This is a genomic window from Candidatus Brocadia sinica JPN1, assembly GCF_000949635.1.
Taxonomy (GTDB): Bacteria; Planctomycetota; Brocadiia; order Brocadiales; family Brocadiaceae; genus Brocadia; species Brocadia sinica.
In genome coordinates, this window is the sequence record NZ_BAFN01000001.1 from 807,264 (window position 1) to 864,934 (window position 57,671).

54 protein-coding genes, 3 pseudogenes and 1 riboswitch (1 of these 58 only partly in view) are annotated in these 57,671 nt (G+C 42.4%); of the genes and pseudogenes, 31 read left to right on the forward strand and 26 right to left on the reverse strand.

Translation table 11 applies throughout. The features are described from left to right. Positions 1-1,009, forward strand: the 3' portion of a protein-coding gene (locus tag BROSI_RS03610; protein ID WP_052562371.1) for a nucleotidyltransferase family protein. Its footprint begins 38 nt before the window's first position; the window shows 1,009 of its 1,047 coding nt (coding positions 39-1,047); its start codon lies off the left edge, out of view; its stop codon occupies positions 1,007-1,009. A gap of 97 nt (positions 1,010-1,106) precedes the next feature. Here BROSI_RS03610 and BROSI_RS20175 read toward each other — a convergent pair whose 3' ends face one another. The 13 genes from BROSI_RS20175 to BROSI_RS03665 all read right to left on the reverse strand — a co-directional run bounded on the left by BROSI_RS20175 (position 1,107) and on the right by BROSI_RS03665 (position 14,588). After that, positions 1,107-1,328, reverse strand: a complete 222-nt coding sequence (locus BROSI_RS20175) for a hypothetical protein (protein ID WP_162183220.1) — start codon at positions 1,326-1,328, stop codon at positions 1,107-1,109. Between the two features lie 596 nt (positions 1,329-1,924). Next, positions 1,925-2,032: riboswitch (cyclic di-GMP riboswitch) on the reverse strand. 159 nt (positions 2,033-2,191) lie between these two features. Further along, positions 2,192-2,749: a 2-oxoacid:acceptor oxidoreductase family protein gene (locus BROSI_RS03615; RefSeq protein ID WP_052562372.1), complete on the reverse strand. Its 558-nt coding sequence runs from the start codon at positions 2,747-2,749 to the stop codon at positions 2,192-2,194. Between the two features lie 92 nt (positions 2,750-2,841). Beyond that, positions 2,842-3,588: a thiamine pyrophosphate-dependent enzyme gene (locus tag BROSI_RS03620; protein WP_052562373.1), complete on the reverse strand. Its 747-nt coding sequence runs from the start codon at positions 3,586-3,588 to the stop codon at positions 2,842-2,844. A 1-nt stretch (position 3,589) separates the two neighbouring features. Continuing rightward, positions 3,590-4,684, reverse strand: coding sequence for a 3-methyl-2-oxobutanoate dehydrogenase subunit VorB (locus BROSI_RS03625; RefSeq protein WP_052562374.1), 1,095 nt, complete (start codon positions 4,682-4,684; stop codon positions 3,590-3,592). 45 nt (positions 4,685-4,729) lie between these two features. Beyond that, positions 4,730-4,933, reverse strand: coding sequence for a 4Fe-4S dicluster domain-containing protein (locus BROSI_RS18875; protein ID WP_082059007.1), 204 nt, complete (start codon positions 4,931-4,933; stop codon positions 4,730-4,732). Beyond that, positions 4,920-5,762 (reverse strand): NAD(+)/NADH kinase, encoded by an 843-nt coding sequence (locus tag BROSI_RS03630; protein ID WP_052562375.1) that lies wholly within the window; start codon positions 5,760-5,762, stop codon positions 4,920-4,922. Before BROSI_RS03630 ends, BROSI_RS18875 begins: the two co-directional genes overlap by 14 nt. A gap of 2 nt (positions 5,763-5,764) precedes the next feature. Further along, entirely contained in the window at positions 5,765-7,699 is a 1,935-nt protein-coding gene (gene dxs, locus BROSI_RS03635) for a 1-deoxy-D-xylulose-5-phosphate synthase (RefSeq protein WP_052562376.1), read from the reverse strand. A 58-nt stretch (positions 7,700-7,757) separates the two neighbouring features. After that, positions 7,758-8,006 (reverse strand): exodeoxyribonuclease VII small subunit, encoded by a 249-nt coding sequence (gene xseB / locus BROSI_RS03640; RefSeq protein ID WP_052562377.1) that lies wholly within the window; start codon positions 8,004-8,006, stop codon positions 7,758-7,760. Positions 8,007-8,023: 17 nt separating this feature from the next. Continuing rightward, the gene (gene xseA, locus BROSI_RS03645) at positions 8,024-9,268 is read right to left on the reverse strand and encodes an exodeoxyribonuclease VII large subunit (RefSeq protein WP_052562378.1); all 1,245 of its coding nucleotides are present in this window, start codon (positions 9,266-9,268) and stop codon (positions 8,024-8,026) included. 101 nt (positions 9,269-9,369) lie between these two features. Continuing rightward, positions 9,370-10,161: a TIGR00282 family metallophosphoesterase gene (locus BROSI_RS03650; RefSeq protein WP_052562379.1), complete on the reverse strand. Its 792-nt coding sequence runs from the start codon at positions 10,159-10,161 to the stop codon at positions 9,370-9,372. Further along, positions 10,158-10,658 carry a pantetheine-phosphate adenylyltransferase gene (gene coaD, locus BROSI_RS03655; RefSeq protein WP_052562380.1) on the reverse strand — a complete coding sequence of 167 codons (501 nt, stop codon included), beginning with the start codon at positions 10,656-10,658 and terminating at the stop codon, positions 10,158-10,160. Before coaD ends, BROSI_RS03650 begins: the two co-directional genes overlap by 4 nt. Before the next feature lie 12 nt (positions 10,659-10,670). After that, entirely contained in the window at positions 10,671-13,394 is a 2,724-nt protein-coding gene (gene lptD, locus BROSI_RS03660; RefSeq protein WP_157842360.1) for an LPS assembly protein LptD, read from the reverse strand. Positions 13,395-13,481: 87 nt separating this feature from the next. Continuing rightward, on the reverse strand, positions 13,482-14,588 hold the full coding sequence (locus BROSI_RS03665; RefSeq protein WP_052565627.1) for a DegT/DnrJ/EryC1/StrS family aminotransferase: 1,107 nt from the start codon (positions 14,586-14,588) through the stop codon (positions 13,482-13,484). Positions 14,589-14,955: 367 nt separating this feature from the next. Here BROSI_RS03665 and BROSI_RS03670 point away from each other — a divergent pair, with 367 nt between their 5' ends. From BROSI_RS03670 to BROSI_RS03695, 6 genes are all read left to right on the forward strand, one after another. Then, a complete protein-coding gene (locus BROSI_RS03670; protein WP_052562382.1) occupies positions 14,956-15,822 on the forward strand; it encodes a hypothetical protein in 867 nt (288 codons plus the stop codon). Positions 15,823-15,962: 140 nt separating this feature from the next. After that, entirely contained in the window at positions 15,963-16,697 is a 735-nt protein-coding gene (locus BROSI_RS03675; RefSeq protein ID WP_052562383.1) for a tetratricopeptide repeat protein, read from the forward strand. 146 nt (positions 16,698-16,843) lie between these two features. Then, the gene (locus BROSI_RS03680) at positions 16,844-18,052 is read left to right on the forward strand and encodes a metallophosphoesterase family protein (RefSeq protein ID WP_052562384.1); all 1,209 of its coding nucleotides are present in this window, start codon (positions 16,844-16,846) and stop codon (positions 18,050-18,052) included. A gap of 33 nt (positions 18,053-18,085) precedes the next feature. Next, on the forward strand, positions 18,086-18,430 hold the full coding sequence (locus BROSI_RS03685) for a hypothetical protein (RefSeq protein ID WP_052562385.1): 345 nt from the start codon (positions 18,086-18,088) through the stop codon (positions 18,428-18,430). Positions 18,431-18,450: 20 nt separating this feature from the next. Next, a complete protein-coding gene (locus tag BROSI_RS03690; protein WP_052562386.1) occupies positions 18,451-19,308 on the forward strand; it encodes a serine/threonine protein kinase in 858 nt (285 codons plus the stop codon). Between the two features lie 31 nt (positions 19,309-19,339). Next, complete coding sequence (locus tag BROSI_RS03695) at positions 19,340-20,263, forward strand: metallophosphoesterase family protein (RefSeq protein ID WP_082059008.1); 924 nt, start codon at positions 19,340-19,342, stop codon at positions 20,261-20,263. On the opposite strand, the gene moaC is transcribed toward BROSI_RS03695, so the two are convergent. Beyond that, positions 20,249-20,740 (reverse strand): cyclic pyranopterin monophosphate synthase MoaC, encoded by a 492-nt coding sequence (gene moaC / locus BROSI_RS03700; RefSeq protein WP_052562388.1) that lies wholly within the window; start codon positions 20,738-20,740, stop codon positions 20,249-20,251. The two genes, BROSI_RS03695 and moaC, sit on opposite strands and share 15 nt — an antisense overlap. A 245-nt stretch (positions 20,741-20,985) precedes the next feature. On the opposite strand from moaC, the gene BROSI_RS03705 reads away from it, so the two are divergent. The 4 genes from BROSI_RS03705 to BROSI_RS03720 all read left to right on the forward strand — a co-directional run bounded on the left by BROSI_RS03705 (position 20,986) and on the right by BROSI_RS03720 (position 24,890). Beyond that, positions 20,986-22,629 carry an NAD+ synthase gene (locus tag BROSI_RS03705; protein WP_052562389.1) on the forward strand — a complete coding sequence of 548 codons (1,644 nt, stop codon included), beginning with the start codon at positions 20,986-20,988 and terminating at the stop codon, positions 22,627-22,629. Positions 22,630-22,634: 5 nt separating this feature from the next. Continuing rightward, positions 22,635-23,453 (forward strand): glutamate racemase, encoded by an 819-nt coding sequence (gene murI / locus BROSI_RS03710; protein ID WP_052565629.1) that lies wholly within the window; start codon positions 22,635-22,637, stop codon positions 23,451-23,453. Between the two features lie 57 nt (positions 23,454-23,510). Next, positions 23,511-24,002, forward strand: coding sequence for a rubrerythrin family protein (locus tag BROSI_RS03715; protein ID WP_052562390.1), 492 nt, complete (start codon positions 23,511-23,513; stop codon positions 24,000-24,002). Positions 24,003-24,116: 114 nt separating this feature from the next. Further along, complete coding sequence (locus BROSI_RS03720) at positions 24,117-24,890, forward strand: DUF3786 domain-containing protein (RefSeq protein ID WP_082059009.1); 774 nt, start codon at positions 24,117-24,119, stop codon at positions 24,888-24,890. A 278-nt stretch (positions 24,891-25,168) separates the two neighbouring features. Here the strand turns inward: BROSI_RS03720 and BROSI_RS20355 are convergent, their stop codons facing one another. The 7 genes from BROSI_RS20355 to BROSI_RS03755 form a co-directional block, all read right to left on the reverse strand. Next, positions 25,169-25,687, reverse strand: a complete 519-nt coding sequence (locus BROSI_RS20355; protein ID WP_200891678.1) for a PIN domain-containing protein — start codon at positions 25,685-25,687, stop codon at positions 25,169-25,171. After that, positions 25,674-25,868 (reverse strand): hypothetical protein, encoded by a 195-nt coding sequence (locus BROSI_RS03730; RefSeq protein ID WP_052562392.1) that lies wholly within the window; start codon positions 25,866-25,868, stop codon positions 25,674-25,676. Before BROSI_RS03730 ends, BROSI_RS20355 begins: the two co-directional genes overlap by 14 nt. A 206-nt stretch (positions 25,869-26,074) precedes the next feature. Then, positions 26,075-26,302 carry a type II toxin-antitoxin system HicA family toxin gene (locus BROSI_RS03735; protein WP_052562393.1) on the reverse strand — a complete coding sequence of 76 codons (228 nt, stop codon included), beginning with the start codon at positions 26,300-26,302 and terminating at the stop codon, positions 26,075-26,077. Continuing rightward, entirely contained in the window at positions 26,299-26,502 is a 204-nt protein-coding gene (locus BROSI_RS03740; protein ID WP_052562394.1) for a type II toxin-antitoxin system HicB family antitoxin, read from the reverse strand. Before BROSI_RS03740 ends, BROSI_RS03735 begins: the two co-directional genes overlap by 4 nt. A 22-nt stretch (positions 26,503-26,524) precedes the next feature. After that, entirely contained in the window at positions 26,525-26,734 is a 210-nt protein-coding gene (locus BROSI_RS03745) for a hypothetical protein (protein ID WP_052562395.1), read from the reverse strand. A gap of 72 nt (positions 26,735-26,806) precedes the next feature. Beyond that, entirely contained in the window at positions 26,807-27,100 is a 294-nt protein-coding gene (locus BROSI_RS03750; RefSeq protein WP_157842361.1) for a hypothetical protein, read from the reverse strand. 81 nt (positions 27,101-27,181) lie between these two features. Next, positions 27,182-27,589, reverse strand: coding sequence for a hypothetical protein (locus BROSI_RS03755; RefSeq protein WP_052562397.1), 408 nt, complete (start codon positions 27,587-27,589; stop codon positions 27,182-27,184). 341 nt (positions 27,590-27,930) lie between these two features. Between BROSI_RS03755 and BROSI_RS03760 the strand changes: the two genes are divergently transcribed. From BROSI_RS03760 to BROSI_RS03860, 20 genes and pseudogenes are all read left to right on the forward strand, one after another. Further along, complete coding sequence (locus tag BROSI_RS03760) at positions 27,931-28,749, forward strand: hypothetical protein (protein ID WP_052562398.1); 819 nt, start codon at positions 27,931-27,933, stop codon at positions 28,747-28,749. Between the two features lie 215 nt (positions 28,750-28,964). Beyond that, positions 28,965-29,948, forward strand: coding sequence for a chromate resistance protein ChrB domain-containing protein (locus BROSI_RS03765; RefSeq protein ID WP_157842362.1), 984 nt, complete (start codon positions 28,965-28,967; stop codon positions 29,946-29,948). 122 nt (positions 29,949-30,070) lie between these two features. After that, positions 30,071-30,325, forward strand: coding sequence for a hypothetical protein (locus BROSI_RS03770; protein ID WP_052562400.1), 255 nt, complete (start codon positions 30,071-30,073; stop codon positions 30,323-30,325). After that, positions 30,322-31,554, forward strand: a complete 1,233-nt coding sequence (locus BROSI_RS03775; protein WP_052562401.1) for an MFS transporter — start codon at positions 30,322-30,324, stop codon at positions 31,552-31,554. The genes BROSI_RS03770 and BROSI_RS03775 overlap by 4 nt, the downstream gene beginning before the upstream one ends. Then, positions 31,551-32,549 (forward strand): extracellular solute-binding protein, encoded by a 999-nt coding sequence (locus tag BROSI_RS03780; protein ID WP_052562402.1) that lies wholly within the window; start codon positions 31,551-31,553, stop codon positions 32,547-32,549. Before BROSI_RS03775 ends, BROSI_RS03780 begins: the two co-directional genes overlap by 4 nt. A 239-nt stretch (positions 32,550-32,788) precedes the next feature. Next, complete coding sequence (locus tag BROSI_RS03785; protein ID WP_082059010.1) at positions 32,789-34,417, forward strand: ABC transporter permease; 1,629 nt, start codon at positions 32,789-32,791, stop codon at positions 34,415-34,417. 49 nt (positions 34,418-34,466) lie between these two features. Then, complete coding sequence (locus BROSI_RS03790) at positions 34,467-34,994, forward strand: ABC transporter ATP-binding protein (RefSeq protein WP_052562404.1); 528 nt, start codon at positions 34,467-34,469, stop codon at positions 34,992-34,994. Positions 34,995-35,403: 409 nt separating this feature from the next. Continuing rightward, on the forward strand, positions 35,404-36,285 hold the full coding sequence (locus BROSI_RS03800) for a Druantia anti-phage system protein DruA (protein ID WP_052562406.1): 882 nt from the start codon (positions 35,404-35,406) through the stop codon (positions 36,283-36,285). Next, positions 36,272-37,642 (forward strand): IS66 family transposase, encoded by a 1,371-nt coding sequence (tnpC, locus tag BROSI_RS03805; protein WP_052562407.1) that lies wholly within the window; start codon positions 36,272-36,274, stop codon positions 37,640-37,642. Before BROSI_RS03800 ends, tnpC (BROSI_RS03805) begins: the two co-directional genes overlap by 14 nt. A gap of 57 nt (positions 37,643-37,699) precedes the next feature. After that, positions 37,700-37,999: pseudogene (locus tag BROSI_RS03810) on the forward strand (tyrosine-type recombinase/integrase); the annotation flags it as partial. Between the two features lie 272 nt (positions 38,000-38,271). Beyond that, on the forward strand, positions 38,272-38,451 hold the full coding sequence (locus BROSI_RS03815) for a hypothetical protein (RefSeq protein ID WP_052562409.1): 180 nt from the start codon (positions 38,272-38,274) through the stop codon (positions 38,449-38,451). 332 nt (positions 38,452-38,783) lie between these two features. Continuing rightward, positions 38,784-39,743, forward strand: a complete 960-nt coding sequence (locus BROSI_RS03820; protein ID WP_052562410.1) for an ROK family protein — start codon at positions 38,784-38,786, stop codon at positions 39,741-39,743. Then, the gene (gene lepA, locus BROSI_RS03825) at positions 39,710-41,506 is read left to right on the forward strand and encodes a translation elongation factor 4 (RefSeq protein ID WP_052562411.1); all 1,797 of its coding nucleotides are present in this window, start codon (positions 39,710-39,712) and stop codon (positions 41,504-41,506) included. The genes BROSI_RS03820 and lepA overlap by 34 nt, the downstream gene beginning before the upstream one ends. A gap of 8 nt (positions 41,507-41,514) precedes the next feature. Further along, the gene (locus tag BROSI_RS03830) at positions 41,515-43,020 is read left to right on the forward strand and encodes a S26 family signal peptidase (protein ID WP_157842363.1); all 1,506 of its coding nucleotides are present in this window, start codon (positions 41,515-41,517) and stop codon (positions 43,018-43,020) included. Positions 43,021-43,118: 98 nt separating this feature from the next. After that, positions 43,119-43,937, forward strand: a complete 819-nt coding sequence (gene lptB / locus BROSI_RS03835) for an LPS export ABC transporter ATP-binding protein (RefSeq protein ID WP_052562413.1) — start codon at positions 43,119-43,121, stop codon at positions 43,935-43,937. Positions 43,938-44,044: 107 nt separating this feature from the next. Continuing rightward, positions 44,045-45,865 (forward strand): ABC transporter ATP-binding protein, encoded by a 1,821-nt coding sequence (locus tag BROSI_RS03840; protein WP_157842364.1) that lies wholly within the window; start codon positions 44,045-44,047, stop codon positions 45,863-45,865. 506 nt (positions 45,866-46,371) lie between these two features. After that, positions 46,372-47,151 (forward strand): annotated as a pseudogene (tnpC, locus tag BROSI_RS03845) (IS66 family transposase); the annotation flags it as partial. 74 nt (positions 47,152-47,225) lie between these two features. After that, complete coding sequence (locus BROSI_RS03850; RefSeq protein WP_052562416.1) at positions 47,226-48,179, forward strand: thiamine pyrophosphate-dependent enzyme; 954 nt, start codon at positions 47,226-47,228, stop codon at positions 48,177-48,179. Further along, positions 48,176-49,069, forward strand: coding sequence for an HhH-GPD family protein (locus BROSI_RS03855; protein ID WP_052562417.1), 894 nt, complete (start codon positions 48,176-48,178; stop codon positions 49,067-49,069). The genes BROSI_RS03850 and BROSI_RS03855 overlap by 4 nt, the downstream gene beginning before the upstream one ends. A 254-nt stretch (positions 49,070-49,323) precedes the next feature. Beyond that, on the forward strand, positions 49,324-49,947 hold the full coding sequence (locus BROSI_RS03860) for a peptidoglycan recognition protein family protein (protein WP_052562418.1): 624 nt from the start codon (positions 49,324-49,326) through the stop codon (positions 49,945-49,947). Positions 49,948-49,997: 50 nt separating this feature from the next. Here the strand turns inward: BROSI_RS03860 and BROSI_RS03865 are convergent, their stop codons facing one another. The 5 genes and pseudogenes from BROSI_RS03865 to BROSI_RS03880 all read right to left on the reverse strand — a co-directional run bounded on the left by BROSI_RS03865 (position 49,998) and on the right by BROSI_RS03880 (position 57,619). Further along, the gene (locus BROSI_RS03865) at positions 49,998-53,492 is read right to left on the reverse strand and encodes a PD-(D/E)XK nuclease family protein (protein WP_052562419.1); all 3,495 of its coding nucleotides are present in this window, start codon (positions 53,490-53,492) and stop codon (positions 49,998-50,000) included. A 138-nt stretch (positions 53,493-53,630) separates the two neighbouring features. After that, positions 53,631-54,887: a DUF2130 domain-containing protein gene (locus BROSI_RS03870; RefSeq protein ID WP_052562420.1), complete on the reverse strand. Its 1,257-nt coding sequence runs from the start codon at positions 54,885-54,887 to the stop codon at positions 53,631-53,633. 49 nt (positions 54,888-54,936) lie between these two features. Then, positions 54,937-55,074 (reverse strand): annotated as a pseudogene (locus BROSI_RS18880) (type I restriction-modification system subunit M N-terminal domain-containing protein); the annotation flags it as partial. Between the two features lie 306 nt (positions 55,075-55,380). After that, a complete protein-coding gene (tnpC, locus tag BROSI_RS03875) occupies positions 55,381-56,751 on the reverse strand; it encodes an IS66 family transposase (RefSeq protein WP_052562421.1) in 1,371 nt (456 codons plus the stop codon). Beyond that, a complete protein-coding gene (locus tag BROSI_RS03880) occupies positions 56,738-57,619 on the reverse strand; it encodes a Druantia anti-phage system protein DruA (RefSeq protein ID WP_052562406.1) in 882 nt (293 codons plus the stop codon). The genes tnpC (BROSI_RS03875) and BROSI_RS03880 overlap by 14 nt, the downstream gene beginning before the upstream one ends. Between the last annotated feature and the right edge of the window lie 52 nt (positions 57,620-57,671).

Sequence of the window (57,671 nt, forward strand, 5' to 3'; positions counted from 1 at the left end):
GCAAAACTTTCTCTCTACACACCGGGAAACCGTGCTCGATATAGGCAATAAAGAAAAAATTTGCTGGGATGTTGTTTATTCTGCGGCGATGTTGCACGGCGTTGCCTCATTGATTTATGCTAATTTGCTGAAGTGTATTGCGAACGCGAATCTTAGGATGCCTCAAGATATTATCGATAAATTTAAACTCTGTGTTGCAACCAATATTGTGAGGAAGGACCGCCGGGCGGAAAAAATCGTGGAAGTGTTATCCTTCTTTAAAAGGAAGTCCATCGATGTCATGCTGATAAAAGGGGCTGCGCTGGATATTCTCGTGTACGATCAGCCCTGGTATATGATTTCCAGCGATGTTGATTTAATTGTAAGACGTAGAAGAGAAGATATGGCTAAAGAAGATAAAAAAGAAATCGCGTCATTGCTCCATAATCTCAGCATTGAGTGTGAATACTTTCGGCATCATGATGTTGATATGGATAGAGTTTTACCGATAAACTTTCAAAAAATTTGGGACAATGCGACCAGAATTACATGGAGGGGGTGCGATGTATTTGTGATGTCGCCGGAAGATATGCTTCTGTCGGTATGCATCAACAGCTGTAGAAAGAGATTTTTCAGGCTGAAAGCGCTCTGTGATATTGCAGAAATTATTAATAAATATCGTGACTTGAAATGGGAGGAACTTACAAGGAATGCCAGGGAGTATGACTGTAACAATATTATTTACGCTGCAATTCTGATTACAAAAATGACGGTGGGATGCAACCTGCCGGAAGGAGCGCTTGAAAAATTAGCAGACAGCAAAGCAAGGGCGGCAGTAATACGTTATTTAATAAGCCGGGTAAGCCGGGGCATAACCTTGTCTTCCTCATTTCCCTATTTTAAAAAAAACAAGAGAAATAAGTTGATGCGAAAAGCCCATTGGGCGCTGATTCTGCCGTACGCAACCTACCGATGGTATCAGGTGTGGCGAAAGATGAAACATATTTGGAAAACCAAACCGTGGAGTTGACAAGGGCGCCCTATAGCTTTTTTGACAAATTGTTGCCATAGATAACAAAAGACGATATAAAACAGTGTTTGCATTATGCCGCTTCACTTATTAAGGATCAAGAATATATCCCATTTAAAGAGGCAACACAGCATTGAGATTTCTCGCGGATGAGAACATATTTCCCTCTCTTATATCGCATCTTCTCAAATTTAAAAACTACCATGCCGCTACCTTCAAGGGAAGGCTTGTCGTATTGTCTAAACTGGGATATAGAATAAGGTAGTTGTGTACGGTTGGTAGAACGCAAGTGAAACCCACCATCGACCGTTTGTCGCATGAAAAATCTGTTGGGTTTCGCCTTGCTCAACCCAACCTAATCTGGCTTATCCTTCGACATTCATTATTCCTTGTTCAATATTCGACATTGAAATCCCCAGAGTAAAAAAGGAACCAGGAAAAAGAGTTTTCACACCGTCATAATCTTATTTCCACATCCTGTCATAAGTCTTCAGCTACATTAGCCGTCAGCAATCAGCCTTCAGCCCTTTGCCAGACTGCTGAAGGCCGATCGCTGACCGTTAACATCTATTATTCTGACTTCTGTCTCCAGACTTCTGATTTCCATCGTCCATCTTCTAGCTTCCATCTTCTCTCAATCACTCATCTAGAGGGGAATTATATAAGATTGAAATTCCTTAACATTAAATTAGGCCCTTTTTCTATTAGATAGGACGAACCCTCATAAAGCGAGAAACCGGAGTTTCTCAAACAAGGGCGTTCCCAAACTGGAGTTTGGGAACGAGTCCATTATGTTTGTATTTGCGTAAAATGGAAATTACACACCATATTTAACCCATCAAACCTTTTATGCGAGTCTCCCGTTCCTGAGAAATAAAAAAGCCTTACTGCAAGCATGTTCTATTGAAAAACATCTTCGGCAGTAAGGCTGTCTTCCCACAAAGCCGTTTAAACTGTTTAAACGGCTTAACAAGACCCTTTGCTTTGCGTCCTGTGATCGCTCAGGGTTTGCCTTTATCGTGATGTATTTTATTATCGAATTGATCGATATGATTCATTTAGCAATACAAATACCAGAATACCAACAAATAAAAAGCAAATAGTAGTTTTGCCGGATGCGTCTTGCTTCACCCAACCTTAGAAAGCTAATTTCCGCAAAAAAGATATTTTCCATGGGAAGTTTTACGATACTGATTGATGATAAGCAGATTCTATCACTTGCATACCGCTTTCGAGCGCTTGTTTATTAATGGCAAACAAATTTCCCTTTTTTCCCTTCAGCATTGTCTGCAACTGATCTAAAATAAGGCTGGCAGAAAATAGCTTTTTAATAGACAGATAGGCGCCCAGCATCACGATATTTGAGGCCAGTACATTTCCCAGCTTGCTGGCAATCTCTGTCGCCGGTACTTTATAGATTTTTGCGTCAGGGGTGCTGTCTAATGTAATCATGGAGGCATTCAGGACAAGTAATCCGCCGGGCCTTAACATTCCCTTATATTTTTGATAGGAAGGCTGGTTCATAACAATAATGGTGTCAGCTTCTTCAATGAGGGGAGAAAAGATTTCTTCGCTTGAAACAATCAGGTGATAGACGGCAGTTCCGCCTCTCACTTCTGTCCCATAGGAGGGGAAATACGTTACATATTTGCCATTGGTCATGGCGGCTTGCGCAAGTAATTTACCCAGCAGCATCATCCCCTGTCCGCCAAAACCGGCCAGGATTATCTTTTCTATCATAGTGGTAAATGCTCTGCCACGAATGAACACAAATCTACACGAACAACAACGTCATCATACAATATTTTTTTTCGTATCCATGCGTGGATAGCTTAGTTTTTACTCTCCCAATCTTTTACCACGCCGAGCGGGAAGGTACTAGACATTTCTTCATCAATGTATTTCATTGCTTCGTTGGGATCCATTCTCCAGTAGATTGGGCAGGGGGACAGAATTTCTATCAAGGAAAACCCCTTCTTCTCACGCTGTGTTTTAAATCCTTTTTCAATTGCCTTTTTGGTTTTACGAATGTTTTCCGGGGAGGAGAGACAAACCCTTTCCAGGTAACTGGTGCCATCCAGGACGGACAGGAGTTCACACACACGAATGGGGTTTCCGTAGTTTATCGCGTCCCGCCCTGACGGGGTTGTGGCAGTTTTTTGCCCCAATAAGGTTGTTGGCGCCATCTGGCCATTTGTCATGCCATAGATTGCGTTATTGACGAAGATAAACGTGATATTCTCTCCCCTGTTGGCGGCATGAATAATCTCTGCGGTTCCGATTGCCGCAAGATCCCCATCCCCCTGATAAGCAAACACGATATGGTCAGGATGCACCCTCTTAATACCTGTAGCCACAGCTGGGGGGCGGCCATGTGCAGCCTCGCACATGTCAATATCAAGATAATTATACGCAAGGACTGCGCATCCAACCGGAGCAAGCCCGATGGTTTTTCCGCGAATGCCCCACGCATCAATAATCTCGGCGATAAGTCTCAGGACAATTCCATGACCACAACCCGGACAAAAATGCGTTGCTGTATCGTTAAATGTTTTTGGCCTTTCATATATAGGTCGCATATTACTTTACCTCAGCTAATTGTAATAACGTATTGGCGGCGCGGTTACCAGGCACGACTTCTACTATTTTTTTGATTACTTCTGACGATGTTGGCACCCCTCCGCCAGTTCTTCCGTAAAAATGAACCGGACACCTGCCCTCAACCGAGAGCCTTACATCCTCAACCATCTGTCCGGCGCTCATTTCAACCGTCAGGATACACTGCACTTTTTCTGATACCTTTTGAATAATTTCTTTCGGAAATGGCCATAAGGTAATCGGGCGTATCAGACCCACTTTAAATTCAAGCCGTCTGCTCTTCCTGACGACCTCTTTGCATATCCTCGCTGACGTGCCGTAAGCAACCAGGACAATATCGGCCTTATGAGTATTGACTGCCTCATAACGGACTTCATGTTCTTCTATTATTTTATATTTTCTCTGCAAGTGGGCATTGAACTCTTCCAGCTGACCTTTCACAGGGTAAAAAGATTTTACAATATTTCGTTTTCTCCCTTCAGCGCCTGTCAGCGCCCAATTTTTCGGTGAAATATTTTTTTTGGGTTTTTTCTGGAATTCCACAGGTTCCATTAATTGACCGATCTGTGCGTCTCCCAGGATCATCACAGGGTTTCGGTACTTATCGGCAAGGTCAAAGGCATCGTAAACAAGGTCAGCCATTTCCTGGACAGAACTGGGTGCAAGCACGATGGTATGATAATCGCCATGTCCCCCACCTTTTACCGCCTGGAAATAGTCTGCCTGTGATGCCGAGATGTCTCCTAATCCAGGCCCTCCTCGCTGTATATTGACTATTACGCAGGGAAGTTCACTTCCGGCCAGATAGGAAATTCCCTCTTGTTTCAGGCTGATGCCAGGGCTGGACGATGAAGTCATTGCACGACCGCCAGCCGCAGCGCTCCCGTGAACCATACTAATGGCGGCAATCTCACTCTCTGCCTGGATAAAGGCGCCGCCGACCTGAGGCATCCGTATTGACATATAGTTGATAAGTTCATTCTGAGGTGTAATGGGATACCCGTAATAGTATCTGCAACCTGCCACTATTGCCGCTTCCGCCGCTGCCTCATTTCCGGTCAATAACTGTTTCATAATAGATATGCCCCTGGCAAATTGTCTTTATAAATAACGGTTTTTCACTTAATTATAAATCTCTATTGCTACGTCAGGACACATTATTGCACATTTTTTACAACCATCACATTCTGAGTCTTCTCTGAACTTCACAGGATGCAGTCCATGTTCGTTTATGGCATCGGATACCACCAACGATTTGTTATGACATACGGGGATACAAAGAAGGCATCCCTTACAATAATTCTCTTTTATTCTAATTACGGCCATAATTTGGCTGTCCTCCCCAGTTCAACTTCTCGCGCAACACACCATAAAACGTTCGCGTGCCCGTATCAATCATCTGAACCTCAATATCTGACCTTTCGATCTTTATCTTATCACCCATTTCCAGTTCGGTGAAGACCTGGCCATCTACGGTAAAACCGGCGCCACTTAACTGAGACAAGATTTCCATCTCGATCTTTACATCGCCTGAAACGACTAGCGGACGATTTGTAAGGGTGTGGGGGCATATGGGTACAATGATAAACGCATTTAAATCGGGTGTCAATAGTGGACCTCCCGCAGACAATGAATGTGCCGTAGAGCCCAAAGGGGTCGATATAATTAAACCATCCGCCCTGTATGTCGCCACGTCTTCCCCGTTGATATGTAATTTTATAGAAATTAATCTTGACAGAGATGAACGGGAGATTACCCCATCATTAATACCTGTTGATTCGTTCACGATTTTACCGGCACGTTCAAGACGGCACAAAAGGAGCATCCTTTTTCGCACCCGATAATTCCCTGTAAATATTTTTTCCAATGAAGCACATACGTTCCTTTCCATAAGCTCTGCCAGAAAACCAAATCGTCCCATATGCACGCCGATAATCGGTATCTGATTTCTTCCAAGCCCTCTGCAGGTCGAAAGGAGAGCTCCATCCCCCCCAAAAACCACGGCTATTTCGGCCCCCGGTTTTTCAAATTTTCTTTCTTTCGATAAGTCAATAACTTCAGCAATGACATGTTTTTCCAGCCATGGTTTTAATCCGGAAATCGTATCAAATATCTTTTTCTTGCTTAAATCGCCTAAAACCAGAATCTTTTTCATTCTTAAACGGTCAAACGCCGCTTTCCTGTCTTGGTAAATGAGTTATGTATGTCCATGAACCCAAGTGTTGCAATAAATTTATCTGCAATTCCATCCTCATCCAAACCGATATTTTTTAATATCAGATTCCGGGGTCCATGCTCAACAAAACGGTCGGGAATGCCCATTCTCACGATTTTACCTGCGTCTTCCCTTGCATCAGAGACAAGTTCAAGCACAGCAGAGCCAAAACCACCCATCAGGGCATGGTCTTCCACGGTGATTATCAGTTTATGGTTCCTGACTAACTTCAAAATAAGTTCTTTGTCAAGGGGTTTGGCAAACCGGGCATTAACTACCGTCACCTCTATGCCTTTTTCACTCAGCTTTTCAGCAGCCTGCAGACATCGGTATACCATTGCGCCGTAGGCAAGAAGCACACCATCTGTCCCCTCTCTCAACACCTCAGACCTTCCAATCTCAAACGTCTTATAAGGTAAATTAGGTTTTTCGTCAGGAACATCCTCTTTGGGATATCGGATCGCAACAGTTTTATCCGAATCCAAAGCAAGCTTTAGCATAGACCTTAACTCATTTCCATCCTTTGGCGCCATTAAGACAATTTCCGGCAGATTACGCAGATATGCAATATCAAAGACACCGTTATGTGTGGGGCCGTCATTACCCACGATTCCGGCCCTATCCAGCACAAACACAACTTTATTCCTTTGCAGACAAACATCATGAAAGACCTGATCATAAGCCCTCTGCAGGAATGTCGAGTAGATAGCCACGACGGGTTTCAGTCCCCCCGCAGACAATCCGTTAGCCAAACCCACGGCATGCTGTTCACAAATTCCCACATCATAAAACCGGTCTGGGAATTTTTTCCCAAAAGAAACCATGCCGGTTCCGTCAGGCATGGCAGCTGTAATGCCTACTACTTTAAGGTCGGTTTTTGCCAGTTCTACGAGGGTATCTCCGAAAATATTTGTGTAAGAAACTCTTTTGGCATCGTTAGAGGACTGTTTAATTTTTCCGTCGCACATTTCAAACTTGCCGGCGCTATGGTATTGAGTTGGATTCTGACACGCCGGTTCAAATCCACGGCCTTTTTCAGTTGCCACATGGAGAAGCACCGGGCCTTCGAGGTGTTTTATATCATTTAATGTCTCGATCAATATCCGGAAATCGTGCCCGTCAATTGGGCCAAAATAATTAAACCCAAGTTCTACAAATATCTGGCCCGGGGCAGCTCCCTTCCTTATTAATTCAACAATATGTTCCAGGGTCTTTTCAACTGGTTTGCCAAATACCGGCAAGAGGTTCAGTAAATTACGAGCCTCTTTCTTAAGATCGGCAAACAGCGGGGCCGTCCTGATTTTGTTCAGGTATTTTGAAAAAGCGCCCACGGTGTTGGATATCGACATCTCATTATCGTTTAGCACCACCAATACATTTTTCTTCAAGTCACCCGCATGATTTAACGCCTCCAGAGACATTCCAGCTCCTATAGCGCCATCGCCCACGACAGCCACAACCGATCTCTTGTATCCCAGTATCGCATCGGCGCAGGCCATCCCCAGAGCAGCCGATATGGCGTTCCCGCTATGGCCACACGTAAAGGGATCATAAACGCTCTCATTTTTGTCCGGGAAACCGCTGATCCCTTTATATTGTCTTAAGGTTGGAAATTTCGATTTTCGGCCGGTAAGAATCTTGTGGACATATGCCTGATGACCTACATCCCATACAATTTTATCCCTCTTAAAATCGAAACAATAATGGAGAGCAATGGTTAACTCAACCACGCCAAGATTTGAAGAGAGATGACCTGGATTTTTTGAAACAACGTCCACGATTAATTCCCGAATTTCCGTTGCGAGTTTAGGCAAATCCTCCATTTTTAACTTTTTCAAATCTTCCGGGCATTCAATACAATCCAATATTTTGCTCATATTTTATCGTATGGATAAATCTAAAAAGTTTAAAGTTTATCGAATATTCACTCAATGTTCATTTTGCATTGTTATTTTGGGTCGTTTCAGTCCCAAAATCCCTGGTACGAAAGGCGCCGTTTTCATCTTTCACTAAGATTTGAATCTTTTTTTCCGCGCCTTCTAACAGGACGACGCACTGTTTGTACAGTTTAATACCATCTTCGTATCCGGACAAGGTTTCATCAAGCGGCAAATCTCCCTTTTCGAGTCGTTCTACGATATCTTCCAATCCTTTTAGCGCTTCCTCAAATTTTATCTTTGCCATATATTAAAAATTCGACCCTACTTTAGTATCTCAACAACCGAAGATACAATACCACCAGTAAAAAATCGTGTCTTCAGCCTTTGACCGACAGTTAATCCTTCAGTTGACTTAATGGGTTTATCATTTTCTCCGTTTGTAGTAATAGAATAACCCCTGTTCAAGACTTTTAACGGACTCACACTCTCCAATCTGCTTGCCAAAGCAGTCAGTCTCTCACGTTCTAATTCCAGGGTATGTCTGCCTGCCGTAACAAGCCGTTGCGCAAGTTCATCCAATTCCTGCTGTAGTCTGAATATCTTATCGAATGGCCTTTTAAATAAAAAACTGTTTTTAATCCTCAGCAATCTGGTTCTGGTAAGCAATATTTTATTATACAATGCTTGTATAAGTCTAGTCTTAATTTTTTCTAACGAATCTTTTACCTGGTCATACCGGGGAACAACCAATTCACCCGCCTCGGTAGGTGTAAGCGCCCTCTTGTCAGCAACTAAGTCCGAAATAGTCACATCAATTTCATGTCCTACTGCTGAAATAACAGGAATTTTCGAGGCATAAATGCTTCGCGCAACTACTTCTTCATTAAACGCCCACAAATCCTCCAAGCTACCGCCTCCTCTTCCTGCAATTATTACGTCGATATCGGCGATAGCATTCAAATCAGTAATCGCCTGTGCAATTTCCTGCGCCGCGCCATCACCCTGTACCTTTACCGGATAGATGAGAATTTCCACTTTTGCAAATCGTCTATTAATTACATTTAAGATGTCTCTGATTGCAGCGCCCGTTAAAGATGTCACAATGGCAATCTTTTTCGGAAGCAAAGGAAGCGGTTTTTTGTGTGCAGGGTCAAACAGACCTTCCTTTTCAAGACGCTCCTTTAATTGTAAAAATGCCAGTTGCAATGCCCCAATCCCTTTTGGCTCAATACGTTCAATAATCAACTGATACTGACCGCGGGCTTCGTACACAGTGACTGAACCAAAAGCCAAAACCTCCATCCCGTCCCTTACCTCAAATTTTATATTGTTCACAACGGTTTTGAAAATAACGGCCTGAAGTTGTGCATCGGCATCTTTCAGTGTCAGATACACGTGTCCTGATGTAGGCCGCCTTACATTAGATGCCTCTCCTACGACCCACAGGTTAAAAAATTCTTGTTCGAGCGAACCGCGTATCCTTCGGGTGAGTTCAGAAATTGTCAGTATCCTGTTTCGGCTTTTTGTTGTATCCAGTAATAAAGGCAACATCTCATTAAAGTTCATATATGAATTTCACTGTTGAGATTCTTCCGTTATACCTCGACTTTGTTCAGCATGACTACGCCCGGAGTGATGTCATATCGGGTGAAGCCAGGGAATCCAATTTAATCACCCTCTTTAACTTCGATTCTCCGTATGCTTTCTGCATTACCTGTTTGGCTGTCCACAACCACCTTCACACCACTTATCCGGATATCCTTCTCTGCCACATCAAATCGAGTGGGCATCTGGGTCACAATTGCCTTTAATACGCACTCAATCTTTCTTCCCAGGACTGATTCATGCGGACCGGTCATCCCCAAATCGCTGATAAATGCCGTTCCTTTGGGCAAAATTTTTTCATCCGCAGTGGGCACATGGGTATGGGTGCCGACAACGGCGCTCACCTTACCGTCGAGATACCATCCCATGGCAATCTTTTCTGAAGTTGCTTCTGCATGCATGTCCACAAAGATGATTTTTGTCTCTTTTGAAATATTCTTCAAAATCTCATCAGAAGCCCGGAAAGGACAATCTATCGGTTTCATAAACACCCGGCCTAATAAGTTAATCACTCCAATAGGATTGCCCATCCTGGAATTCTTCACAACATAGCCTTTTCCTATTGCCAGAGGCGAATAATTTGCAGGTCTCAGGATGCTTTTATTGGTCTCCAGTGCAGGCAATATTTCCTTTTTATCCCACACATGGTCACCCGTGGTTATAACATCAATGCCATAGGAAAATAATTCCGCTGCTATTTCTCCTGTTATGCCTGCTCCTGCCGCCGCATTTTCTCCATTTGCAATGCAAAAATGTATGTCTTCCCTGTCAATGAATAATTTTAACTTATCTTTCAATATGATACGGCCAGGTTTTCCCACAATATCACCAATAATTAAGACGTTAATTTTCATTCAGTATTCTTTCTGTACATATGCTTAAATTTTTGCGCCAGACGCCTTTCAACGTTGGGTGGAACAAATTGGCTCACACTGCCTCCCAGGCTAACAGCTTCCTTGATAAGTGTAGAATTTAAAAAAGAATATTGTTCACTGGTCATTACAAATACCGTTTCGACTTCTTTATTGAGTACCCGGTTGGTCAGCGCCCTCTGAAATTCATACTCAAAGTCAGATACCGTACGTATGCCACGCAATATAATATTCGTTTTTTGTTTTTTGAGATAATCCACCAACATGCCCTGAAAGCTGTCGACCTCAACATTTTTCAGGTCCTTTACATGCTCCTGAATCATTTCCATACGTTCCGCCACGGAGAACAGAGCATCTTTTAGCGGATTACATCCCACCGAAACGACCAACATGTCGAAAATAAGGCTCCCCCTCTTGATTACATCAAGGTGTCCGTTGGTAACAGGATCAAATGTTCCTGGATAAACTGCCTTTTTCATCGTAACTATATCTCAAAACCAAAAACGTCTTGATCTTTTTTCCAATCCTTTCGGTGTTATATCAAACCTGTAGGAGCTATCATTTCTCACCGGATCCAGCTCGAGCGTAAGACTCCCTACCCAATCATGAAAGTAACGGGATAATACAAAATTTGTTTTCAGATTCTTAGGTTTATTTTCCGTATCTCTGTCCCCGCCATCCTCAATTTCTAGCGACCTGAAGTCGTACTTTTCCCCCGCCATTATCCTCCATTTTTCACTAATCGTGTAATCAGCCCCAAGGATAAGGGTGGAACTGATATCCCTGATAAATCGGTGTCCGATAAAATATTGCCAGTCGGGAGGATTATAAATCTCAAGTCCCGAGGTAAAAACATCAAACTGAAAATCTTCCGTGTTAAACTCGTTCCTTTCAGAAACAAATGCAACGATATCCGTCAGTTGGGAACGAAAGTCTATATTGATAAAGTTATCCCTTCTGATGATAATGCCATTGATGCCATCATTGTAAAGACCGGCGCTCGTAGGAAACATATAATAATCCACGTTAAAATCGACAAAATCTACTGTTTTCTCAAAACCAGGTTCTCCCCGTTTTGTCTGTAATTTGTTTTTTACCCCTATAACGGCAACCTGGGATGAATCCAAAGCATCAATCGCATCATGCTGATGAAATTCGCTGGGGTCTTCTGTAACAACCGGACTGTAAATATAACGCAACTCCGGAACGAAGATGTGCCGCAGGCGATTTATTTTAAAGAAATCGTTGTAAACACTATAACTCCTCCAATGCGTCGAACTCCAATCAAATCCAAAAGAACCGATAAACCGCCCTGTAGCAGGGCCATTTTCCTCATCAACAGAGCCAGACGTGTCAATGCTTTCCGTATAGCCGGTGGCTCTGCCTTCAACAAACGGATTTATGTTAAAAACCCATGGCTTGAATGGCATACTTACCCGGCTCACGCTATCAACCCTTGCAAGAGATTGTGGTTGAATCTCCGGCTCAGTCTGTTCGAAAGATCCGTCAAAATAGGTCGCTGAAGATTCTGAAGTAAATATCAGTATATTATCTCCAATGGGCTCCCCTATGATTCGGTATGATGCCTCTGGCAGACGTTCCGCATATCTCCTCTCCCGTAAGGAATCTACCGTTGTATCAAATCCGTTAAACTGTTCGTTGATCAAAAACGTCCCTGCTGTAGTTTCGTGTATTCTCCGTAAATACAACACCGTCTCACGATCTTTTTCTTGTTTAAATTCATGCTTAAAAAACTCCCTGAGAAACCTTGGATCGCTCAAATAGGAATACTCCATATCCAAACGCCAATCATAAGGTAATTCCTGTCTGTGCCTCCAAAGAATGTCGCCACGGTCTTTATTGTCGATCGGCACATCATTAATATCGAAATCACCCTGATCTTTTATATAGTAGGTATTAACATAACCAAGGAGGTCTTCTCCTTTATACTCAAAATCGAGACCCGTACCCACCCCTCTTTTTTCCAAATAATCAAGATTTAGTGTAAGATCACTCCACTCTTTTTGCTTCCCGCCTGTAACTGCAAATAAATCCCAATCTGTCCTGAGAAATGAACCAAAACGGGATGAGCTCCCGAATTGCCAGTCTTTTAAGATTCGCTCTCGCTTCCTTACATCAAGCGATAAATACGGCAGATACGCTACGGGGTACTTGCCTAAATAAAATGAGTTGTTCGTAGAAGATACGATGTTATGAATATCCCGCTGAACCAATCGGATCCTTTTCCCTTTAAAATGATAGTGAGGATGTCCGTATCCACAAGTACTTATCGTGCCATTTTTTATTTCGTATTGTCCTTTGGCAACGTGTTTTATCTCTTCTCCCCCAACATAAGCCGGCATCCCTTCCAAAAAGGGCGCCTTGCTTTTTTCTGAACGCGGGTTCATTTCAGAGGCATCACTTATTTTCGTTTTTTTCTGCTGCTGAATAATTGTTTTTATCTTGCTGTTAATAAGAATCCCCTTGTCTTCCTTCACGTCCTCAAATATCTTGTCGGCAATCTGTAAATCGTCTTTACGTCGCATCGTCACATTTCCTTCTGCGTAAATTTCACACAAAGGTTGTTCCGAATACCTTGAACCATCCGGTTCTTTCTTTTCAAACCACAAGATTACGCTGTCGGCATCTATCGTCATATCCTCTTTTTTGATTTCTACATTGCCCAGGGCCACAACGATGCGCCTGTCTCCCTCCTCCCACGAATCAATACTGTCGGCAACAATATCAACCATTTCTATTTTTTCGGAAACGCCTGAAGTCGGAGCCTTCGTGGGAATCTCGGTGGATAAATACTCCTCTTTTTTCATGAAACGAATTTCCTCGCCCCGCAGGACAACCTCTGTTTCCTGTGCCTCTTCAAAAGTTTCCATCGGTTGTGCCTCAGAATTGACTACAATACCCGTCATTGTCTCAAATCGTAAGTATACCTGTTCGTACTTTTCATAGTTTTCATTCTGCAGGATAGTAACCTTCCCCTCACAATACACCTCCACTGTTGCTTCTGTGCGTTGCGCAGCCTCTTCCTCAGGAAACCAGCAAACGACCGTATCCGCTGTAATCTGAAATGGTCCTTGCAATATCCTTGCGTCTTTATGAGCAACAAAAATCCTGACTCCGTCTTTTTTCCAGGTACTGATACGATCGGCTGATAAGGAAAAGGGCCGCTGCTCTATATTTTTTACCGTAGAAAGCAAACTTTCTGCGTAATTATACTTATGTATGAAAAATAACGCGGCGAGAATGAAAAAAACTTGTAGAATTCGCATGAGAAAAATTTAAAATTAAAGCTGCGAAATGAATTTTTTTATGTGATAAATCACATGATCCTGTTCTTTCTGAGTAATCTCCGGAAAGATAGGCAGGGCTAATGTCTCGTGAGAAGCTCTTTCGGACTCAGGTAAAGCGCCTGGTTTGTACCCTAGGTACTCAAAACATTTTTGCAAATGAAGGGGAATCGGGTAGTAAATGGCAGTATCTATCCCCTCGCTCTCGAGATATTTCATCAACGCGTCTCTGTTTGGTGTCGCTATGACGTACTGATGAAATATATGGATGTTATGGGGCTCTATTTGGGGTAGCCGGACGGATAATCCCTTTAAATGTTCCTGATAATATGCGGCAATCGTTCTGCGTTTCTCAGACCAGCCGTCCAGGTATTTAAGCTTCACTGACAGGATCGCAGCCTGGATGGCATCCAACCTTCCGTTAATGCCGATGTGCGAATGATAATACCTCGGTTTCGACCCATGCACCCTTAAGATTTTAACAAACTCAGCCAATTCGTCATCGTTGGTTGTTACAAGCCCCCCGTCGCCATAACCGCCAAGGTTTTTTGTGGGATAAAATGAAAAACACCCCAAGTCCCCCATAGAACCTGCATTTTTCCCTTTATAAACTGCCCCTATGGACTGTGCGGCATCTTCAATAACCACTAATCCGTTGGCATGCGCAATCTCAAGGATAGCATCCATATCGGCACATTGTCCATACAGATGGACAGGTAAGATCGCCTTAGTTTTTTTATTTACAGCCTGCGCAATCTTACTTACACTGATGTTGTAAGTAGAGGGATCAATATCCACAAATACAGGAACAGCCCCTAAACGCGCAATTGAACCAGCCGTTGCAAAGAAAGTAAAAGGAGTCGTAATAACCTCATCACCATTTTTAATGCCACATGCCATTAAGGCTAACAATAGTGCATCTGTACCCGAGGACACTCCAATGGCATGTTTAACACAACAAATTTGTGCTATGCTATTTTCAAACGATTCGACGAAAGGGCCGAGGACAAAGGACTGACTAGCTATTACCTCTAAAACGGCTTTATTTATTTCCTCTCGGATACTTTCATACTGCCGCTTTAAATCCAGAGAACTTACTTTCATCAATAGAATAATGGCTATCATGTAGCCATTTAAATTTTAACTCCTAAGTTTGCTAAACTACTATATTTGCATCAACGTAGGTCGACATTATATTTCGCGAGATTGGATTTGTCAATTAAAAAAGGTGGTTTAAAACAACCTACTTTTACAAAGCCTGAGTTGAGATGACAATTTTTAGATGTACGTATAATTAGGCTTGACACCACTATAGATATTTGTACTATATCGTTTAGCATTTATAGTTTTTATTGAATAGACTGTCTGCTATTTTGAGAGATGCGAGGTTGACAGTGTATTAAAATCAGTGCCTTTGACTCAAATAAAATCAGAATAAAGAAAATCACATCTTTATTCCAATTTTTCATTCATGACAAATAAAATTAACCAATCTATAGAACCGGCAAAGATACCACCGCCTCCACCCCACAAACCAATGAACACATGGAAGCACCTGGTTGCGCATGTTTGCATATGGTTTCTGGTTGTAGTCCTTATCATGGTTTATTTTACTTCAACAGGTTCACCGCAAGCCGGCCTTCTGGAGGTCGGAACATCCGCCCTAATCTTCGTTGTTTTATTCCATCTCGTTATGAAATTCTTCCCTCTTGTTACGAAAATCATTACCTCGGTGATTGTAATAGGATTTGGAATAGCATTAATCCTTGTTAATTATCACTATTTAAAAGTCGTTAAAAAAGATGCCTCCCTGAAGCAATTATTAGTGGGAGACCTGCTTGTTCATAAGATTTTAAAAACCGTCAAAAAAGAACCCATTGCTTTCGTAATCAAAGAGGAAATGCCTGAAACGGTCACCGAACCAAAATATGAAACACCGCAACTAGCAATATCGATTGACCAACTCAAAACAACAATTGCAAACCCCATCATAGCTGATCCGGAATTATCACGCATCACAGCGCTTGCGCCTGTAGTTAAAGCTGGAACAGTGTCTATAGCCGGAAAATATGAATCGGGAATATCGGTTAGCAATATGAACGAGGGAATTTTGGATTTGCAATTTACGGCAAAAGCATGCGATCCCATAATCCAGCCAGCTATGGAGAGGCAGTATCTTCCGTTTTTATCACTTCTTCCGTTCATTCAAGAAACGCCAATTGAACAATTACAAAGCCAGAAGATTCAACCCCCTCTATCCGAAATGACCTCAGCGGCCACGATTATTATGACAAAATTGAGCGGACCTTTAAAAGAAAGCCGCATACCGATTGATTAAATTACTACGATAGGGTCGGTAATGGAAAAAGTTACCTGAAAACCGGGAGAAAAGGATGAACCACAGAGACACAGAGAAAGGCTTCATATCCTCTGCGTGGTTATATTTTAACAATACCCAGGATCAATAAGGAGTAGCGTATGAAAATGTACATGGTTATACCACTCATGCTGTTCGTTTTAGGAAACGTGGGTTACGGCCAGGATTATGGCAAAGATGAGTCTTTGGATGCCGCGATCAGGGAATTTCAACAGGCCGTAGAAAAAAAACCTCATTATGCTGAGGCGCATTACAACCTTGGGATTGCGTATAGTGAAAAAGGAATGTCAGAAGACGCCATTCATGAGTACAAAAAAACACTGGAGATTGAATCCAATTTTGTCAGGGCATATAATAACCTTGGAGTACTGTACTATGAAATGGGCCGGCTAGACGAAGCCACCGAAACCCTTAAAAAGGCCATCACCGCATCTCCTCAATATGCGGAGGCACACTATAATCTGGGAATTGTTTATTATGGGAAAAAGCAATACCCTGATGCCGTGTCAGCCTTTAAAAAGGCCGTGGAGCTTAATCCGAAATTTGAAAGAGGCTATTATAATTTAGGTGTCGCATACGCATCTATGGATGCTCTGGATGATTCCCTTATTGCATTTAAAAAGACCGTGGAAATTAACCCAAAATATTCGGACGCCTACTATAATATGGGAGTTGCCTATGCAAAGAAGGGCCTCCTTGACGATGCTATTAAGTCTCTGCAAAAAGCCCTGGAACTCAACCCAAACGACGATAAGTCTCATTTTGCCTTGGGTGTGATCTACCAGGCCAAGCGGAAGATAAAAGTGTCAGAGGGGAAATCAGAAAAACCGCAATAACCTGCCTCAGAAGAACACAAACTATCGCTGAAAAGGACAATGACCGCATGGTATATTCCCCAAAATGCGTTTGATGAGCAGAGTGAAAACCCACAGGAAAATGCCCAAGAATATTATCTTGAGACATAAACTGAAGGATTGAAAACGTGCGTAAACAAATTAAAGCATTTCTGGTTGTCGTTATTACAGTTATTCTTTTTTCACAAAAACTTTACGCCCAACCCTTACATTTCATTGCTTATGGTGATACCCGAAGGGATATGGAAACGATGGAAAAAACTCAGGTAAAGCATAATGCCATAGCCAGGGTAATACGGGATTTGGATCCTGATTTTATCTTATTTTCAGGAGATATGATTTATTACCATGAATTTGAAAATTTTTTAACAGTGATCACCAACAACTATGAAGACAAAATGATCCCTCTCTATCCCGTTATCGGTAATCATGAACTTATGTTTGGTGAAAAAGTAGATACATTCATAAAAGATTTACGGGAAAAAATAGATGCCATAAATAAACCTGGAGAACCGGCGCCTTCTCATACAAAACTTTTGAAGGAAATAGAACTATTGCGAGGTAAATTGTATAAGGAAATTGATTCCATTATGGAAGCAAAATTAAAAAAGAGGAGCCGGCAGGTTTTATGCGAAGAAATTTGTGATACATTGAACCCTGCTTACATATCCTATTTAAAAGAATTGTTATGTGAAACGGCAGACGAGCAGTCCTGGTATTCTTTCGTTAAAGAAGCCGATAGGGTAAAAATAAAATTCATTGCCTTAAACTCATCTTTACCTGACGATGAAGAACAGTTCCAATGGTTCCTGGCTGAATTAAAGCAGTTTCGTGGCCCTAAAATAATTTTTGAACACTATCCGCCTTATTCAATCGGACATCACGGATGCACAGACTTACTCAATAGTAAATCCAAAGCGGCAAGGTTTCGCGATCGCTATACAAAGGTTTTTAACAATGCATCTCATAACATCATATTGGTTATCAGCGGCCACGACCATAACTACCAGCGCATTGTTAAGACCGATAGAACAGGCGTTGTCCAGTTACCCATATATATCGTTTCAGGGGGAGGCGGCGCCGATTTAGCGGGTCAGGGTGAATGCGACATCTCCCAAATTCCTTTGGATGGCTTTCAATGTTTGGGGCTCATAACGGCTTATCAATTTGTCGATATCACAGCACATGCCGATGGTGAAAAAAATTTGATCCTGAAATGTAAAGTGCTTGGACTGAGATGCGACCTAACCAAAGGATTGCCGGATGACGATACCTTTGAAAGGCTCTTTGCACAGGATCGTCTGGAATTAATCGATGACTTCATTTTACGTTGGTAAAATGAACCAGTTCACCACAGAAATACACTGCCAATGCAACTAAAGAGCTTCATACTATACTTTATTCTTGGTGGCGCCATTGTAAGTGTGGTGACATTTATGGGTTCCCAGGGAAAGGGCCTGCTGGCCGCCTTTGTAGCTACCTTTCCCACCATGACCGTACTGACCTTCACCCTGATTTACAGCAAGGCAGGACATGCCGCCACGGTAAATTATGCCAAAGGGCTGCTCCTGATGACTCCTCCGTGGATTCTCTACGTCTTGTGCCTTATCTTCCTGCTACCCCGGTGGGGGTTTATAAAGTCGCTTATAATTGCCGTAATGACCTACATAGTTCTTGCTGGCATTATCGGCATTGTCGTAAAGCATTATAAATAATCGGAAGAAGCACCGAAGAAATGACCACAAGGTATCGAATAACTGATAAAGATAGAAAAATTTATCATGTCATGTACAGAATTAATAAATATCAATTCAACGAATTTAAGTGCCAGGCAAGTTTACACAAGTCCAACTATGCCGTTTTAATTAATGTACCAGACAAGGGGATAAAATACTCTCCTGACTTTGACTTTTCAGAAGAATATTACATCTTGAAGGAACTCAATCACCCGCAAATACCAACAGCCAGCGATTTTGGACAGGGGGAGTTATTCAGAGACGGGAAATTTTTAATCAAGCAAAATTTTATCGTATTACAGCACATCAACGGATACGATCTTGTGGAGTATTACAGCGAAAAGGACGTTGAAAATGCTGTTACTGTTGAAGAAATCATTAAGCTGTTTATAACTGTTTGTGATCCCTTGCAGCATCTCCATAACAAGCACTATGTTCATTGCGATTTAAAACCCGGACATTTGATCCTTAATCAAAGGACAGGATTGATACACCTTATAGACTTTGAATTAGCCATTAAAAGGGGAGGAATTATTAAGGGAATTAGCAGAGAATATGCGTCTCCGGAACAGTTACAGATGCTCAACTATCTCAAGGATCTGCCCCGGAAGGTACATTATGAAGCGCTTTCTTCTTCCATTCGGCTGGATGGTAGGACAGATCTCTACGCCGTTGGCCTTATACTCTATCAGATACTAACAAAAAAATTATGGCAGTCAGAAAAGATTTTACCCCGCAAAATGAACAGCCAGATACCACAGAGACTGGAGGACATCCTGAACGGGCTCTTAGAGGTAAACGTCGCCAATAGAATCCCATCAGCAGAGGAATTAAAAAGTTTATTAAGCAACATTTGAATATAATCATTTTATGCATTTAAAATAACCCGTGAAAAACATCATCTTATCAGATATTCACAGCAACGTAGATGCCTTATTGTCCGTAATGAAAGAAATCACTGAAAAGGAAGGCAAGATTGACAGGCTATTAATCGCTGGCGATATTGTTGGTTACGGCGCGTCGCCAAATGAGTGCTGCGACATTGTCCGTTATCTAATCTATGGCAGAAAGAAGGTTGCTTTAGAAAACATTTATAAAATCGTAGCACAACTATACTTTACCTCCGAACAACAGAAAAACCTGCTGAATGCCGTCATGTCATTAGAGAAAAAAGGCATTACTATCTGTGGGAATCATGACAGGGAGGCAGGAGGTGAGCCGTCCCTTACTACCGAAATGAACCCCATAGCAATGACTGCTGTAGAGTGGACCAAAGGGGTGTTGACAAAGGAGAATATCAAATTTTTGAAGAGCCTTTCTCTGAGGATGAAATTTAGCAAGGAAGAATTTGAGATCGTACACAGTACGCCGTCCTATCCACAAGGTTACGAATATGTCAGAAACGCAAGTGTGTTAAAGTATACATCTCTATGGTCAAAGGTCACCTTTGGAGGTCATACGCATCGCCCCTCAGCATACATTTACACGAAGGAAATAAGAACGGTAAACGCCTCTGTCTTGTTTCCGGCGGATAATTACGATATGAGACTGATGCTTATTGAAAAGCAGTCAACGAATAAAGCAGAATCTTTCGATATCGATTCAAACAGGGATTGGAAATATTACATCAATGTGGGTTCAGTAGGTCAGCCGAGGGATGGAAATCCACAAGCATGTTACGTGGTGTTCGATTCTGCTTCCAAACATCTCGACTTCAGGCGGGTGCCCTATAATGCAGAAGCAGCGTCGAAAAAAATAAGAGACGCAAAACTACCAAATGAACTGGCTGAAAGGGTATTAAAGGGTGTTTAGATCTTTACCAAAAACAAACGTCCCGCTCTTTCCACCCGATTTTTCCACCAGATGAATGTCGCTAACCACCATCCCTTTATCTACGGATTTGCACATATCGTATATGGTAATTGCACAAACGGCAGCCGCGGTAATCGCCTCCATTTCCACCCCGGTTTTTCCGGTAACTCTCACTTCCGAAAACACTTCAATTTCATTCACGGAATTATTCGTGTAATCGATCTTTACGCCCGTTAAGTTGAGTGGATGACACATCGGAATCAGGGTAAAGGTCTGCTTTGCCGCCATAATGCCTGCAACTCTGGCCACCTCCAGCACATCTCCCTTCTGTACCTTCTTATCGATAATGAGCCGGAAAGTTTCTGGTTTCATAATAACCTTTGCATGGGCAATGGCGATTCTGTTTGTAATTTCTTTATTACTGACATCCACCATGCGGGATGCGCCCTGTTCGTCAAAATGGGTTAACTGTGTCATTGCTTAATATCTGCCTTTCTTTCTGTGGCATTTTTAATAAAGATATTTTGTAAAAGTATCAGAAAGAGAAGGCAAAGTCAATGGAATGTCCGCACGTACATGTGCAAATATCGGAACAAGGTTTAATTGGATTTTTGTCTTTTTTCTTATACAATTAAGGCAAAAACAGGAAACCAGTCTAATATCAGGGACTTAAGAATAAAATTTGTTTGCTAAAGACGCACTTACATATTACATTAAAAAGCATGAAAATTGCGCTGGCACAGATTAATCAAACGGTAGGTGACTTTCCAAAGAATGCCGAAAAAATCTGCTCGTACATTGAACGTGCCAGGAGACGAAATGCTGACCTTGTCGTCTTTCCTGAATTGTCTGTTACAGGTTATCCTCCAAAGGATTTTCTTGACGTTCCCGCATTTATCGATGAGAACTTAAGAACTCTTGATACAATAGCCAGCCGCGTGTATGATATTTCTGCAATTGTAGGCTTCGTCGACAGAAACAAACGACGTCATGGTAAGTTTGTCCATAATGCGGCGGCATTTATTCAAGACCACAAAATTGTCTCTGTCCATCACAAGTCACTCCTGCCGACATATGATGTCTTTGATGAATGCCGTTACTTTGAGCCGGCACATACGATTTCTCCGGTAAAATTTATGGACTCCATATTGGGTATATCTATCTGTGAAGATATATGGAATGACGAAGAGTTTTGGCCACGTCCCTTATATGAGATAGACCCCATTGAGAACCTGATCTCTTACGGGGCGAATGTCATGATAAATATCTCTTCATCGCCCTTTACCGTGGAGAAGCATGACAAGATACGATTGCGCATGCTCATACACGATGCCATGAAATATAAAGTTCCTTTTATCTATGTAAATCAGGTGGGGGGTAATGATGACCTCGTCTTCGATGGAAACAGTGTCGTAATAAATGCCCAGGGCAGGCTTATTGCGCAGGCTGCCTCCTTTGAAGAAGATTTGATGGTGGTCGATATAGAAAACCCGGCGGTACAAATACAACCCAGGACCTATTCCCCTATCGAAACCGTCCATATGGCCTTAATTGCCGGACTCCGGGATTATGTCATAAAGTGCGGCTTTAAAAAAGTGGTCATTGGTCTCAGCGGGGGGATTGATTCTGCAGTAACCGCTGCGCTGGCCGTAGAAGCCCTGGACAATGAAAATGTTGTTGGGGTGCTCATGCCATCCCGGTTTTCTTCACAGGGCAGTGTCGATGACGCTGTGAAACTTTCTCAGAATCTGGGTATCGCCTACAAGGTTATACCCATTCAAGACGTATTTGAAACATATCAGAAAACCCTGCAGACAGAATTCAAAGGAATTCCCTTTGATAGTACCGAAGAAAATCTTCAGGCACGCATCCGTGGCAATATCCTGATGGCGCTTTCCAATAAGTATGGATACCTTGTTCTGACAACGGGAAATAAGTCGGAACTGGCCGTAGGCTATTGTACCTTGTATGGAGACATGAGTGGCGGATTTGCCTTGATCTCCGATGTCCCAAAGACGATGGTCTATGAACTGGCGAGGTATATTAATCGGGAAAAAGAGATTATCCCGCTGAATTCTATCGTCAAGCCCCCTTCGGCTGAATTGAAACCGAATCAATTCGATCAGGACAGTTTACCCCCTTATGATGTGCTGGATGGTATCCTGAAGGCATATGTGGAAGATGCCAGAGGAATTGATGAAATTATTCGGATAGGGTTTGATGAAAAGGTTGTGCGTGAGATTATCAGAAAGGTAAACAGGAATGAATACAAGAGACGGCAGGCAGCCCCTGGAATCAAGGTAACTTCCAAGGCATTTGGATTAGGCAGGCGAATGCCCATCGCCCATAATTTTATGTGTCAATAAATCGAATGGAAAACCCAGGAGCTAAATTACCCATAGGGGTCTTCGATTCTGGCATTGGAGGGATCTCTGTCCTTGCCGAGATAATCAAGACACTGCCTTACGAGGAGTTTGTTTATTTTGCTGATATACTTCATTCCCCTTACGGGACCAAGCAAGAAAATGTTGTTCGTTCCTTATCCATCAAGGCAACTGAATTCCTATCTTTGTTGGGCATTAAGTCCCTGGTCGTCGCATGTAATACAGCTACAAGCGTTGCGATTCAGGAGATTCGAAAAATGTATCCCTTCCCCGTGGTTGGTATGGAACCTGCCGTAAAACCAGCCGTGGAACTGGGATCCACGGGGAAAATTCTCGTTATGGCTACCCCTCTTACGTTAAAAAGCAAAAAATTTAACGAGTTGGTGTATCATTACAAACATCTTGCCGAGATCGTTCCGCTCCCATGCGCGGGGCTTGTGGAGATCATTGAACGTGATCATTCCCAGGGTCAAGAAATTACAGAATATCTTTCTCGTTTGTTTTCGTCAGTAAACAAAGAGGGTATTTCATCTGTCGTCCTGGGTTGTACTCATTATGTCTTAATAAAAAAAGAAATTGTAAATATGGTGGGAAGTAAAATTGTTATTATAGATGGGAATTGTGGAACAGCCAGACATTTACGAAAAGCTCTTCAAAACGAATGTCTGCTGAATGATGAGACTGCGAAGGAACCCCATATTCCTTTAAGAGCAAAGGTAAGGTTTTATATCTCCGGAGATGAAAGGGAGGTGATGATAACGAAGTGTAAACAGTTATTACAAAATGAAGGGATTATCTGTGGATAGAGATTCTCTCGTCGTGTTAAATCTGATAAAATTCAATTAAGAAAGAGGAGAAACAATATGTCGACTATGGATAATTTGAAGAATGCCTTTGCGGGTGAATCGCAGGCCAACAGGAAATATCTCGCCTTTGCCAAAAAGGCAGACGAAGAGGGTCTTCAGCAGGTTGCGAAGCTGTTTCGGGCTGCGGCCGAGGCGGAAACGGTACATGCCCATAACCATCTGCGGGTAATGGGGGGTATTAAGAGTACAAAAGAAAATATCCAGGAGGCCATTGGAGGGGAGACGCACGAGTTTACCAAGATGTATCCCCAGATGATCGAAGAGGCAAAGAAAGAGGGAAACAAACAGGCATTGCAGAGCTTTGAAATTGCCAGCAAAGTAGAAAAGATCCATGCCGACCTTTATCAAAAGGCATTGAATAATCTGGGCAAAAACGAGGCCGTGGATTACTATGTTTGCCAGGTCTGTGGAAATACCGTTGAAAAGGCCGCACCGGATAAGTGCCCCATTTGCGGTGCATCAAAATCCATGTTTACCAGGATTAGCTAGCGAGGTATTGTCGCAGACAGATGAACACGAATCGTAAGTGATTAGCTCAGCCATCAGCGGCCAGGCAAAAATCGGATGCTGACCACTGATGGCTGACCGCCTTGAAAAAATCTAATGATTGAGATATACAAAAAACTACCCAAAACAAATTGTGGTAAATGTGGCGTACCCACCTGTATGGCCTTTGCACTTAAGGTAAAAAATGCGCAGCTTAAGATAAGGGATTGTCCTTATGTCGCCAGGGAAAATGCAGAATCGGTTCCCCGGAAACCCACGATTACCATGGACGATAATTACGAACGGGTAAGCAATGAATTAGAAGTTGAGGCAAAACGTACAGACTTCAAAGAGTCGGCTCGTGCCATTGGCGGCCATTTTGAAGCTAAAAATGACCAGGAAACGATACGGCTTGCCATGCTAAACAAATCTTACGAGATGCGCAAAGAGGGTTTATTTGAAGATAATACGTATTGTCATGATTCATGGTCAAAGATCATTATGTATGATTACATCCGCAGAAAAGGCAATAAGCCTTTAACAGGGGATTGGGTTACGTTGGGATATTTCCCTAATACTGCTTCGCATGTAAAGGCATTCCAACGAAGCGCGGAAGAAAAAATTGCGGCAACCTTCAATAAAAATATGAACGGTCTGAAGATTCGCAGTAAGGAACTGGGTGGAGCGGAAAGTCAAGGCAAAATGAAGGCCGATTATATTTGTCGTTTTGACCTCTTGCCACGCATACCTTTATATGTATGCTTTTGGGATGCCGATGAAGAGTTTCCGGCGAGTTGCAAGCTCTTTCTGGACAGCAGTGCAGAGGCTTACATCGACATAGAATATCTTGCCTATCTTGTGGAAAGATTTGTTGAAGTGTTTGTCAAGTAACCTGTTATTGACCACAGACATAAACATAATAAATGTCTATCGGGACAAGGCAATACCTGACAGGGAAATTCTCCTGTACCACCAACTACTATTTTCTCGATGTATCTATTTCCTAGATGTGTGTACAATCCTAAAAGTTAACCATAATAATGTCTTATAAAAATATTGTAACACTTTAGTTTTTTGAAAAAATAGGGGCGAACATTGCTATTTTGCGAATTTTTCAAAAAACTAAAGTGTTACAAGAAATATACTTCTTAAATCAGTTCATACATTTTTCATATGAGACCGTATGCTCTTTTAACTTCTTCTATTATCTCATGCAATAAACTGCGCCTTATGAAGAGTGTCGATTTTAGTGGAATTTCTTTAAGCTTTCTCATAGTTTCATGAGGGGTAAATTGTTTTCTTCTTATAGCCCTTAATAATACACCGATAGTACCGTGAGCCCTTATCCCAAGAGTTTTAGCTACAAGCCTTGCAGAGGCATCATCTGTTAGGAGAATAGAATCGGGATATTGAGAACATAAGGCTATTGCCTCTACTTCTCCAGTATCAAGACAAAATAACTTACAAACGGAGAGTATGTCCTCGTCCAATATGACACTAACTTTTTCAAAATTAATATCTCTGTTTTTGAAAATAGACGGTCTGTGATACTCTACCTCACGCCATACCGCATCGGGAATTATTAGTCTTTGAAAATCCGTTAAAAGATAAAGGCAGTCAATCTCTTCGAGATGAATTATTGGGCCTGCATCCAATATAACGTTCTGGATGGAATTAGTCTTTTCCACGCAGTCCCCATTCAATATCTTCTTTTATGAATTTTTCCATAAGCTCAGGTTTGTGGGTTTCAAGAAAACGACGCAAGGCTTCTGTGATAACGGACTTTTCATCTTGAAACCAGCCAGCATCTATAAGTAATTTAATTTGTTCATAAAGCTTATCTGGCAATTCAGCCTGTAATACCTTCACAACACACCTCCTTTCAAACTCAATATTGATATTTTGTACTAGACCATTTTATGTATAATTTTATCATAAGAATTAGTACAAATTATACGTAATTTTGATGATTATAATAGACTTCACTACGGTACAGCACCTTTAACAATCCTTGTTTCTATTCCTTTTGAGGACTTCGAGGAGTTGATTAAAGTTGTGTTCGTGATATTCCTTTTCTATAACAATCTTGTAAATTCATCAACGGATAAATGTGCTTGTTTAATGATATGGGATAATGTAGACCTCTTGATAGGATTGTGCGCTGGGACTGTGAGTTTTAGTGTTCTTTCTGCCGTATGCTTTTGCAGACGTATATGACTGCCTTTTTGCCGGACAATTACCCATCCATCACGATGTAAAGCATTAATGACCTGTCCATAATTCAAATTCGGAACTTTTGTCATAGAGCAATTTCTAATACCTGCGCATCAGGATTAAACCTCAGATCATCGTCAACTGGTTCAAGATACAATTCAATGGCTTCTCTAATATTTTTTAATGCCTCTTCCTTCGTATTGCCTTCGCTTATACAACCAGGAAGTGAAGGAACGATTGCCGTAAATCCCCCTTCATCACTTGGTTCTAAAATTACTTGAATTTTCATTTTTTTTATCCCCCAATGTTTTTTAAACTAACCACGCATATTTCATCCCATTATCACAGTTAGGCTGATAAAAGTCAATCATTCCTATCATTTGCCTGACGATCTTAATTTCCTCAGATGTCAATCCATACAGTCTGTAAACAATTTCATCTATCAACTCATCTGTCGCCTTAATTCTGGCTTTTACTGGTTCGAGGATCGATATGCTACGATCAAACTGCTTTTCAAGCATTTCTTGCTTACTTCGATCTGATGGGTCTATGGACACCTTGTTTCTGTTTTTCTTGAGGACCTCGAGGAGTTGTTAAAGTCGTGTTCTTGGTATTTCTTTTAGACAGTACTGGTAAGGTTGGGTAAATCCTGTCCTGAGTTTATCGAGGGGCGAAGCACGCCCACAAAAAAAAGCATTGATGGGTTTGCGCTGATTAACACATCCTATTTGACTAAACATTTCCATCGACCAATTTTTTTTAAAATAGTATTTTATTCTATCAGCACTGAAGTTTGCCACACTGGCATTGAAAGCCGCCATTTGACCGTTTTGCATGCCAAATATTTTTCTGACAATCATCACAATGGAAAGCCTTTTCGAAATCATCTATTAATCTCACAAAAATGACGCTATTTTCCGAAAGAAAACAAATTTGCGAACAAAGTGGAATGTGGTAATACGATTGATTTAGATAAGATAGGTAGAATTGAGTTGATATAATCTCGTGGAATAATATTGATCCGGAGGCAAATGATGGAAGATTTTTGAAGTAAACCAGAGGATTTGATTATCCAGACGAACTGAAAAACATAGGGGTAAATGGTGTTTTAGGGTAAGGCTGACATTTTGAGAAACAGATGTGTTTCCTGATAAATAATCAAAAGACAAAATATTCTTTACGTCTCTATGTTCCGTTTCTCCTACTCCATGACCTCCTAATCCATGATCTTCATGCGTGTGATGAATATGAACAGTATTATGTTCAAAATGAATTTCATGTTCATGTTCCAAAAGCTCACCCATTGTCGCATTTGACAGACAAAATGCAAGGGCTATTAATATGAAGTGAAGTTTGGTTGGTCTTATTTTTATCATCGGGAATATGCAGAACAAAACACTAAAAAATCTTCAGATATGATATTAATTCATAAATATTTGTAGTGTCAACAAATTTTCATAAATTAATTGCAAAACCGAATCTCACCTATATGAAAATTTGTTGACACAAAAGGATGTTTTGTTACAATAATAACATTATGTTACTATTGTAACATATACCAAATTGTCTTTGCTCAGAGGTTAAGGATTCAGCTTTACCAGAGGTTGGCAAGATTGGTTTATGGACAAAGGCCGATGCACAGACACATTTTGATAATCTCATGCTTACCGATACATAGCTGTCTGAATCACCATATAAAGAGATACATTTTTTACCAGTGGACAAGTTAAATAAAAAAATATTATGGTTAATAATACTCCTCTGTGCTTTAGGAGGATTAGTTGCCCCTAAAAATGTCCTGGCATTGCGGCCTTTTGTTACAACAGATGCTGATGTAGTTGAACCCAATATTGCGGAGATAGAATTGGGAATATTTGGATTGCATGAGCAAAAGCATCCTGGTCCTGACGAATTCGTATTAGACGTATCGAGTATCCGTTTTAACTATGGGTTGCCATGGGATAGCGAAATTGTGCTTGAAACTGTAGGTGAATTAATCGATAGCGAATATGTAGGAACGCTGGGCGTAAAGGAGAAACAATTTGCTGATACGGCAGCCTTTTACAAAAAGGTCTGGTGGCGTAGTGGCGAGAACGGAGGCTGGACACCTAATTTTGCTACAGAGACAGGTTTTGTATTTCCTACAGAAAAGGGAACCTCAGGATTAGATTTTGAAGGTGCCGGTATCTTCTCGTGGTATTTGGAGAAATTAACATGCCACCTCACCCTTGGTGGAGGTACAAAAAAAGAGGCTTTTGAGCATAACACGCGAGGACTCTATATTTATGGTATTATAGTGGATATTCCCCTACCCCAATGTAAAAAACTTCATCTTGTATCAGAATACAGTGGAGAAAAGGTAGAAAATGCTATCCTGGATCATCAATTGTTGGGTGGAGTGGTATGGGAAGGACCGCTCAATATAGATTATGATATTGCAGGGTTTGCAGGTTTAAACAGCGAAAGCGTGGATTGGGGCATAACAATGGGTATAACTTTTTTTATTGGTAAAAAAAGCGGAGGAGGTAAGACGTAAGTATTTGCTTTGGGTGGGTTCAGGTTTGTAACCTGAATCAAGAATTTGGAATATTTCCATGGTACTTAGACTATGCGGCGATATGAGCTATCGACCGTGCAAATTATATGGGTTCAATTTACAAAATTGAACCCCCAGGGCAAGAGGTTGTTTGGCCGGCATGTGTCGTATATCTAAAAATTCGCTGCCAAAGTCAGCCTAATTTAATAATAGCTATGAATAAATGGATACTTCTTACACATCAAATTGCACAAGATGCGCCAAACCTTAGGGTAAAGGTCTGGCGGCATCTGAAAAAACTGGGGGCAGTACTCTTCAAAAATGCCGTATATTTACTCCCTTATACGAAGGAACATGAGGAGAGTACGCAGTGGATTTGTAAACAAATTAGAGACAGTGGAAGTGATGCATCACTCTTTATTACTGAATCAATGGACAAAAAGCACAATGAAGAAATTATAAAAACCTTTCAAGAATCCTGTAATAAGGAGTATGTTCCATTCACTGATCAATGCAATGATGTGCTAAAACAGATAGAACAGATAGAAGGGACAGAAGGTGTAACAGACCGTTTTGTAGAAGATTTGAAAAGGAAATTAAGCGAGATAATAAAAGGCGCTGATGAGGTAGCAAAGATCGATTTTTTCCATGCCCCACAGAGAGAAGTGATCCTGAAAAAAATTGAATCTATACGCCAGAAGATAGAAAAATGGTCTAAAAAAATGAAAGAAGAAGCACCTGTGGCCAATAAAGTTTATCAAAAAAAGGACTTCCTGGGTAAAAAATGGGTAACGCGAAAAGATATTTATATCGATCGTTTAGCATCTGCCTGGCTTATCAGAAGATTTATCGATCCAGATGCAAAGTTCGTCTTTCTATCCAAAGGAGAAAATAACCTACCAAAAAATGCTATACCTTTCGATATGTATGGCGCAGAATTTACCCATCATGGCGATGCCTGTACCTTTGAAATCCTAATCAGGGTGTTTGATTTAAAAGATCCTGCTTTACGACCAATTGCAGAAATTGTGCATGATATAGATTTGAAAGATAATAAATATAATCGCAAAGAGGCCGATGGAATAGGTCAAATTATCACGGGTCTTAGCAAAAAACTCAGCAACGATAATACGTTATTGGAAAAGGGTATGGAGATATTTGATGCCCTCTATCACTATTACTTTTCAAACTATGATTAGGGTGGATTAAGACGTTGGTTTTTACGCCGAATTCACCTTCAATATTTTGTGATATGGTAGATTCGCTTCGTTTAATCCACCCTACCGCTATTACACTATAAAAGCGAAAGGAGGTAGTTAAAATGCCACCACTTGATGATCATTTTAAAAATAGCAAGGAAAGGACAGGGAATGCTTATGAGGAGCTTCATCACTGGATTGATGATAATAAGATAAAAGCCCCGGAAATCCACGACCTTGCAAAAATTCACGAAAATATAGCATACGTCCATGAAAGATGGGGAGAAGTAGCGGTTCAGGAGTTTGTGCTCCATATAAAAGAAGACCTGGAACATAGATTAAAAGAAAATCTGCAATACTTTGGGCTTTTCAAATGACAAACAATACCAGAGTATTATCCCCATTCGTTGCCCTTTGCACAGTGGGGTTCTTCGCAAGGATGAGTTATGCTATGGCAAGAACCCCACTCTTGCCCCTCTTTGCGTTATCACTAGGCGCAGGCCCGGAGGCAATTGGGTTTGTCGTTGGCGCTTCTACCATAACAGGGATCTTTTTCAAGTTACCAGCAGGTACACTTTCCGATATTTACGGCAGATACAGGATGCTGTTTCTCAGCGTCCTGGTTTTTGCATTTACCCCTTTTCTTTACTATCTGGTAACAAGTTACTGGCAACTCGTTTCTCTCAGATTCTTCCACGGATTGGCCACATCGATCTATGGACCGGTTGCCATGGCGACAATCGCCGATATTGCCGGGGAGAAAAAGGGGGAAAGGCTCTCGATATTTTCATCTATTACCATTATCGGAAATCTCATTGGTGCGCCGCTCGGCGGATATATCCTCAAGTATCTGGCTGGCAACGGAAGTAATTCTGTACACCATTTTCATAGTGCATATCTCGTCTGTGGGATTATTGGCCTGATTTCTTTGGGTTTTACCGTAAAACCGATGACTTCAAGAAGATCAGAAATCATACACATCAAAAATCCCCTGAGTGAAGTATGGCGGAAGTTCTTTAAAGGCATCAGGGAGGTCATCAGCGACTATCGGATTATCATCACCAGTAACATGGAAGGTATACAAAATCTGTCGGTTGGAGCCCTGGAGGCTTTTTTGCCTATTTATGCCGTTACTGTGGCAAAATTAAATCCATTTCTGGCCGGAATTCTGTGGGGTGCACAGGTAGTTACCACAATCCTTGCAAAACCGGTTATGGGGAGGATCTCCGATCGATACGGGAGAAAGCCTATAATCTTCTCCGGGATGTGGATATGTGCTATTTCTTTGGCGTGTATCCCTTTGACGCAAAACTTTTACTTTTTGATCCTTTTAGCTGCCGTCTTTGGTGTTGGCGAAGCATTTGTGACCTCTTCTTCGGCTGCTATGGTCGCTGATTTCTGTAAGGAACAGAACTATGGCGCTGCCATGGGGACGTTCGGAAGTATCTTTGATATTGGTCATGCCTCGGGCCCTATTTTAGCCGGATTCCTTTTGTCGCATCTGAGTTATCAATATTCGTTTGTTATTATTGCCCTTTTGTTGATAGTATCGTCATTTATTTTTACGCTGAAAGTGCCGGAAAAACAAAAAGAGGTGAAATTATGAAATTTATTACCTTGATGATTTTCGTTCCGTTACTCTTCCTAAGAATATGCCTGGGAGGAGAAGTCGTTGTTTATACCTCAGAAGATAAGGTCTTCTCGGAACCTATTCTTCAACAGTTTGAGAAAAGAACAGGGATAAAGGTTCGTGCTATTTATGATACGGAAGAGACAAAGAGTACCGGTTTGGTTAACCGCCTGATTGCCGAAAAGGATAATCCACGGGCAGATGTGTTCTGGAGCGGGGATCCGGTACGGCCTGTATTACTTGAGATGAGAGGTATTATAACACCGTATATTTCAATTTCAGCGTTGGATATCCCGGAAATCTACAAGGATAACGAGGGGTATTGGACTGGTTTTTCCGCGCGTGCCCGCATTATTCTTTACAATACAAATCTCGTAAACACGGATGAGAAGCCATTATCCCTGTTTGATCTTACAAAGCCAAAATGGAGAGGGCAAGTTGCCATCGCAAACCCATTATTTGGCACTACCTCCATACATATGGCAGCCCTTTTTATTACATTGGGTGATGAAAAGGCAAGGAAATTTCTCCAGGACTTGAAAGCAAATGGGGTAAAAATTGTCTCATCGAATGGTGAGGTAAAACGACTTGTTGCAAGAGGAGAGGTTATGGCCGGTCTTACCGATACGGATGATGCGAACGTTGCTATTCAGGAGGGAAGTCCGGTAAAGATAGTGTTTCCGAACCAGCAAGATATGGGTACGCTTATTATGCCGAATATGGTTTGTCTTATAAAGAATAGCCCAAATCCAGAAAATGGGAAAAAATTAATTGATTTTCTTTTGAGTAAAGAAGTTGAAAAAAGCCTTGCATGGGCACCGTGCGCACAAATGCCACTGAGATACGATGTACGGACACCCGCGGACGTATTAACCATCGATGCCGTAAAAGGTATGGATGTTAATTATCATGACGTTGCGAAGAAGTTAGAAGAGATTGGAGAATTTCTCAAGCAATGGGTAGGGCAGTAATCTAATGTTTATGGAATTTCAAACACACATGTAGTGGCAAGGCGCGCCTTGCCACTACGCTGTTAAAAGTCGCTGAAGACCCAATTTAACAAATTTTGGAGATACTATAGTAAACGTAATAAATAAGTATACATGCAAGCGTCATTGCGAGGGCGATAGCCCGAAGCAATCTCCAAGACCTGGATTGCTTCGCTTCGCTCGCAATGACAACTTTCTTTTTGCGTTCACTATATTGAAAGATGCAAAAAAGAGTAACGTTGGGGTTTTTCTTTACGTTGTTTATCTGTACTACATTCATACCAATTGTGTGGATGTTCGGAAGCTCTCTCTATGAGGATGGTAGGTTTTCATTTGTTTATTACAGGGATATTTTTTTAACACAAAGATATGTAAGGGTTATCCTTAATAGTCTTATCCTTGCCTCTATCACAACCGCGTTATCTTCGCTTGCAGGTATTCCCGCAGGATTTTTTTTGTCGAAAACAAATCTTCCCCTGAAAAATATCTTTAAAATATGTTTTCTTATCCCATTTATTATACCATCTTACATAGTAGGTATTGCGTGGGCAAATTTATTAGGAAGGACAGGATTTTTGAATACCCTCCTGTCTCAATATACGCCGCTCTCCCCTGAGCCAATCTCAAACTTTATGTATAGTTTATATGGTGCTTCGTTTATCCTTTCGATAAATCTCTTTCCTGTCGTAATGTTAATGACTGAATACGCTCTAAAAAATGTAAATCCTCGGCTTGAAGAGAGCGGCCTTATAGCAGGGAATATTTTTCAGGTAGTACGACAAATTACATTACCCTTAGTTGCCCCTGCCATTCTTTCCAGCATGATGATTGTTTTTATACTGTCGCTTTCTGAGTTTGGGATACCGTCGTTATTGCAGGTTAATGTACTTACCACCCAGATATTTACCCAATTTAGCGCCTTTTATAATGCGAAGGCTGCAACGGCAATTGCCTTCCCACTCATCGTAATTACCATCATGCTTATGATAGTAGAGCAGGTTTATTTCCGGGGAAAGTCGTTTGAGATATTGGGAAGAAGGGCTTCAAATAATACGATACACTATCAAGAAAGATGGCTTACTGTTATAGGTACACTCTTCTGTACCTTTATTTTCATTCTCTGTGTTATTGTTCCCCTTACTACCCTTATGGTAAACAGTAAAACAGTATCGGCATATTATGATGCATTTCGTTTAGCAAAGACTGGTATCAAAAATACTATCCTCTACGGTTTTCTGGGAGCTACCTTCCTTACCGTTGTGGGTTTCTTTTTGGGTTATCTTTCAGAAAAAGTTCAATCAAAATTGAGAAACAGTATAGCGCCGTTTATTTGGCTATTTTTTGCAGTGCCTGCAACGGTGATAGGTGTCGGACTCATTAAGGTCTGCAATAGGCCTGAAGGTATATTCCAGTTTATCTATGGTTCTTTATGGATCATTATTTTGGGGTATGGGGCGCGTTTTTTGCCATTATCGAGCCGTATTATGGCAAATTATTTTAAGCAGGTTTCCAATTCAACAGAGGAAGCAGGCATAGTAATGGGTGCCTCATGGTTCCGCATTTTAAAGAAAATTATCGTGCCTTTACAAGGGTATGGGATAGTCGCTGCATGGTTGATTTCTTTCATGTTTTGTGTTGGAGAATTGGGTACAACGATACTGGTTTATCCACCGGGACACGAAACGCTTCCAATAACACTATTCACCGTGATGGTAAATAGTCCGGTAAACATTGTATCGGCGCTTTCTCTTATCATTGTGGTAATGACATTATTACCTCTCGGCATTTTCCTTGCGACCTCAAGATATTTCCTGACAATGGAAGCAAAGGGTAGCAGAGTCCTACGGTAATACGATCGTTTATAATAATAGTATCTTCCAAAAAGAACGTCATATCGGAATGGTGTTTCAAGACCTCGCCCTCTGGCCGCATATGACGGTATATCAAAACATAGAGTTTGGATTAAAGACAATTGGGCTTACAAGAACTGAGAGACAAAAGAGGATTGAGGCTGTTCTTGGCAAGGTCAATATGCAAAAATATGCCAACGAGTACCCTGCAAGACTTTCAGGAGGACAACAACAGCTCATTGCCATTGCAAGGTCTATTGTTACAGAACCAAAGTTACTCCTCATGGACGAGCCCTTATCGAATATTGATGTGCAATTGCGTGATGATATTAGAAAGGAATTAAAACGTATTCAGCAGGAGACGGAGATTACCACAGTTTATGTAACTCACGACCAGGAAGATGCATTTCTGTTAGCAGATAAGATAGCCGTAATGAATGCAGGAGTAGTGGAGCAGATCGCTAGTCCCGAGGAGATTTATTTTTCTCCGGGATCACTTTTCATGGCTAATTTTATCGGAGAATCGAATACTATACGGGTAAGAATAGTAGACAGGGATAAAGTAGTAACCCCATGAGGTGAGTTGGTATGTTGGACAAAGGGTCATGAGAGGGGAGATGCCTTTCTTTTTTTTAGACTATATCAAGTACAGGTTGAGCAAAATGGTTTTTATGAAGGGGTAATTATAAAACGGGAATTTATAGGGGGAAGGTACAGATATTATATCGAGATTCCTAAAGGTGAAATTAAATTCTATAATCAAAAATTTTATAGAATAGGTGAATTAGTCAGGTTTTCCATTAAAGAAGCGAACCTATTATTTTCTTAAAAAAACCGTAACACTTTAGTTCTTTGAAAAATTAACAAGCGATTTTATAGGCCAACCCAGAAGGCGTTTTTACCGTAAGAGCGTTAAAACGCAAAAAAACGCTGGCGTCAGTTTGCCATTTATGGTATAAAGGGCTTCAGAGAAAAGGAATCTGATTATGAAGCCTATCCTATTCCACTACCGTTCACGAGAACTGCATGCAGACGATATAGCCTTTATCAAGGCTCTCACTGAGCGTCATTTTCTCAGAGGGCGAAGTTATATTTCCCGTGAACTCTGCAAGAGCTGGAACTGGATGCAGCCCAATGGCAAGTTGAAAGAATACGCAGCACGAGACCTCCTTCTGAGATTGGAAGAGCAGGGATTGGTTTCGCTTCCGCCACGAATACGGCCGAAAAACAATCTCAAACCCAAGGTCTTTGATCAGATGCCCCTTTTCGTCAAAAGAACACTGGAAGGTGCCATCACCGAGTATGAAACCCCGACGGTCCAGGTGGTAAGAGACCATCAAGAGAGGTACCTCTGGGGTTATCTCCTTCATCACTACCACTACCTCGGATGTCCCCGGCTTGTTGGCGAACACATCAGGCACATCGTACATATCGGCAACCAGGTCGTTGCCTGTCTTGGATGGGCAAGTGCCGCATGGAAGGTCAAAGACCGTGATCGTTTCATCGGATGGGATGAGTCTACCAAACGGATACACTTGCATTTGATTGCAAGTAACGTGCGATTTCTCATTCCACCCTGGGTTATGATCAAACACCTTGCATCCAAGGTATTATCCCTCGCCCTGAGGCGTTTGTCACATGACTGGAAATCCGTCTATGGCCATCCCGTGTATTTGGCTGAAACCTTTGTTGATACCGCACGGTTTCAAGGCACCTGCTACCAGGCAGCCAATTGGATTCGTGTTGGGAAAACCCAAGGGAATGCAAAACGGGGCAATCGCTATCAGTATCATGGACAGCCTAAGGAACTCTACCTCTATCCTCTTGAGAGAAACTTCCGGAGGTTTCTTGCTCATGACCAGGGATGAAGCCATAGCCATTTTAGAGATGGACAGAGAGGATGCGATTCAGGCCATCCTGATACTGGCCGAGAAAGCAGAGAACTATGACAGACTCTGCGATAAACCGAGTCCAACCACCCCGTCCGGCATGACACCCCCTTATCTCAAGCCCGCAGGCAAAAGGAAAAGACGGCCTTGTGGCAGGAAACACGGACATAAGGGGATTTCCCGGAAACGGCCGGAAAAAATAACTGCCTATCAGACACATACCCTCAAGAGTTGTCCTGATTGCCACCAGCCACTGCAAAATCCGGTAAGAACGTATAAGCGATACATCGAAGATATCCCACAGATTGATCCGGTCGTGACTGAACATACGGTTCATGGTTCCTGGTGTTCTTGTTGTAGAAAGATTGTCCAGCCTACGGTCACAGACGCGTTGCCAAATGCCCGACTCGGATTGCGCCTCGTTGTCTTTACCGCCTGGCTTCATTACTTAGTCGGCATAAGTATAAACAATATCGTAAAGATGGTTTCCGTATTTTTCAACTTTCACATAAGCGCCGGTGGTTTAACCCAGGCTTGGAAGTCCCTTGCAACACTCCTGGAATCACGGTATAACGATATTGGACAAAAAGTCTCCGCAAGTGCCGTTTTACACGCAGATGAAACAGGGTGGCGGTTGAACGGGAAAACCCATTGGTTATGGTGTTTTACCACCAAAACCCTCTGCTACTACCTCATAACACGCAATCGGGGGTCGCCTGTCATAGAAAAGTTCTTAGGCAGACTATTCAAGGGCATCCTGATTTGTGACTTCTGGGGCGCTTATAACAAGATAAACGCACTGGCAAAGCAGCGGTGTTTCTATCATCTGTTCACGGAACTGGTAAAAGTCGACACATACAATCGGTCAATTCCATGGAAAGCTTTCCGGAAAAAACTCTCTCGTGTGCTCAAAGACGCATTGCGGTTATCGGAGGAAAAGAACCATTTGAGTCCAGAATGCTTTCTTCGGTTGAAAAAGAGATTACATTATCGGCTTGAACAGTTTTTGATAACACCCTATCAGGATAAAGACGCACAAAGACTGATCAAACGTCTGAATCGCCATAAAGAGGAACTCTTTACGTTCCTGGAACATGAGGGCGTGAGTCCCTATAATAACCATGCTGAGCAACAGATGCGAAAGCCGGTATTGACTCGAAAGATCTCACAACAAAATCGTTCTGCTCAAGGTGCGAATACCCAGGCTATCCTTATGACATTGCTTCGCTCTGCGGAATTACAAGGTGCTAATCCCGTTGAAAACCTTCTGGCAATTGCCAAAAACGCCCTGACGGTAAAAACGCCTTCTGGGTTGGCCTATAAAATCGCTTGTTAATTTTTCAAAGAACTAAAGTGTTACAAAAAACCTAGTTTTTTTAGAAGCCATCCCAAAACCCCTTCTGTCTTTTATGATAATAACGGAATACCTTTTAAAGCCAGGCACATTCAACTAAACTTTAAAAAAGCTTTGAAATATGCAGAAATAGAGGATTTTCGATTCCATGACTTAAGGCATTGTTTTGCATCCTGGCATCGTCAATCAGGGGTTGACCGGGATACCCTTGCCGAACTTATGGGACACAAAGATACAAGAATGACCAGAAGATATGCCCATATTACCCCTGGACATCTGAGAAAGGCCGTTGAACTGTTAGAGAAAAGCTATAGCGAATATAGCACAAATTTGGCATAATTAAATGTTAATATGGCCATACAAATGGCTTAAATGCGTGTTCTTATGGCTGTTAACGTTTTAATCTAAACTTATTTTCGATGCCCTGAAAGGGCGATACATAATCTTAATTCAATGACGTTGCATCCTGAGCGTGCCGAAGGACCAGCCGAACTATGAAGGAAACTTTTACCAATTATTTAAAGTAAATACATGCTGATATCAGAAATCCTCAAAACCCGTACAAAGAAAATGAAAATCCCGATGCAACGAAATAATAAGGAGAATTTATTATGGCTAATTGCTGGAAGTGTGGTCTCTATCTTGGAGAAAAAGACGAATGGAAAAAGATGACTACCGCGAAGGGAGATATCTGCATTCTCTGTTACAATAAGGCCAAAGAGGTTGACGAACCCCGTATCAAGGCTGATATGGATGCCTTTTTAAAAGAGAAAAGAGGGAATAACAGCTAAAGGACGTTGAACGTAAGACTTTCTATAGCAGGTTTGCTTTTTCTCGTTTCTTCATAACTCTGTTGCTATTGTATAAGAAACGATGTTGAAAAATCAGGAAAATCATTTCTATTTCTTAACAATAAATAGTTACGTTCATCTTTAACATAGTCCTGGCATATTATGCATATAAGTTGACTTAGCATAAGACTTTTGTTAATATTTTGAGCTTATGTAAATGAATTATAGCCTTTGTTTGGGGGCAAATATTTTTAACAGGAGTAACTGTTGTGTATTGCTGATTTTATCTGAATACATGCCGTGCTCTTCTCTGAAACAAGGATTCATAAAATTTGGGTAACTATATAATCGGTATAGACCTGGGCGGTACGAATCTAAAGGCAGGTATCGTTGATACGGATGGGAAAATCCTTCATCGCCTTTCCACAAAAACCAATTCTCATGCCGATTCGCAGATCATATCTAATCAAATCCTTTTGCTGATTGCTGAAATCATACAGGGTGCTCGTATAAAAGAATCTGATATGATTGGTGTTGGGCTGGGATCGCCAGGCCTTGTCGATAAAAGAGGCGAAACGGTCCTCTTTTCTCCCAATCTGCCACGCTGGCGGAATATCCCTATCAAACGCATAGTAGCAGAACGGTTTTCTAAACCCTGTGTATTGGAAAACGATGCCAATGCAGCTGCATGGGGAGAGAAGTGGGCAGGGGCGGGGAAGGAAGTTCGTTCCCTGGTGATGCTAACCCTGGGCACAGGGATTGGGGGCGGTATTGTTATTGATAATAAGTTATGGCGGGGCGCCAGTAATGTGGCAGCGGAGATTGGTCACATGGTAATTCAGATGGATGGCCCTCAATGCAATTGCGGCAATCGTGGATGTGTTGAAGTATATGCATCGGCTACAGGCATGGTACGACGTTTTAAAGAGGTGTTAAAGAGCGGTAAATTTTCGTCATTAAAAATTTCTGATGAAATTACGGCAAGGATGATCAGCGATGCTGCCTTTCAGGGCGACAGGGCGTCGTTAGATATTATTGAAGAGACGGGGCGTTACCTTGGTATTGCCCTTATTAATATTATGCATATATTAAATCCGGAGATGATTGTGTTGGCAGGCGGTATGATTGGTTCCGGGGAATTATTGATGAATCCCATAAGACAGGTCACTCAGCGGGGGGCCTTCGAGGCATCATATAAAGATACGAAAATCGTGTTTTCGCAGCTTGGCAACGATGCGGGGATTATAGGAGCGGCAGGATGTCTACTGACAGAATTAGAAATTTCTGTATAATTGCGCATATTGACCATGGAAAGTCTACCCTGGCGGACAGATTGTTGGAAAAGACGAATACCATCACATCCAGAGAGTTCCGTAACCAGATGCTGGATGATATGGATCTGGAGCGCGAACGCGGTATTACCATCAAGGCCAGTGCGGTTGCGCTGAAACTGGCGCGGGATGGCAAGGAGTACAACCTCAATTTGATAGATACACCCGGTCATGTGGACTTCAGCTACGAGGTTTCCAGAAGTTTGGGCGCCTGCGAAGGGGCGCTGTTGCTGGTTGATGCCTCACAAGGTGTCGAGGCACAGACAGTTGCCAACGCCTATCTTGCCATGGAACACAATTTGGCCATCATTCCTGTTATTAGCAAGATCGATCTGCCGCAATCCCGACCTTACGATGTACTTACTGAAATGGAAAAAACCCTGGGTATTGACCCGGCAGATGCGTTGATGGTCAGTGCAAAAACCGGAGAAGGTGTCGGTGAAATCTTTGGAGCTATCATCAAGCGGATACCACCGCCGAAAGGCAATCCCCACGCACCGTTAAAATCCCTGATCTTTGATTCGGTCTATGACGAATATCGCGGTGTTATTGTGTATCTGCGTATCTTTGACGGCTCTATTAAGGTGGGTGACGAGATATACATGATGAAGACGAACCGCTTTTTCAGGGTAGAAGAGGTCGGCGTATTCAAGCCAAAAATGGTAGCAAAAGATGGCCTCTCAGCAGGTGAGGTAGGCTACTGTATTGCCAACATTAAATCCATTCATGACGTTAAGGTGGGAGATACGGTTACCCATAATAAGGAACGTGCCGAAGAGGCGTTGCCTGGGTACCGGGCGCCCATGCCCATGGTATACTGTGGTGTCTATCCGGCAGATAATGCCGATTTTCACGTGTTGCGTGAGGCACTGGAACGGTTGAGCCTGAACGATTCGTCATTTACCTTTGAGCCGGAGACTTCACAGGCGCTTGGATTCGGTTTTCGTTGCGGGTTTCTTGGCCTCTTGCACATGGAAATTGTCCAGGAGCGACTGGAACGGGAGAGCAATATCAACATTGTACAGACCGCTCCCAACGTGACCTATGAGATATTGAAAACCAATAAAGAGGTAATTAAGGTCGATAACCCGGAAAAGGTTCCCCCGGTGAATGAAATTGAGGAATTCAGAGAACCAATCGTGCGTGCCAGTTTTGTTTTACCCACAGAATATGTCGGAACTATTATGCAATTCGCAGAAGGTCGCAGGGGAAGATATAAGAGTACCGAATATCTCAGTGAAAGGCGTGCGATACTTACCTATGAGCTGCCGTTAGCTGAAATCATCTTTGATTTTTTTGACAAGATGAAATCCGCCACACGGGGCTATGGAACACTGGATTATGATTTTGTCGGGTATGAGCCTGCGGACCTTGTAAAATTGGATATTCTTGTGTCAGGTAAACGCGTAGATGCCCTTTCAACCATCGTCCACAGGAAAGATGCGGAGACGAAAGGTAGAAGACTGGTTAAAAAACTCAAGAACGAAATTTCACGACACCTCTTCGAGGTAGTTTTACAGGCGGCGATCGGAAGCAGAGTTATTGCAAGGGAAACGATCCGTCCAATTGCAAAAAATGTAACAGCCAAGTGTTATGGTGGCGATATTACACGAAAACGAAAACTTTTGGAAAAACAGAAAGAAGGCAAAAGGCGAATGAAATCTATCGGGAACGTGGAAATCCCACAGAAGGCGTTCTTGTCTGTATTATCCGTTGATGAATGAGGTGCAGGATGGCTGATAGAAAAGGACAACAAACAAACTCCGGAGTGAACGATAAGACAAAAAAGCGGAAAAGCAAATTACGCGAAAATATCGAATCGATAGCCATAGCAGTCGCGCTGGCCTTTGCTATCCGCTATTTTGTGGTGGAGGCATTTAAAATCCCTACTGGCTCGATGGCGCCAACCTTATTGGGTGAGCATAAGGATGTAAAATGTCCGAATTGCAGCTGGTTTTTTTATGCCGACCGTCAGAGTGAAAGCGCTACGTGTCCCAATTGCCAATCCAGGATAAGTCTTTCGGCTTATTGCGATGTTTGCAATAACAGGATCCGTTATAATTGGCCGGCATGGTTATGGAGAAAGGGGTCTTGTCCAAGCTGCAAAACAACAGTCACCTGGTCAGACTTGTCAAACCGGGTAATTCACGGTGGAAACAGGATCGTGGTCAATAAATTCTGGTACAAATTTAAAGATCCGCAACGATGGGATGTCGTAGTGTTTATCTATCCGCTATACGACCTTACCTGTAAAAATTGTTCCACACAACTTCCTGATACGGAATGGCACGAGGGCTTCCGTTGTCCCCGGTGTGGCTCGACAAGATTCTCAAAGAAAACGAAGAATTATATTAAACGTCTCATTGGTTTACCTGGTGAAAAGCTCCAGATCGTCAATGGCGATATTTATATCAACGACAGGATACAAAGAAAACCTGATTCTGTACAGGATACGCTGTGGCTACCGGTTTACAACAGTTATTATCTGGCAAAGGAAACTGACGACCCAACGTGGATAACAGGCAGCGGCGCATGGAAAATTAATGAAAACTCAGTTGTTTTGGATAATATGTCAGAAAATAATCCGGAGACGTCTCTTGTAACGTTTGGGAGAAACATTTCTGACCAAAATGGTTACAATAACAGGTCTGGCAGCAATGAAATGGGTGACGTAAAGATTATCTTTGATGTAACGCTCTTAAAGGGTTCACAATGTTTGGAACTTGTCCTTGAAAAAAACAACAATATATTTACTGCCATTATCCCAGCGGACGATACGAATGCAAAAGGTCGTCTTATAAAAGATGGAAATGTCGTTTTGGAAACAGGTATCCGTTTGCAAACCGGAAGCACACAAAAGATCGAGTTTTCAAACGTAGATCATGTGGTGTCCCTCTCCATAAACAAAGATAAGGTTTTTGTATTTGATTATGATGACGGAATGGTACCTGATTCACGTCCGTTTGATACCAGTAAAATTCGTTTTGGTGGTACCCGCATACATGGGACTTTTGAAAATATTAAGATTTTCCATGATATTTATTACACCAGTCTCGCGGCTGGTACATGGGGTACAACTGAAGCGATCCAGCTGGGTGAGAAGGATTATTTTATGCTCGGAGACAATAGCAGAAACAGTAATGACAGCCGTGTATGGAAGTTCGTGCCGGAAGATAATCTCGTAGGCAAAGCATTCTTTGTATTCTGGCCTCTGGATACGATGAAGTTTATAAAATAGACTTTTGTAAAAAATTGAGCGACTTTGTTATACAAGTAAAGGAAAAATATCAAAGTGCAAAATAATAAATCAAAATTCAAAATTCAGTTTAGTTCATTATGAATTTACTAAGAGCAGAGGGGCTAACAAAGGCGTACGGTAAACGTACCGTTGTGAATCAGGTCAGTTTTGAGGTTAATGACGGGGAGATCGTGGGTTTGCTCGGTCAAAACGGTGCGGGTAAAAGCACCTCCTTCAGCATGATTATTGGTGTTGTCCGGCCCGATAGTGGCCGTGTGATTTTTCAAAATGAAGATATTACTGACTTCCCCATCTACCTGCGGGCGCGGAAAGGGATGGGATACCTGTGCCAGGAGTCATCCGTTTTTCAGCGGCTGACGGTGGAGGAAAATATTCTCGCCATCCTGGAGACACACCGATACAATTCCGACGAGAAATACAAACGCCTGATCGAATTGCTTACCGAATTTAACTTAAAACATCTGGCAAAAAACAAGGCATTTACTCTATCAGGTGGTGAAAGAAGGCGACTTGAAATTGCACGGGCGCTCGCCAGTTCCCCCACGATGATCCTCCTTGACGAACCATTCACGGGTGTTGATCCCATTGCCGTTAATGAGGTACAAGACATCCTCCTGAGACTCAAGAATAAGGGCATTGGTCTGCTTATCACAGACCACAATGTCCGTGAAGCCCTCAGTATTACAAACCACTCGTACATCATAAGCGAAGGCACGGTTGTTGCCAGAGGTACCACCCAGGAAATCTTAAATAACCCCATCGCACGCCAATCCTATTTAGGAGATAACTTTCCCACCAGCGAACATAGATTAACAGACTTCAAAGACCTCAACAATAAAAAGTCGATAGATACCGACCGAAAACCCATTGTTCGCAAAGATACTATCATCAAGTAATATTTGACATTCTGCAATTTTTAAGAAATAAAAAAATATCCAAAGAACCGACTGGTGATTCGTCATTCTTGCTCTGCATTTCTAAAGCCAAAGTTGCAGAGAAGCTATTGAGTAAGAAAGATACCATGGACAAAGAAGAATTTTTCAGTGAGGATGTTTTAGCGGGTAAATTATACGACAGGATTGTTATTAAAAAATTGCTGTCGTATCTACTGCGTTATAAAGTATCGGGCTTGCTCTCTATTTTTATGGTACTCATCACCACCGTTTTGTTTTTGCTCGGTCCGTATCTCTTTGGATATGCAATTGATCATGGCATTAACAAAGGGGATAAGACATTAATATATCGGACTGCATTGGCCATACTGGGTATCGAGACATTACGGTTATTATTGGTGGTGGCGCAAAGTTATAATATCCAGACCATTGGACAGAAGGTTATGATGGATATGCGCATGGAGCTTTTTAATCACGTCCAATCACTCCCTGTTTCTTTTTTTGATAAAAATCCTGTCGGAAGGATCGTTACGCGCCTTACCAACGATATTGCGGCAATTGGAGAACTCTTTTCAGCCGGCGTCATTGTGGTAATTGGTGACATCTTTATTATCATTGGCATATTCGTAGCTATGTTTATGCTAAACTCGAAACTTGCACTCATCACGCTTTCCGTCTTTCCAATTATCGTGACAATCGCCCTCTGGTTTGGCGGTCGAATGAAGAACTCATTCCGGGAGATACGGCGTAAGCTGGCACGCATCAATGCTTATCTCAATGAAAATATCACAGGAATGAAGGTCATCCAGCTCTTTAACCGGGAAAAAAAGAACTATCATAAATTTGACGAAATTAACAACGACTATTTAAAAGAACAAGTCAAATATATCCGCTATTTCGCCGTGTTCCAGCCTGCAATTAATATGGTGAGTGCACTGGCGGTTGGCCTGGTACTCTGGTACGGCGCGGTGAGGTACATGCACGGGTTTCTCACCCTTGGGGTTTTAGTGGCATTCCTGGCTTATATTCACGACCTCTTTGAGCCCATCCGGGATATCGTGGAAAAGTACAATATTTTTCAAGGCGCCATGGCGTCATCCGAGCGCGTATTTGGTCTCATGAAAGAGCCGTCCGAGATAGACTACATTATCTCTAATCCTAGCAAAGAAGTTTCTAAAAAAGATTTTAAAGGCGAGATAACATTCGAAAATGTCTGGTTTGCTTACAATGGAAAGAATTACGTATTAAAAGATATCTCTTTTCATATAGAACCGGGACAATCTGTTGCACTGGTAGGTGTAACGGGCAGCGGGAAGACGTCAATCGCAAGTGTTTTAACACGTCTCTATGAAATTCAAATGGGTAACATACTGCTTGATCAGATCGATATAGGAAAGATAGAAAAGATAGGACTGCGATATGTCGTTGGATTGGTAAGCCAGGACATATTTTTATTTGCAGGTACGTTAAGGGACAATATTACCCTGTTTAAATCCGTATCAGATTCAGAGGTCTTGGGGACCATCGGGACATTAGGATTAATACCCTTTATCGATCGTATGCCAAAAGGGCTCGATACGGAGATTGCCGAACGGGGTGCAAATCTTTCCGTAGGTGAACGCCAATTTATCTCTTTATCCAGGATCATTGTCTACGATCCACGGGTAATAATTCTTGACGAGGCAACTTCCAGCATGGACCCCCTTTCTGAAATTCTGATCCAGAATGCCCTTCATAAAGTGACTCAGGGCAGGACGTCCATCTTCATTGCCCATCGACTATCCACCATCCTCCACTGTGACAAGATTATTGTATTAAGCAAGGGAGAGAAGGTAGAAGAGGGTAGTCATGAAAAACTCCTGCGTTTAAACGGTATTTACAGCCATCTCTATAAGGTGTACATGAAGGAGGAGTTGGTAGGGCATGGGTAATTATGCAAAATTATGGAAATTTTCAGTAGTGGAAATTATAAAATTACCATTGATGAATATGTTTTACTCATAGATAAATACGAATACATCAAAAATAGTAACTATTCAGCGAAAATATTTTAAATTTTATTCGACAGGTATTTTGTGCTGAACTTGTAACATTCTTTGTTTGGAGCATAATGCTGTATATTGTTTACCAGTGGTTTTTGTAGGTCATACCACGCCATTGCATAAACAGAAAACGCCGGTGGTTGTCATCAATTTATTTTCGTGCCTTAGCGTGGAATATGGCGCATAAAATATGGATAAAAAAGTCTGTGATAAATAGCCCTACCAGAGAAATTAAGGTTATTTGGTCAGGTGTTATCCATTAAAGGTAAAGGGCATAGACGTCGAAGCTACGCTCAAAAAAGTAGAGAGAGTTCTTTCGGAAGAGAAAGAGTTGTCGCCAGCCATAAGGTCAATGGTTGAGTTGCTGATATTTCTCATAACCCTGCTGGCGAACCTTTGAGGAGAAAGCCAAAGCAGAACTTGCCCAATCAGATGCGTTGCATATAGATGGAACGGGCATTAATAAGAATGGGGACAAGTATTGGTTGCATTGTGTATCCAATAGTTTATGGACACACTTTTCCCCTCATGAGAAACGGGGAACTGAGGCAATGGATAGCATAGGGATATTACCCAAATTTAGGGGAATTCTCTGTCACGACCACTGGAAGCCGTATTATAAGTGTGATTGTACCCATGCATTATATGACGTCCACCACTTAAGGGAATTGACGGGGGTGTGGGAGGAAGATAAGCAGCAATGGGCAAAAGATACGATATCATTGTCCGAAGGGATAAATCGTGCGGTGAAGGATGCGGGAGGTTTATTAGAAATCAGCGAAGCTGAAAAATACCGGCAAAGGTACCGGTTGATATTAAAAAACGCAGAGGCAGAATGTCCTGCGCCTGATGAAACCAACCGCAAGGGGAAAAGGGGGAGAATGAAAAGGACAAAAGCCCGGAATCTTCTGGAGCGATTAATAGAGTGCGAGGATGATGTGTTCAGATTCATGGACAATAAAATCGTTCCCTTTACGAACAATTTAGGTGAAAATGATATCCGGATGACAAAGGTTCAGCAGAAAATATCGGGCTGTTTCCGTTCTCTGGATGGCGCTAAAATTTTCTGCCGTATTCGTAGCTATCTCTCAACCTGTCGAAAACAAGGGGTAAGTTCGTGCCTTGCTTTAAAGACGTTGTTTCGTGGTGAATTGCCTGATTTTGTTTGCTCTTAACGGTAGCGCTTGAAAATACGCTGAGTAATTATTTATCTTTTATCTTTGATTTTTAATTTATATTTAATCTCAGTATGGAATTGACCCTTATAAAAACTATCAAAGACCTTCCTGCGGAAGAGAATCTTTTCCCTGGCACCCCTACATGTGCAGGCTGCGGAGGTCTTTTGTCTTTGAGACACTGCCTGAAGGCTTTGGGAAAAAAGACTGTAATTGTAAATGCCGCCGGTTGTTTTACCCTGCTTTCTATCTATCCATTCACACCTTTTCAGAATTCCTGGCTCTATACAGCAATGGCCTGTGCCCCTGCCGGGGCACAAGGTATAAGAGATGCCCTTGACATATTGATAAAAAAGGGAAGATTGAATCCCGAAGAAGATTTGAAGGTGGTTGTGCTGACGGGCGATGGGGTTGCTTATGACATAGGCCTTGCATCCACATCGGGGGCCATGCATCGCAATCTTGACTTCTATTACATCTGCTCCGATAACGAGGCATATGGGAATACCGGCTTCCAGTCGTCGGGCGCGACACCCTTTGCATCAAAGACGGGGACAACACCCGTAGGGAAGATAAGTCCAACCGGGGCATTACTCCCTAAAAAGGACCTCTTTGAGATATGGAGAAGTCACAAACCACCATATCTTGCAACCATCTCTCCGGCCCACCCCGTTGACCTGATTAACAAGTTTAAAAAGGCAAAACAGTATAGAGGGCCGAAACTCTTCATAAGCCTTTCCCCTTGTCCTCCCGGATGGACAACAGATCCAGCCCATTCTGCCAGGCTAGCGAAGCTCGCAGTGGATACGGGTATCTGGGCATTGAAAGAGGCCATTTATGGTGAGGTAACGCATACGATTATTCCAAGGAAATTTAAACCGGCCGAAGAATATTTAAAAGAACAGGGGAGGTTTTCACATCTTTTTAAACCGGTGAGACAGGAGGACATCCTCAGGAGGATACAAACGGCGGTTGATCAGTATTGGAATGAGGTTTTGGATAACCGCAACACTCTTGGTAATTCATGAAAAGAGGATACGCAGCACACACGCAGAAACAGGAAAACAGAAGTTCAGGGACGGCACCGGCAGCCCAGAAAAAGGGCATCACTTCATCCGAAGTGCAGAAATTCCAGGAAATGATCTACTGCTATTACCGGGAACACGGCCGCAATCTTCCCTGGCGGATGACACAAAACCCCTATCATATCCTCATCTCAGAAATTATGTTACAGCAAACCCAGGTACAGAGGGTCATAGGAAAGTACGAACGTTTCATCAAAATATTCCCTGATTTTTCTTCCCTTGCCCGGACGCCGCTCCGCACGGTACTCAGTGAATGGCAGGGATTGGGTTACAACCGCCGGGCAATAGCCTTAAAAAAGATTTCTCAAAGGGTCACAGAAGAATTTCATGGAAATCTTCCCTCTGCTGTAGAAACATTAATTACCTTTCCCGGAATCGGCAAGGCGACCGCTTCTGCAATTTCTGCCTTTGCATTTCACATACCTACGGTTTTCATTGAGACGAATATACGGAGGGTATTTATCCACAGTTTTTTTCGTGATAAGACGAATATCACGGATGCCGAAATCCTTCCCCTGGTAGAAAAGACCCTTGACACTTCCAATCCCCGGCAGTGGTATTATGCCCTCATGGATTATGGAGTAATGCTGAAGCAGAAATATGAAAATTTTAACAAAAGAAGCGCCCATTACCAAAAGCAGTCCCCATTTCAAGGTTCCAACAGGCAAGTGCGGGGAATGATTTTGAAAGCCCTTGCCGGTGCATCTTCTGTTTCCGAACCGGAAATGGCGCAAAAATTTCAGATAAGCAAGGAAAAACTAACAAGCAATCTTATTCAGTTGGAAAAAGAAGGTTTTATTAAAAAGAAAAGGAAAAAGTTTACCTTAGCTTAAGATCCGGAAAGAAAAATAACCTTTTCTGAAGGTACGCAATACGTGTTTAAAATTCCTACGAAGAGTGCAAAAAAACCACAACAACCATTTTTTTATGGACAATTCCCCTGAAAAACAACCGAAAATAACGAGGCATATTATTTGCGAAACTTTAAATGAGAAATATGATACTGGCAGATGAATTTTGTTGTTCAGGAGAAATTGTAACCATTTCAGGTGCTTAGCCGGTATCAAATCTATTTAGGAGAATACCCATGCATTCCCGGTGGAGAATATATATTTGTGTGTCTTTTCTTGTCGTTCTTGGCATGCATGGTTGTCATACACCGCCTGCTCAAAAATCTATGACTGTCATGAAACCTCGAGAAAGTGCCACGATTCCTGAAAAATCCCATGAAAGAGTGGAGCCTTATATTGTCAGTCGGTTAGATCGCTATTTTGTGCGAGACTGGAAGTACATCGTTATCCATCATAGCGCCTCAGCATCCGGTAGCGCCGTCGAGTTTGATAGATTTCATAGGGAAAAAAGGGGATGGGAGAATGGCCTGGGATATCATTTTGTGATCGGGAATGGAAACGGCACCCCGGATGGAGAAATTGAGATCGGTAATCGATGGGTAAATCAGATCAATGGCGCCCATGCCGGCGTGGAGGAATACAACCATTACGGCATAGGAATATGCCTTGTGGGAAACTTTAACGAATCCTCTCCAACGGCGGCACAAATGGCCTCACTTTCAGTATTAACGGAATACTTACAGAACAGATGTCATATTCCTTCGGAAAATGTCATCATGCACAGACACTGCAGGCAGACGGATTGTCCAGGACGAAATTTTCCTTATTATAAATTGCTTGCCAATACCTATCGTTATTGAAATATATCACACCGATTTGAAATTCAATGATCTTCGTGAGAGCAATAGACTTATCGGTGTTTATTTGACTTTTTAGTGATATTCAAATTAATAATTTCCCGATATTTTTTTAGCCTTTCATCCTGTTTCAGTCTAAATCGCAACGGTTGGTGTCCCCTTCGGCATATGGTGGCGAATTCGCACCATGCACATTTTTGTGTATCTTCTGCCGGTGAAACGGGAAAGATGCCTTCACGGATGACCTGGAGAAATTCCCGCAAGGTCTCCCAGTATTGTTCCTTGCACGACATCCAGCCATCACTGTCAATGGTCTTTTTTGGCGGACATATCTGCCCCTTCTTTTCCTCCATAGACTCTGCAACGTAAACAAAGGATGCCTCATCCAGATTGGCCTGATCTTTGGGAATGCGACCCTTCTCAATTTCCTCCGATAGTAAATGTTCTGCCATGGTGATATAGAAGGGGAGTTGCAATCTTTGCCCCCGGATGGCAGATTTTAAGAGATTTTCCACAGAAAACCTCCCGGATTTGTAATCGATCACATGAAAACTAGCCATGTCTCCTGCTTGTTTTATATCTATCCGATCGATCTTTCCCTTAAACGTTATCTTTGTACCCTCTTCCTGTTTAAAGGATGCAGGGATGAGTTTGAACAAGTCATTCTGTGGACCCAGTTTTACTGTCTTTTCCAGGTAAGTGGGGATATAGCCCGTTTTTTCGATCTGTTCGAGATCCCATGTTATAAATCTTGTGAGAAGATCAAGTATCTCCTCTTTTTCTATTTCCCAGATGATCGGGTATGGAGTCGGTATCTTTTGTTCTATTTCTGTGAAATATTTTTGGGCAATACTGCGCAAAAGTTCTATGGAATTTACATTGTGTCCCTTTGTTTCAAAATATCCTTTCTCTATCAGGGTATGATAAAAATCCCTTAGTATGCTGTGATAAAGGGTGCCAAGATCCACGGCTGCTATCATCCCAGCCGCCTCCGGCTCTTCCAGGGACTCCAATCCGAGAATCTTGCTCATGAAAAACTTAAACGGACAGACCCCAAAGACCTCTACCGCCGTTGGGCTAAGACCCTGGCATGCCTGCTCATTCAGCCATTCGGACATGTCACCAATGACCCCATCGCATGATGTTAAGTAAGGCGTGTAGCCTTCGAGAAAATCTAAGCTTGACTGTGAGCGATCAAAGACGTCACGGTTGATTCCAAAGGTCTTCAGAAAACAGGTAGGGTCTATTCGGTCGAGCGCCATACGAATACCAATCTCTTTGGGTGTAAGCAAGGACACTTCTGTATTGGATAGCTTGTCTTTAATACCCCGTGGAATGTAAACTTCGTATTCCGGCTTTTGCCAAAGATTCTTTCCTGTTACGGATATCCCTTTCATACTTTGAAGGATATCCATGAGGTAATGTGATTGAACCTTCGGCTTTCCTGCTTCATCTGAACGTTCATGGAGGAGATAGAGTCGCTCCCATGCGGCGTTTAACAAGAACGTGAAGAGCAAACGCTCCTCGTCAAATCCCCGGAGCTTTTCAGGAATGAAATTTCCCAGGACTTCTGAAAGCCTGCGGCGGACATGGTCACGCAAAAAGGGTTCTTCAGAAATAGCACGGGGAAATACCTTTTCATTGAGACCCAATAGAAACAAGGCACGGAAAGGAATGCCGCGGGCCGACATGGCATCCAGAACCTTTACACCCCTGCCGTTTCCCGATCCCAAGGGTAAGGATCCCTGCCGACATGCGTCTATTAAGGTATCTATAAATTGATCCCGCGTTACCTCTTCACCCAAACAATCCAGGGTGCATAAAGTGCGCAACAAATCCCCTATTTTATCCAGTATTAAGAGGTCTCTTTCTTTATCCCCAGGATTCCTGCCTTCAGAGGGAATGTGAATGTAGTTCCAGAGAAAATGAGTTATTTTTTGACCCATAATCGTCCATGATGCCTTTTCGGGAAGGGAAGATAAATCATTTGATAACGTATAGAGGATATTTTTCAGAAGTTTCACTTGATCCGTGGGGATGTGGATGCGCCCACCTGCCTCTTCATTATCTGGAAACATATTTTTTCCCCCCCTGACCCTCCCCTCACAAAGAGGGGAATACGAAGGGGTATTTCCGTCAATATTTGTTTCATCTTTTGATATGGATTTTTCATTATCCAGGTCAACAGATTCTGACGGCATAACACTCGCTTGCTCAAGCCTCGACAACCAGCACGTGATATCACCCCGAATACCCAGCCTTCTGCTCAGGATGTCCCAGAGATCGGGGCGTGGAATAACTCCCTGAGGATCACACGGCGGCATCTTGAAGTAAGGTGACCAGAGCAATTCAATGACCATAGGACGATAGAAATCTTCCCGTTTCAGCGTGAGGATCTGTTGGATGACTTTTACCAATGGATACCTTTCCAGAGGCTCCTGTGCGCTGGTTATAAATGGGATATAATTCTCCTGGAATATTCTTTTGATGGCATCGGTGTAAGGGTCAAGCGATCTTGCAACTACGCCGATCTCCTCCATCTTATAACCCTCATCCACTAATGTAAGTATCTCCTTAGCAACTATCCAGACCTCATCCCTTTTGCCTGAGGCATTTATAATACGTATATCTGATACGGGTTTCGTATTGTGAGTTGTGTGTTGTGTCTTTAACCTATGTCCCGCAACCTGTAACTCGTAACCCGCAACAAAACTATCTTCGGATTGGGGAGCCATCAGGTATGAGAATCCGGTATCACCCTCTGCAGATAGCTCCTCTACATCACGCGCCTGTCCCAGGACGAATGATTCATAAAAGGGCTTTACATAGGAAAAGGCGGGATGTTTCCTTTGGTAGGGCAGAAAGAGGATTGCCGGATAAGTCCTGAATATTTCTCCAAAAAAATCCTGTTCAACTCCTGTAAGATCATAAAACCCATATGCCAGGATGCGATCAAAACCATTAAGAAATCCGGAATCCGGTACACATGCAGTGGCCATACGAAAGACATCAGAATAGTGGGACATATTTAAGGTTTTCAATTTCCGGCAGAACATGTTATGGAGATGTACGACTCCGTGGAGATTCTGTATTTCCATACCTTCGACGAATCCTTCACGAACAGCCTCTTTCAAGTCATCGACCCGAACATTTGCGTCAATAAGGTCTTGTATGACCTGGAATAGGGCTTTAGCGAGGGCAGGCAGGGACTGTACATTTTTAAAAAAAGACTCTTGAGTCGTATATTGTTTTAATAATCCGGCAATGATGCTTTCATAAATAACCGGCTGTTGAATAATCTGGCCTGTGTTTATCCCTGAGCGTCTGCATATCTCATTTGCAAAGACAGAGAAGTTCATAAACGAGATATTCATAAATGAGGCGTTATGCTCCTGAACCAGGCGTTCCTGGAGGCGATTCAGCATCCAGTTTGTAGGCGCCACAACGGCAAGGGGTGCTAAGGGATCGTTCTCTTTTAACGTTTGTATGGTATTTACAAACGAATTTTCAAGGGCTGGGTGATAGTGTCCGATCTTAACGGATAACATCTTTAGTTTACCTTACAAAAACCTCTTTTTACGTTTTTTGAAATTGATTCATAATCCGTTGACTACTATACACTAAATTCGAATTTCGGATTTCCATAACAGAAAAGTATTTATAGAAACCTTTCATGAGACTCACTATCAGATATCATCTCTTTTAAGAGGCTCTGCCCCATTGGTCAGTTCTAGACTCTTGATGTGTGGCAGAGATGCGCCAATAATACCTTCTATATCGCCATACATACCGACGGTATTATTGACTATCCTTTCAATCTGTTTTTCTCTCTTTGCCCATATTTTTATCATTGCCCTTTTTTCCTGATCCAGATCTTCTTTCATAGATTTAAAGGATTCCACGATTGCCTCAATTCTTTGCCGGAATTCCGGTCCTGACAAATAATTGTAAAGTACCTCCATCTTTTCACTTTTACCGACAATGGATAATTTGTGTTGTGCCAACTCTATTAAACTCGTCCGTAAAACTGACGCCAGGGCAGTTGACAATAAAGAACTCGTGACCCACACCCCCTCTATTTGTCCAAAACTTTCTACTTCCATGGGCAGGGTTTCTGTCACCAGAACGGCAATTTCTGCCTTTACCTCTCTTTGGTCGTCTTTCAGTTTTGATAGCCAGCCGTCATTCCAGGCCTTCGTATGCTTTGATTCCCATAGAATGGTGCCGCAATAATGGCCACTCCGGTTATGGACTTTTTGCGCAATATCAGCCCCCTTAATTCCTTTGGGTACCGGTTGGATTTCATCAACCGGAAATTGGGTCCTTAAAAGGGATTCCAAATCCAACTCCAGCACCTCCCCCTGGGTTTGTATGGAACCCTGATGTGCCTTGCGTTTGGCTTCATCAAGGGCCTTTTTGGTGTCTTCCAGTTGTTTCTCTTTTTCCAGGAGTTTTAGGCGATTTTCTTCCTCCGCTTCTTTTCTTGCTTTTTCAAAGATCAGCTTGCGCTCTTCGTCAAGCTTTCTGGTTATTTCGAGTTCCTGGTTCTTTCTCAATTCTTCTAACTCGCGTATCTTCTTGCGAAATTCTAACTCGGCCTTTTGGGCCTCGGCAATTTTCACCTCTTTTTCATTATTCTGTTCCTGCAAATCTTTTAACTTAACCTGAATGGCGTTCTCAATCTCTTTTCTAGCCTCTTGCTTTAGCTTTTCTCTTTCGGCCTGCAATCTCTGGGAGACCTGCTGGTCAATTGCCTTCTGTGAGTCTTCCAGAATTTTCTTCTCTTCTGCAAGTATCTTCTCACGTTTGGCAAGCTCTAATTCTCTATCCCGTGATTTCAGTTCGAACTCTTTTCGAAGCCCTTCTTTTATCTGATGAGAGAGCGTTTCAGTTAATGGTATCTCTTTACCGCAATAGGGGCATGTTATCGTTTGATCTGACATATCGTTATCCTAAAGCATGTACAAGTATTGTGCCTCTTTCATTTTATCCCGGTTTGGAAAACTCATCTGCCATCTTCAGGAACGGCATATATGTGAGTTGCTCTAAATAATCGCCATAGCCTACGCCATCATCCCGTAGGGTGTGGCAGAAGCTCCATATCTTACTGACTAGTGAACTTGTATTCATCATAATTCATCTTTTAATAACGTATATTTCCAAGAGGAATAACCTGCTACACCATCAAGCCCCGGATACATTGTACTTTGATTTATTCCACATCTATCTAAAGAATGCCTAATATCTTTAAATAAGCTTTTATCAATTGTAAATTTAATCAAGTGTCTTTATATCTTTTAATTTTATCAAAGCTCGTAAATTTATCCTTACGCTCAGAAAAAGCATGAACGGAAAACCATCCATTTTGTGAAATAATTCTTGGAGAAATAAGTTCTGGTTGAAAGATTATAGGTAACACTTTAGTTCTTTGAAAAATTAACAAGCGATTTTATAGGCCAACCCAGAAGGCGTTTTTACCGTCAGGGCGTTTTTGGCAATTGCCAGAAGGTTTTCAACGGGATTAGCACCTTGTAATTCCGCAGAGCGAAGCAATGTCATAAGGATAGCCTGGGTATTCGCACCTTGAGCAGAACGATTTTGTTGTGAGATCTTTCGAGTCAATACCGGCTTTCGCATCTGTTGCTCAGCATGGTTATTATAGGGACTCACGCCCTCATGTTCCAGGAACGTAAAGAGTTCCTCTTTATGGCGATTCAGACGTTTGATCAGTCTTTGTGCGTCTTTATCCTGATAGGGTGTTATCAAAAACTGTTCAAGCCGATAATGTAATCTCTTTTTCAACCGAAGAAAGCATTCTGGACTCAAATGGTTCTTTTCCTCCGATAACCGCAATGCGTCTTTGAGCACACGAGAGAGTTTTTTCCGGAAAGCTTTCCATGGAATTGACCGATTGTATGTGTCGACTTTTACCAGTTCCGTGAACAGATGATAGAAACACCGCTGCTTTGCCAGTGCGTTTATCTTGTTATAAGCGCCCCAGAAGTCACAAATCAGGATGCCCTTGAATAGTCTGCCTAAGAACTTTTCTATGACAGGCGACCCCCGATTGCGTGTTATGAGGTAGTAGCAGAGGGTTTTGGTGGTAAAACACCATAACCAATGGGTTTTCCCGTTCAACCGCCACCCTGTTTCATCTGCGTGTAAAACGGCACTTGCGGAGACTTTTTGTCCAATATCGTTATACCGTGATTCCAGGAGTGTTGCAAGGGACTTCCAAGCCTGGGTTAAACCACCGGCGCTTATGTGAAAGTTGAAAAATACGGAAACCATCTTTACGATATTGTTTATACTTATGCCGACTAAGTAATGAAGCCAGGCGGTAAAGACAACGAGGCGCAATCCGAGTCGGGCATTTGGCAACGCGTCTGTGACCGTAGGCTGGACAATCTTTCTACAACAAGAACACCAGGAACCATGAACCGTATGTTCAGTCACGACCGGATCAATCTGTGGGATATCTTCGATGTATCGCTTATACGTTCTTACCGGATTTTGCAGTGGCTGGTGGCAATCAGGACAACTCTTGAGGGTATGTGTCTGATAGGCAGTTATTTTTTCCGGCCGTTTCCGGGAAATCCCCTTATGTCCGTGTTTCCTGCCACAAGGCCGTCTTTTCCTTTTGCCTGCGGGCTTGAGATAAGAGGGTGTCATGCCGGACGGGGTGGTTGGACTCGGTTTATCGCAGAGTCTGTCATAGTTCTCTGCTTTCTCGGCCAGTATCAGGATGGCCTGAATCGCATCCTCTCTGTCCATCTCTAAAATGGCTATGGCTTCATCCCTGGTCATGAGCAAGAAACCTCCGGAAGTTTCTCTCAAGAGGATAGAGGTAGAGTTCCTTAGGCTGTCCATGATACTGATAGCGATTGCCCCGTTTTGCATTCCCTTGGGTTTTCCCAACACGAATCCAATTGGCTGCCTGGTAGCAGGTGCCTTGAAACCGTGCGGTATCAACAAAGGTTTCAGCCAAATACACGGGATGGCCATAGACGGATTTCCAGTCATGTGACAAACGCCTCAGGGCGAGGGATAATACCTTGGATGCAAGGTGTTTGATCATAACCCAGGGTGGAATGAGAAATCGCACGTTACTTGCAATCAAATGCAAGTGTATCCGTTTGGTAGACTCATCCCATCCGATGAAACGATCACGGTCTTTGACCTTCCATGCGGCACTTGCCCATCCAAGACAGGCAACGACCTGGTTGCCGATATGTACGATGTGCCTGATGTGTTCGCCAACAAGCCGGGGACATCCGAGGTAGTGGTAGTGATGAAGGAGATAACCCCAGAGGTACCTCTCTTGATGGTCTCTTACCACCTGGACCGTCGGGGTTTCATACTCGGTGATGGCACCTTCCAGTGTTCTTTTGACGAAAAGGGGCATCTGATCAAAGACCTTGGGTTTGAGATTGTTTTTCGGCCGTATTCGTGGCGGAAGCGAAACCAATCCCTGCTCTTCCAATCTCAGAAGGAGGTCTCGTGCTGCGTATTCTTTCAACTTGCCATTGGGCTGCATCCAGTTCCAACTCTTGCAGAGTTCACGGGAAATATAACTTCGCCCTCTGAGAAAATGACGCTCAGTGAGAGCCTTGATAAAGGCTATATCGTCTGCATGCAGTTCTCGTGAACGGTAGTGGAATAGGATAGGCTTCATAATCAGATTCCTTTTCTCTGAAGCCCTTTATACCATAAATGGCAAACTGACG

Bases quoted from the DNA above. Each gene is read 5' to 3' on its own strand.
- BROSI_RS20175 (WP_162183220.1), bottom strand. From the start codon at position 1,328: ATGCGACAAACGGTCGATGGTGGGTTTCACTTGCGTTCTACCAACCGT.
- BROSI_RS03615 (WP_052562372.1), bottom strand. From the start codon at position 2,749: ATGATAGAAAAGATAATCCTGGCCGGTTTTGGCGGACAGGGGATGATG.
- BROSI_RS03620 (WP_052562373.1), bottom strand. From the start codon at position 3,588: ATGCGACCTATATATGAAAGGCCAAAAACATTTAACGATACAGCAACG.
- BROSI_RS18875 (WP_082059007.1), bottom strand. From the start codon at position 4,933: ATGGCCGTAATTAGAATAAAAGAGAATTATTGTAAGGGATGCCTTCTT.
- BROSI_RS03630 (WP_052562375.1), bottom strand. From the start codon at position 5,762: ATGAAAAAGATTCTGGTTTTAGGCGATTTAAGCAAGAAAAAGATATTT.
- dxs (WP_052562376.1), bottom strand. From the start codon at position 7,699: ATGAGCAAAATATTGGATTGTATTGAATGCCCGGAAGATTTGAAAAAG.
- xseB (WP_052562377.1), bottom strand. From the start codon at position 8,006: ATGGCAAAGATAAAATTTGAGGAAGCGCTAAAAGGATTGGAAGATATC.
- xseA (WP_052562378.1), bottom strand. From the start codon at position 9,268: ATGAACTTTAATGAGATGTTGCCTTTATTACTGGATACAACAAAAAGC.
- BROSI_RS03650 (WP_052562379.1), bottom strand. From the start codon at position 10,161: ATGAAAATTAACGTCTTAATTATTGGTGATATTGTGGGAAAACCTGGC.
- coaD (WP_052562380.1), bottom strand. From the start codon at position 10,658: ATGAAAAAGGCAGTTTATCCAGGAACATTTGATCCTGTTACCAACGGA.
- BROSI_RS03665 (WP_052565627.1), bottom strand. From the start codon at position 14,588: ATGAAAGTAAGTTCTCTGGATTTAAAGCGGCAGTATGAAAGTATCCGA.
- BROSI_RS03670 (WP_052562382.1), top strand. From the start codon at position 14,956: ATGACAAATAAAATTAACCAATCTATAGAACCGGCAAAGATACCACCG.
- BROSI_RS03675 (WP_052562383.1), top strand. From the start codon at position 15,963: ATGAAAATGTACATGGTTATACCACTCATGCTGTTCGTTTTAGGAAAC.
- BROSI_RS03685 (WP_052562385.1), top strand. From the start codon at position 18,086: ATGCAACTAAAGAGCTTCATACTATACTTTATTCTTGGTGGCGCCATT.
- BROSI_RS03690 (WP_052562386.1), top strand. From the start codon at position 18,451: ATGACCACAAGGTATCGAATAACTGATAAAGATAGAAAAATTTATCAT.
- moaC (WP_052562388.1), bottom strand. From the start codon at position 20,740: ATGACACAGTTAACCCATTTTGACGAACAGGGCGCATCCCGCATGGTG.
- BROSI_RS03705 (WP_052562389.1), top strand. From the start codon at position 20,986: ATGAAAATTGCGCTGGCACAGATTAATCAAACGGTAGGTGACTTTCCA.
- murI (WP_052565629.1), top strand. From the start codon at position 22,635: ATGGAAAACCCAGGAGCTAAATTACCCATAGGGGTCTTCGATTCTGGC.
- BROSI_RS03715 (WP_052562390.1), top strand. From the start codon at position 23,511: ATGTCGACTATGGATAATTTGAAGAATGCCTTTGCGGGTGAATCGCAG.
- BROSI_RS03720 (WP_082059009.1), top strand. From the start codon at position 24,117: ATGATTGAGATATACAAAAAACTACCCAAAACAAATTGTGGTAAATGT.
- BROSI_RS03735 (WP_052562393.1), bottom strand. From the start codon at position 26,302: ATGACAAAAGTTCCGAATTTGAATTATGGACAGGTCATTAATGCTTTA.
- BROSI_RS03740 (WP_052562394.1), bottom strand. From the start codon at position 26,502: ATGAAAATTCAAGTAATTTTAGAACCAAGTGATGAAGGGGGATTTACG.
- BROSI_RS03745 (WP_052562395.1), bottom strand. From the start codon at position 26,734: ATGCTTGAAAAGCAGTTTGATCGTAGCATATCGATCCTCGAACCAGTA.
- BROSI_RS03750 (WP_157842361.1), bottom strand. From the start codon at position 27,100: ATGATTTCGAAAAGGCTTTCCATTGTGATGATTGTCAGAAAAATATTT.
- BROSI_RS03755 (WP_052562397.1), bottom strand. From the start codon at position 27,589: ATGATAAAAATAAGACCAACCAAACTTCACTTCATATTAATAGCCCTT.
- BROSI_RS03765 (WP_157842362.1), top strand. From the start codon at position 28,965: ATGAATAAATGGATACTTCTTACACATCAAATTGCACAAGATGCGCCA.
- BROSI_RS03770 (WP_052562400.1), top strand. From the start codon at position 30,071: ATGCCACCACTTGATGATCATTTTAAAAATAGCAAGGAAAGGACAGGG.
- BROSI_RS03775 (WP_052562401.1), top strand. From the start codon at position 30,322: ATGACAAACAATACCAGAGTATTATCCCCATTCGTTGCCCTTTGCACA.
- BROSI_RS03780 (WP_052562402.1), top strand. From the start codon at position 31,551: ATGAAATTTATTACCTTGATGATTTTCGTTCCGTTACTCTTCCTAAGA.
- BROSI_RS03785 (WP_082059010.1), top strand. From the start codon at position 32,789: ATGCAAAAAAGAGTAACGTTGGGGTTTTTCTTTACGTTGTTTATCTGT.
- BROSI_RS03790 (WP_052562404.1), top strand. From the start codon at position 34,467: ATGGTGTTTCAAGACCTCGCCCTCTGGCCGCATATGACGGTATATCAA.
- BROSI_RS03800 (WP_052562406.1), top strand. From the start codon at position 35,404: ATGAAGCCTATCCTATTCCACTACCGTTCACGAGAACTGCATGCAGAC.
- tnpC (WP_052562407.1), top strand. From the start codon at position 36,272: ATGACCAGGGATGAAGCCATAGCCATTTTAGAGATGGACAGAGAGGAT.
- BROSI_RS03815 (WP_052562409.1), top strand. From the start codon at position 38,272: ATGGCTAATTGCTGGAAGTGTGGTCTCTATCTTGGAGAAAAAGACGAA.
- lepA (WP_052562411.1), top strand. From the start codon at position 39,710: ATGTCTACTGACAGAATTAGAAATTTCTGTATAATTGCGCATATTGAC.
- BROSI_RS03830 (WP_157842363.1), top strand. From the start codon at position 41,515: ATGGCTGATAGAAAAGGACAACAAACAAACTCCGGAGTGAACGATAAG.
- lptB (WP_052562413.1), top strand. From the start codon at position 43,119: ATGAATTTACTAAGAGCAGAGGGGCTAACAAAGGCGTACGGTAAACGT.
- BROSI_RS03850 (WP_052562416.1), top strand. From the start codon at position 47,226: ATGGAATTGACCCTTATAAAAACTATCAAAGACCTTCCTGCGGAAGAG.
- BROSI_RS03855 (WP_052562417.1), top strand. From the start codon at position 48,176: ATGAAAAGAGGATACGCAGCACACACGCAGAAACAGGAAAACAGAAGT.
- BROSI_RS03860 (WP_052562418.1), top strand. From the start codon at position 49,324: ATGCATTCCCGGTGGAGAATATATATTTGTGTGTCTTTTCTTGTCGTT.
- BROSI_RS03865 (WP_052562419.1), bottom strand. From the start codon at position 53,492: ATGTTATCCGTTAAGATCGGACACTATCACCCAGCCCTTGAAAATTCG.
- BROSI_RS03870 (WP_052562420.1), bottom strand. From the start codon at position 54,887: ATGTCAGATCAAACGATAACATGCCCCTATTGCGGTAAAGAGATACCA.
- tnpC (WP_052562421.1), bottom strand. From the start codon at position 56,751: ATGACCAGGGATGAAGCCATAGCCATTTTAGAGATGGACAGAGAGGAT.
- BROSI_RS03880 (WP_052562406.1), bottom strand. From the start codon at position 57,619: ATGAAGCCTATCCTATTCCACTACCGTTCACGAGAACTGCATGCAGAC.